A 57,671-nucleotide genomic window follows, 5' to 3' on the forward strand; every position below is an offset into this window, starting at 1 on the left:
AATTCTAAAATTAAAGATTATGTCAGACATTGCATCAAGAGTAAAAGCGATTATCGTAGACAAATTAGGTGTTGACGAAAACGAAGTTGTAACAGAAGCAAGCTTCACTAATGATTTAGGAGCTGACTCATTAGACACTGTTGAGCTTATTATGGAATTCGAAAAAGAATTTGATATTCAAATTCCAGACGATCAAGCAGAAAACATTGCTACTGTTGGTCAAGCTATTTCTTATATCGAAGAAGCTAAAAAATAATAATACTGCACCCGGTTTTTCTTAAAATTCCAACTTTGAATACGCAAATTCCAAAATTGGGATTTGTTTTTTAGATAATTGGAATTTTAAGAAAATCGGGTGTTATTATTTTTTTTAAAATTTAAATTTCGATTGGTTTTTCAATCAAAAAGATATATTTATATTGTAATGCCCATGGCTCTTAAGTAAACAATACAGTTAAGAAAGCGTGGGTTTTATTTGTTTAAAGTACAAAATACATATTTATGACGTTAAAGCGAGTTGTTGTAACAGGATTAGGTGCTCTTACTCCTATCGGGAATAATATCCAGGATTATTGGGAGGCACTTGTGAATGGAGTTAGCGGAGCCGCTCCTATCACGTATTATGATACAGAGAAGCATAAAACGAAATTTGCCTGTGAAGTAAAAAACTTCAATATTGAAGATTACATGGATCGCAAGGAATCTCGAAGATTAGATAAATTCGCTCAATATGCAGTTGCTGCAAGTGATGAAGCTATTAAAGATGCGGGACTTACTAATGATAATGTCGACAAAACAAGAGTTGGTGTTATCTGGGGAGCCGGAATTGGAGGTTTAGAAACTTTTCAGGAAGAAGTTATTTATTATGCTAAAGGAGACGGAACACCAAAATTCAATCCGTTTTTTATTCCTAAAATGATTGCCGATATTGCACCAGCACACATCTCAATGCGTAATGGTTATATGGGTCCAAATTATACTACGGTTTCTGCATGTGCGTCTTCTGCAAATGCATTAATTGATGCTTTTAATTACATCCGTTTAGGAATGTGTGATATTATTATATCAGGTGGTTCAGAAGCTGCGATTACTATTGCAGGTATGGGAGGCTTTAATTCGATGCACGCTTTATCAACAAGAAACGATAGTCCGGAAACGGCTTCAAGACCTTTTGACGGTACCAGAGATGGTTTTGTATTAGGAGAAGGAGCTGGAGCGCTGGTTCTTGAAGAATATGAACATGCTAAAGCCAGAGGCGCAAAAATTTATTGTGAAGTTGGCGGTGGCGGAATGTCATCTGATGCTTACCACTTAACTGCACCACATCCGGAAGGAATTGGAGTTATTGCAGTAATGAAAAATACATTGAGAGATGCAGGAATGACTCCTGAAGATGTTGATCACATCAACACTCACGGAACTTCTACTCCATTAGGAGATGTTGCCGAATTAAAAGCCATCAGCGCTGTTTTTGGTGAACATGCAAAAAACATCAATATCAACTCTACAAAATCAATGACAGGACATTTACTTGGTGCTGCCGGAGCTATTGAAGCAATTGCTTCTATTTTAGCAATGAAGCATGGTATTGTCCCTCCAACTATCAATCATACTGTAGTTGACGAAAACATTGATCCGGCATTGAATCTTACCTTAAACAAACCACAAAAAAGAGAAGTGAATGTTGCTATGAGTAACACTTTTGGTTTTGGTGGACACAATGCATGTGTATTGTTTAAAAAATTAGTTGACTAATTTCTGTATATGAATATTATCAAAAAAATATTTTCTAAATCCCGTTCTCTAGAAGACGGGATTTTTTTTGACACTATTCAGAAAATACTTGGTTTTGAGCCTGCTACGATCGATTTTTATAAGAAAGCTTTTACGCACAGATCTTCAAATAAATTAGACGAATCAGGACATCCAATAAATTATGAAAGACTTGAATTTTTAGGAGACGCTATGTTAAGTGCTGTAATTGCAGCTCACTTATTTAATAAAGCACCAAATGGCGATGAAGGTTATTTGACAAAAATGCGGTCAAAAATTGTAAGTCGCGAACATTTAAATGAATTAGGTAAAGATTTAAACCTGGTTCGATTTGTAGAAAGCAAAGTGCCAATTCAGCATTTTGGAGAAAATATTCATGGTAATATTTTCGAATCTTTAGTAGGTGCTATTTATTTAGACAGAGGATATTCTTATTGTGAAAAGTTTATTCAAAAACGTGTCGTTGCCCCTTATGTAGATATTGCACGACTTGAAGGAAAAGTAATTAGTTATAAAAGTTTGGTTATCGAATGGTGTCAGAAAGAAAAGAGAGTCTTTCATTACGACATTTTTGAAGATAACGGTATTGACGGCCAACGCTTATTTGGCGTTAAATTAAGTATAGACGATAAAGTAATCGCACGAGCGCGGGCAACTTCAAAAAAGAAAGCAGAAGAGAAAGCATCACAAAGAGCTTATTTTGCATTTCAGGAAAAAATAGACAAGAAATAGCTACAATTTTACTGTAACTATCTTAAAGCTATAACGTTTTCGTTTATAAATTAATAAAAACAAGCACATCTTAACTATTTAAGCTCCGCAAGAAATAGTATATTTACACCTTGATTTTTCATGACATGGCTATTCATAGATTGGATTTAGACGAATTTGACGAAATTGATTATTATTTAATGGCAATCCATACTTCATTAGAAGATTACAGATTGGCTTATTTTATCAATAAAAACCTTCCGATAAACTTAAGTAAGAGCAAAAACGAGATCCATGCTCAAACTAAAGAAGGTGAGGCAAATTTTTCACGATTCTATTACTATGATGCCGAAAAAGCAGTTTCATGGAATTTAATTCAGAATAAGAATGAGATCATTTCAATGAGGAGAAGTGATTCTCAAGATTTGTTTTCCAATGAAACAAGTGAGGTTTCAACAACAATTCATTTACTTCCTGAATTCAAAAAAGTAGATTTTTTCCTGAAAATAGAGAATAGCGAAGAGGCTCTTGATTTTTCAGAAATTCAACAAAAATTAAATACCATCGAGAGTATTGCAGCTATTTATGCTGTAGATACTGATAAAATAAAATCAAAAAACAATCTAATTTTTTAAAAAAAATGTTAACAAACAAAAAAACCAAAATTGTCGCTACACTTGGTCCTGCATGTGGTACGAGAGAGATTATCAAAGATATGATCGATGCAGGGGTTAATGTGTTTAGAGTTAATTTTTCGCACGCAGATTACGAAGGAGTAAAAGAGAAAATTGGTATTATTAGAGGTCTTAACGAAGAGTTTGGTTACACAACTGCAATCCTTGGAGATTTGCAGGGACCAAAACTTAGAGTTGGTGTGATGGAAGAAGGAACTGTAGTTCATGATGGTGATTTAATCACTTTTACAACTGCAGAAGATATTTTAGGAACTGCTCAAAAAGTGTTCATGAAATACCAAAATTTTCCAAATGATGTTAATCCTGGAGAGCGTATTTTGCTTGATGACGGTAAATTGATTTTCGAAATTATTTCTACGGATAAAAAAACTGAAGTTGTTGCTAAAGTAATTCAGGGTGGAGAATTAAAATCTAAAAAAGGAGTTAATCTTCCAAATACTAAAATATCTTTACCGGCTTTGACTGAAAAAGATATTGCAGATGCTATTTTTGCTATTGAGCAAAAAGTAGACTGGATTGCTCTTTCTTTTGTAAAAACACCACGCGATTTACAAGATTTACAAGAATTAATCGCTAAACATTCAGAATATAAAATTCCGATTATTGCTAAAATTGAAATGCCGGAAGCTCTTGTAAACATTGATAAAATTATAGCATATTGTGATGGTTTAATGGTTGCACGTGGAGATTTAGGAGTTGAACTTCCTGCACACGAAGTACCATTAGTTCAAAAAGATCTGATCCGCAGAGCTAAAATTGCAAGAATTCCTGTTATCGTTGCAACTCAAATGATGGAGACAATGATTACAAGTTTAACACCAACAAGAGCTGAAGTAAATGACGTTGCAAACTCTGTAATGGATGGAGCCGATGCTGTAATGTTGTCTGGAGAAACTGCTACAGGAAACTATCCTGTTCAGGTTATTCAAAAAATGACTCAAATTTGTGAGGCTGTTGAAGATTCTCCACTTATTCAGGTTCCACAAAATACGCCACAAATTAAAACAAAACGTTTTGTTACTAAAACTGTTTGTCACCAGGCAGCTTTATTAGCTAATGAAATCAAAGCTAAAGCAATTTGTACATTAACAAATAGTGGTTATACGGCTTTCCAAATTTCGGCGTGGAGACCATCAGCACATATTTTAGTTTTTACTTCAAACAGAAGAATCTTAACACAATTGAATTTATTATGGGGGGTAAAATCATACTTCTACGATAAAGACGAAAGTACAGATGATACTGTAACAGATGTTAACGAAATAGCAAGAGAAAAAGGATTTGTTGTAAAAGGTGATTATTTAATTAACCTTGCAGCTATGCCAATTAAAGAAAAAGGAATGGTAAATACCATGAGAGTTTCTGAAATAGAATAATTTTATCAAAAGATAATATATAAAGCCATTCGTTGCGACGAATGGCTTTTTTTTTGCCTTAAACTTCGGTTTTTAAACTCATGATAATACCATGAGTTTTTTTATTTGATGAAATTTAATTTTAAAATTCAGATCAAATACATTGCTTCCCACAACTAGTTAATTTTCATTATTAAAGTTAAATCTAAAAGCATTCAAAATTTCAGCTAGTAAGTTCTAAACTTAAATATTATTCAAAATCCAGCCCTATTTTTTATTGAATTTAAATAAAACAAGGAAAATAAATTTAAAGTTTTTCCTGAACATTTCTTATTTCTTTGAAATTAAAAAAAAATCTAATCGCCTAAATAAATGATTTTTGAATGTTTCAATTTATAACATGGAACATTGTGGAGCAAAATAAAATATTTTTATTGTTTCATTTTATAAAATGAAACAATGTCAGACCTTATAAATGCTATTCTTAGTTTTTTTATTAGTTAATTTTGAGACAGTTAAATAAAAGTTAAGAAAATTCTTGTTTCAAATTACCTTCCTTAAGAAATTTCACAAACTGAAACAGCCCCAATCTAAATTTACTTAACAAATATCTATTCGTAATATTTTTCTTATATTTACATTAATAAAGAATTATTAACAAATTTTATTACCATGAAACAAAGTAGACTTAAAAATGGATTTCGAAATTCGATAATGCTATTTGCATTAGCTTGTTTTTCATTTATTGAAGTACAGGCCCAGGATACAAAAAAGCCCAATGTATTAATAATTTGGGGAGATGATATTGGTATAAGTAATATTAGTGCTTATAGTGATGGTTTAATGGGATATCAAACTCCTAACATTGACAGAATTGGTAATGAGGGAATTAAGTTTTTACACTATTATGGAGAACAAAGCTGTACAGCGGGGCGCGCTGCGTTGTTAACAGGTCAGCAAGGAATTCGTACCGGTTTAACGAAAGTAGGATATCCCGGAGCTCCAATGGGCATGAATCAATTAGATCCTTCTATTGGAGGTATCATGAAAAACCTGGGTTATGCAACAGGTCAGTTTGGTAAAAACCACGTAGGAGACAGAAATGAAAATCTTCCAACAGTAAATGGATTTGATGAATATTTTGGAAGTTTATATCACTTAAATGCTTCAGAAGAACCGGAATTGGCAGATTATCCTAAAGATCCTGCTTTCTTTGGAAAATTTGGTCCAAGAGGAGTTTTAAAATGTACTGCAACAAGCAGTGATGACGCAACTGTAGATCCTCGTTTTGGAAAAGTTGGAAAACAAAGAATTGAAGATACAGGTCCGCTTACTAAAAAAAGAATGGAAACTATAGATGATGAAACATCTGCTGCCGCTATTGATTATATCAAAAGACAAAATGCTGCCGGAAAACCATTTTTTGTTTGGTACAATGCCACGCGTATGCACTTACGTACTCACGTAAGAAAAGAACACAGAGGAAAATATACACATGGCGATAGTGAATATATCGATGGTATGATCGAACACGATATGACGGTTGGAGAACTTCTAAAAGTATTAGACGATTTAGGAATTGCCAATAATACAATCGTAGTATATTCTTCGGATAACGGACCACACATGAACAGCTGGCCAGATGCGGCAATGACACCATTTCGTTCAGAGAAAGATACCAATTGGGAAGGTGCTTTTCGTGTTCCGTGTTTAGTACGTTGGCCCGGCGTTATCAAACCCGGACAAACCAGCGATCAAATGATGGCACATAATGACTGGATGCCAACATTGGCAGCAATTGCCGGAGAACCTGATCTGACAAAAAAATTATTGACAGGTTATAAAGCTAATGGTCTTAATTATAAAGTACACTTGGACGGATATGATCAATCTGCATATCTGGAAGGGAAAAGTCCAAATAGTGCCAGAACTAAATTCTTCTATTCTGATGATGATGGTATGCTTGTAGCCATGCGAAAAGGAGATTATAAATCTGTTTTTGCAGAGCAGCGTTCACCTGGAACATTAGCACTTTGGGGAGAACCATTTACAAAATTACGTCTGCAAAAAATGTACAATTTATATCAGGATCCATTTGAAAGAGCAGATATAACATCGAACACCTATTGGGACTGGATTTTGAATCACGTATACTATGGCTACGATTTTATTGCCGAAGTAGGAGCATTTGCCGAAACTTTTAAAGAATATCCGCCAAGAGCAATACCACCAAGTTTTTCCCCAGCTACTATTATGGGAGAAACCCTGGACGCAATTAAATTACACCGAGAGCTAAAAGCGATAGAGGCAGCTCCAAAGAAAAAATAAAAATATCAATAGTAAAATAAAGCTTGAGTTACCCCATAACTCAAGCTTTTCAATACCTTAAACAAATCAATATCATGTATAAAAAAATATATATATTGCCCCTATTTTTTTTCTTCCTGGTTTCCTTTACAAAAGCTGATAATGCTATAGCAATATATACTTCAGATACTACCAATTTCACAAAAACATCAGATCCGTTACCAAGTTGGAATGATGGTACTTTGAAAAAAGAAATTATTGCTTATGTAACTAAAGTAACTAAAAAAGGAAATCCTGATTTTATTCCGGTTGAAGACAGAATCGCCACTTTTGATAATGATGGAACACTTTGGGCTGAAAAACCATATGTTCAGGAATTATTTGCCTTTTACAGAGTGAAGCAAATGGCAGAGGCCAATCCCGCTTTAGCTCAAAAACAACCTTTTAAAGCCGTTATTGAAAAAGATAAAACCTATTTTGAAACAGGAGGCGAAAAAGCACTCATTGAGTTAATTGCTGCAACACATACCGGTATGACCGAAGATGAGTTTGAAGCCTCAACAAAAGATTTTTTCGCAGCAGCTCAATATCCGGGAAAAAATGTTCCGATAAAACAAATCAGATATCAGCCACAATTAGAATTGCTGAATTATCTACGTGCAAACGGATTCAAAACTTTTATTGTAACTGGAGGAACCATTGAATTAGTTCGTTCTATATCAGCTGATTTTTACGGAATTCCAAAAGATCAGGTTGTTGGAACTTCTTTCAAATATAAATTTGATGATGCTACAAACAGCATTCAAAGACAACCCGCTTTAGATCTTTTAAATGACAAAGAAGGAAAACCCGTTGGGATACAATTGCACATTGGACAACGTCCTGTTTTTGCCTGCGGAAATGAAGGAGGAGCCGGCGATCTTGCCATGCTAAGATATTCTCAGGGAAGTAAATATCCATCTTTTCAAATGATTGTCAATCACAATGACGCTGTGAGAGAATATAGTTATGAGGAAAAAGATAATTTATCATTAAATACTGCTGTAAGATACAAGTATCACGTAATTAGTATGAAAGACGATTGGAAAAAGATATTTCCAGACAAATAATTGATTTAGTAAAATTAAAATGAAACAACTTTTACAAGTTAAAAACTGTTTCATTTTAATTTTTTAAGAATGATCGAGCAATCTTTTAAAGTACCATATTATGAAAACTAAAATACCACATGGCATTAAATTATTCTTAAGTATAACTTTTTTTCTCTTAAATTTTACCTTATTCGCACAAGAAGAAGCTGCAAAAGGCGGATCAAGCGCTCAGGAATTAGCCGATAAATTAGCCAATCCCGTTGCAAGTTTAATTAGTGTCCCGTTGCAAAATAATATTATTTAGGGTATTGGTCCATATAATGGTTCAAAATATACGCTAAATATACAGCCCGTAATTCCGTTTAAATTAAGTGATAATCTTAATTTAATTACACGATATATTCTTCCTGTTGTAGATCAGCGCGATATTACTGGAGAAAATACAAACCAATTTGGTTTAAGCGATGCAACCGTAACGGCTTTTTTTGCGCCAAAAACAAAAGGAATTATTTTTGGATTTGGACCTGCTCTTTTAATACCAACCGCAACCGATAAGTTTTTAGGAACCGAAAAATTTGGATTTGGACCAAGTGTATTAGTAATGCATCAGGGAAAAGGACTTTCTGTCGGATTCTTAGCCAATCAAATTTGGTCAGTTGCAGGAAATGAAAACCGTTCAGATTTCAATAGTTTTTATACTCAAATTTTTCTTTCGCACAGTTATAAAAGCGGAGCAAGTTTAGGCGTTAATGCTGAAATTACTCAGAACTGGGAAGGAAACACCACTAATATTTCCATCAATCCATCTATTGGAGCGGTGACTAAATTTGGAAATCAGGTAGTACAATTTAATATTCAACCGCTGATTCCAATTGTTGGGCCGCATGAAAGCAGACCTGATTGGGGATTGCGAGCCGTTTTATCCTTTGTATTTCCCGGATCTTAAAACATTTCAATTTTAAATTAATGAAAAACACATCTGTAAGCAGTTGTAGTTTTTGATTAGTTGTAAAAAGAAGTATTGTATTGCATGTGCAATTACAAGTTCAGAAACCAATGCCACTCCAAATCTATTACAAAATAACCTCCAAAAACAAATCTCATGAAAAACAAATCTCTACTTATTGTTGCTGCAATTTCCTTGATTTTAAATGTCGGATGTGAACAAAAGACAACAATAAATGAAACGTCACCATCTGACACTGCATCAGTTTCTGCTTCTAATTTTGGAACAGGAATTAAAATGGATGGTGAACTGCCTTCAAAAGAATCAATTCCTGTTTTGTTTGATGAAATGGATTTTCAGCAGGCAACGCAGTGTTATTTATGGGGATTGCCTATCGTGGCTTTCGCCGAATGGCAGCAGATTCAATATAAAACATTCAACGCAACAAGTAATGATCTTGTTTTTTATAACACCTATAATGACCGTTTAGGAATCCTTACCGGAAATGCTACAACGCCTTATATTATATCATTTATTGACCTTGCGGCAAACGGACCAACAGTTATTGAAATGCCTGCCGGACATACTGCGGGAGGATTGGGCGATTTCTGGCAACGCGAACAAGCCGTGATTGGAGAAATGGGTCCTGATAAAGGAAAAGGTGGAAAATACATATTAGTTCCGCCAACAATGAAAGACTTTAAACCTGCGGGATATTTTATAGTTCCTTGTACAACGGTAAATATGTTTTTTGGATTCAGGGCTTTAGATCCAGACCCAAAAGCCACCGAAGCTTTAGTAAAACAGGTAAAAATTTATCCGTATGATAAACGTGCCAATCCCACACCTACAAAAGTGGTTAGTCCGCCCGCAGGAAAAAAATGGTACGGAATTCAACCAACCGGAATTGCATATTGGGAACGACTTCATGCTATTTTACAAAATGAACCAGTCGAAGAACGTGATCGTTTTTTTATGGCGTGGCTTAAAAATCTCGGAATCGAAAAAGGGAAACCTTTTGCTCCGGACGAACATCAGAAGAAAATTTTAATTGCTGCCGCCGCAAAAGGCCAACAAATGGCAATGGCAAACTCTTTTAATAAACGTTTTCCAGATGTAAAACACTGGCCGGATAAAAAATGGGATTATGTAATGATTATCAAAGACCCATCACAACATGCGGATAATTATGATGAGTTTTTCGAAAGAAGTTCTTATTTCTATGAAGCCGTAACATATTCAAGAGCCATGATTTCTAAAACTCCAAACGTAGGTCAGGCGTATTTGGGTTCTTATTATGATAATAACGGAAACTGGTTAGACGGAGCTAAAAATTATACCTTGAATGTTCCCGCAAATCCTCCGGCAGTGAATTTCTGGTCGATCACCATTTACGATTCGGCAACACGATGTCTGATTGATAATCCTCAAAAAAATGCCGATTTATCTTCCCGTAAGGACTTAATAAAAAATACCGATGGTTCAGTCGATTTATACTTTGGACCAAAAGCACCAGCAGGAAAAGAGAAAAACTGGGTTCAGACTTTACCGGGAAAACATTGGTTTACCTACATGCGTTTCTACGGGCCAACTTCGGCTTATTTTGATAAAAGCTGGAAAATGGATGATATTAAAGAAGTCAAGTAAAAGACACTTTATGAATCGAATAAACAATTAGGCTTTAACAAATTTACCTTTTAACGAAATAAAATGTAGCAACTATGACCGATGAATTTAAAGAAATCAGCGAAAACAGATTTGATCCTGTAGCATCAAAGTTAGAGCGTTTTGATAAAGGCGTCGCTATTAGAAAACTTACGCCTCGTTCAGTTCATCAGGAATGGACTCCGAAAGAAAACAGGGAAGATCCGGTAGAAATTTTGCTGCAAACAAGCATTGGAAGAATCGAAAGTTTATTGCCTATTCGATATACCAGAATGATGGAATCGCCATTTGCATTTTACAGAGGAGCTGCTGCAATTATGGCGGCTGATTTAGCCCAAACCCCAAATACGGGAATTGATCTTCAGCTTTGTGGAGATTGCCATTTAATGAATTTTGGCGGATTTGCAACTCCGGAACGAAAACTGGTTTTTGATATTAATGATTTTGATGAAACATTTCCCGGTCCGTGGGAATGGGATTTGAAAAGACTTTCGGCAAGTTTTGTAATTGCCGGAAGATGGAGAAAATTTCCAGATAAAACCTGTAAGGAATTTGCCTGGAATGTAGCCGACAGTTACAAACGGCACATGTTAGAATACAGTAAATTATCGGCACTCCAGATTTGGTATGCAGATATTGATTTAGCCAAATTAATTGAAAGAGGAGAAGACGAGGATATAAAATCATTTCAGCATAAGCGAATAAAAAAAGCCGGAGAATTCACCGCTCACGAAAAAGAATTTGCAAAAATGACCTATCAGGAAGGAACGCGTGCACGAATAAAAGATGATCCACCCTTAATTTATCACCCAATAGGAGATGAAGGAAAAAGAATATTGCTAGACGCTGAAGCAATTCATAATAGATATTTGACAACATTATCTGATGAAAAAAAAGTATTGTTAAGCAGATACAATTTACATGATATCGCCATTAAGGTGGTAGGCGTAGGAAGTGTGGGAACACTTTGCGGAATTAGTTTGTTAATGTCGGCAACCGGAGAACCTATTTTTTTACAATTTAAAGAAGCCAGAAAAAGCGTACTCGAAGCAAATGTAAAAGCAAAAGGAAAATATACACATCAGGGTGAACGAATTGTGAGAGGGCAAAAATTGATGCAATCGGCATCGGATATGTTTTTAGGCTGGACGAACGACGACAATAATAAGTATTTCTATATCCGTCAGCTTCGTGATGCAAAAGTAAAACCAGTTCTTGAAATCATGAAAGCCAAAAACATGAACGATTATGCAAAAGCCTGCGGTTGGGCACTTGCAAGAGCTCATGCACGTACCGGAGATCCATCAGTATTATCAGGTTATATGGGAAAAAGCGATGAATTTGCAAACGCAATTTCCAGATTCTCCATTTCATATGCCAATCAAAACGATTTAGATTATAGCAAAATGTTAGAAGCAATAAAAGAGGGAAGATTACCTATTTCGGCAGAAGTCTGACTTTTAAGTAATTAATAAAGTAAAATATATGGGCAAAAAGTTTTTGTTTTTGATGGGCTTTGTGATAATCACAATCACAATAAACGGCCAGACACAGCGTATTGATTCTACGGCTGTTTTTTTATTGCATCGAACAGGTGAAACCTTGCAGGATATCAAGTCGTGCAGTTTTACAGCGATTACAACCTATGATGTGCCAAATGAAAGTTTAGGACTTATCAAACATACCATAAATGATAAAGTTGCAATAAAGTTTCCTGATAAAATGAAAGTCACTTCGTCCGGAGACAAAGGAAATCGCGGTTTGTGGTACAATGGTAAAAAGCTTAATTATTATTCCTTTGATAATAATACATATGGTTTTACAACTGCTCCCGGTTCTGTTATTGAAACAATTGATGAAGTCAGTAAAAAATTCGGGATTGAATTTCCCGGAGCAGATTTTTTCTATCCTGCTTTCCTGCAGGATTTATTATCAGAACAAGGCAATTTAATCTTTCTGGGAAAAACGATAGTCGAGGGACGTGAATGCTTTCATATTGCAGGAAGCGATAAAACAAAAAGTTTTCAATTCTGGATAGGAAACGATGATTTGTTTCTGCCGGTAAAATTAGTGATCATTTACACCTCTGATAAAGACAAACCACAATATGAGGCTATTTATAAAGACTGGACTATAAATACGGACTATCCGGATTCAATGTTTGAATTTACGACCCCGCCAAAAGCTACAAAAGTAACCTTAGCGCCTAGAGAAAACACTAAATAATAGATAAACTCCATAGTTATGAAATCATATTATCCTAAAAATAGAATCTCAATCATAATTATTGCATTTTTTGCCTTATTATTTATGATTCCGGAAGATGCTACAGCACAGCGTTTTGGACATTTTTCACCACCAAGACCAATGCCGCGGCCTATGCCGATGCCTCATCCAATGCCACACCCAATTCCGCCTGGACCAAGACCAATTCCACCGCATCCGTTACCGCCACCTCCGCATCCGTACCCACATCCTTATCCGTATCCAAGACCATTGCCACCGCCATTTCATCCTTATCCGGTGCCATATCCATATATCTATCATCCGTTTGTACCCTATTATTGGGGACCAACTTGGTATCCTATCGGATTTTTTGCGGTAACATTAACAACGGCAGCTATAATTATCTCGGTAGAAAACACTAATTATAACTACGATGATGGGGTTTATTATGTGAAAGAATCAAGTGGTTATAAGGTTGTGCCCGCGCCACTTGGAGCAACAATTTCAGATTTACCTAAGGGTTATGTCACAATCAATGTTTCAGGAACTGATTATTACTATTACGGTGGAACCTATTATTCAAAAGTTACCAGTAAATATAAAGTAGTAAGTGCGCCCGTTGGAGCTACAGTTTCACAACTTCCGGAAGGAGCTGAAGAAAAGACTATAGATGGTCAAAAATATATGATTTATAACAGCGTTTATTATCAGCCAATTTCAAAAGAAGGGCAAGACAGTTATGTTGTTGTACAAGGAAAATAGAACTCAAAAAAAACCCGTAACAGTTTATTTTAATTCAAATAAATTGTTATGGGCAAATAAGTAAGAATTTTTCTATTTTACATCCTTCAATTGAAGAAAATATTTTATCTTTGGATACTCTATAAGATATTGTATAATAATTGTTTACAAAAATATAAGCAAAAATTTAACATGACTTCCCGTATATTCAGGATTTAAGCAAGATTTTAATAATTGTAAGTAAAACTAATTGAATTCATTAATTTAAATACCACATCATGAATATTAAAAGAAAGAATCTTCGTATAATCCCGCTACTATTAATTTTGGGATTGATTTACAGCTGTTCTCCAACGGTTAAAGTTACAACTGATTATGATCATGCAGCTAATTTTGGCCAATATAAAACATTTGCATTTTATGATTTAAAAGCTCAGGAAGGACAAATAAATCAATTAAATGCAGATCGTATTACAAAGGCAATTCGTGCTGAATTGATTAGTAAAGGTTTTACAGAAACAACCAGTAATCCCGATTTAAAAGTAAACGCGGTAACAATTTTAAAAAATAAAACACAGGTTACGGCCAACTCTGATTTTTATGGTTACGGCGGGATGTACCGTCCGTACGGATATTGGGGCGGCGGTGCCATGATGGGCGGTGCCAATACAACATTTAACTCCTACGATTATGTTGATGGTTCACTGATAATCGACATTGTATCGTCAAAAACTCAAAAACTGATTTGGCAAGGAATAGGGAATGCTCAAATTGACAGCAAACCAGACAATCCGGACGAATTTATTACCGGCTCAATCAAAAAAATACTGGCTGGATTTCCTCCCGGAGCAGTAAAAAAATAGGTTAGAATATTGTTTTTAAATAGCTGTACTTATCACTAGCAGATAAGTACAGCCTTATTGCCGACGAATTCTTTTAAATTTCTTTAAAAGTAAAGGAATAAACTAAACAACTAAGCTTTAAACTCATGATCGATATAATCCTTTCGCTTTTCTTTTTTTTAGCTACAATAGTTGGTTTTGCGACATCCTTTATGGTTCTTTTTTCGAAAAAAAATTACTCAAAAAGCTTTTTTCTGGGACTCTTTTTGTTCAGTCTTGCGGTAGTCAGCGTGTATAATTTTTATTTATCGGCAACTGGTTTCAAAGCATTTCCTGACTTATTTATGGTCACAAAATCGTTCATTTTTTTGGTTGCACCTTCTGCTTTTTTATATGTAAGAAGTATTTTGTTCTCTGATAGAATTTTTAGAAAATACGATTGGCTTCATTTTTTACCATTTATAATATACTTCTGTTTAAGTCTTTTTGTGTGGATAGGTAATTTTATTAATCTTCAGATAATTGATTATGTTTCCATTAAAATAAACAGTCCTTTTTCAATGTTAAGTCTTACCGTTTGGCTTTTGTATGCATTTTGTCAAACGATGATGATTTTAAATTATGACCTGAAAAAATTTAAGGAAGAGCATTTTAACCGAATCAAGGTTTTGAGCTGGATCAGACTTTATAATTTGATGATATTGTTTTTGTTCTCGACACTTTTTGTGCATTATTTTTTAATTACCCGAGTTGACAGCGTTGATTTTTCCTGTTACATATTAATATCATCGGTTTTGGTTTTTACGGTAGGCTGGCTTTATTTCAGACCACAGATATTTTATGATATGAATGAAAATCTGGAGTTTGTCGAAGAAAAATTAATGATAATAAAAACAAGTGAAAGCAAAACTTTACCGCTCGTTAAAGAATTAACTCCTGAAAAGAAATTCTTGTATCTCAATAAATTAGACAGCATTTTTGCATCAAAAGAACTCTTCCTGAAAAAGGATTTAGTCATACGCGATATTGCTGATGAAACTGGAATATCAGTACATTACATTTCAAATTTAATCAATTCAGAATTTAATCTTCATTTTCAGGATTATGTAAATCTAAAAAGAATCGAATATTTTAAAGACAAAATAAACGATCCGGAATGGAAAGATTTATCACTTGAAGGTATGGCTTGGGGCTCCGGTTTTAAATCCAGAACAACTTGTTTTAGGGCCTTTATAAAACATACCGGAAAATCGCCATCTGAATATTTCAAAGTAATTAGAATTAATCCTGAGAAAACCAATACTTATTACCTCAAACAAGCTTCAAATTAAAGGAAATAGTTTGTAAAAAAGAAGTTATGGAGTCGCATTAATTTTTAAAATAACAGCTATGAAAACAGAATTTAATAAGCACAGACAAACCATAAAATCATTTTTTACACTATTACTTCTGTTGGTTGGTTTTTTTAGCCATGCACAATTAAAAGGAGGACATATTCTGGGTGCAATGGGATTACAATCTGGAACTCAGACACCAGAGAACACATTGAGCGTTTATATTCCCGCTTATTTTTATACGGCTTCATCATTACGAAATGCTGATGGCGATAAATCCATCGCAAATCCTGATCTTAATATGTTTATTACCGGAGTGGGCGCAACATATGTAAGTGATTTTAAAATTCTGGGAGCAAATTATGGCGCAACGATTTTACTGGCTTTTGCATCAAACAGAATTCAGGGAAATACCATAGATTCAAAAAGTCCTTTTGCCTTGACGGATACTTATATTGCGCCGGTTCAATTAGGCTGGCATCATAAAAGAGCCGATTTTGTTTTTAGCTACCAAGTCTATTTACCAACAGGAAAATTTGAATTAGGAGCTTCGGATAATAGTGGTTTAGGAATGTTTATGAATGAACTTTCGGCAGGAACAACCTTATTTTTTAATGATAAAAAAACCTTCCATTTTTCGGCTTTAGCCTCTTATGAAATGAACGGAAGAAAAAAAGATACGGATATTAAAACTGGAGATCTTTTAAGTATTGAAGGTGGTTTGGGAAAAACATTTTATGCAATGAATGCCGAAAAAACAGCTCCAAAAGGAGTGCTTAACGCGGGATTAATTTATTATTTACAATATAAAGTAACCAACGATCAAATTCCCGTTCCTGTTTTTGGAAATATTCAAACTACCAAAGATCGCGTTGGCGGAATAGGCGCTGAAATAAATTATTATCATATAAAATCCAGTACTTCGGCAGGATTTCGATGGATTGCTGAAGTTGAAGCCATAAACAGGTTTCAGGGAAATACTTTTTTTCTAACACTGGCGCACGTATTTAGTTTAAAGAAAAAATAATTTATGAGTTGCTTTGCGCGAAATTATTTTTCACACATAAAAGCATAGATTTTTTAGCTCTAAAATAAGGCATTTGACTTATTTGAAATGCACAAAGATTACTATGTGAAACAAATATATTTCTTTTTTTAAGTCCTTTTTTAACATTTTAGAATCTATGTTTCTATGTGTTAAAAATAATTGGTTTAGTTGATGTTTTTTAAGAATGCTATAATTTCTAAAGTTGTTTAAATGGAAAATAAATATTCAGATGCTACTATGAAAAACAGGAAACTTTTCTCGAAATTTCTTCTTATAAATATCTTTTTTCTATTATCGATTACCACAATTACAGCTCAAAAGCAACATATTAGTTTAAGAGATTCTATAGACGGCGCAATAGATTTAAGCGATTATATTATTTATGCGCACGGTTTTATTGTAATTCCTACCGTTATTACAGAACCAGCTTTGGGCGGAATTGGCGGCGCCATTGTTCCTGTTTTCCTTAAAAAGCGAGAGCCGGTTATTGATAAAAACGGCAAAAAGCGATTTATAAATCCGGATATTACCGGAGGAGCCGGAATGTACACCGGTAATAAAAGCTGGCTTGTAGGCGCATTTCGTTCTGCAACATTAGTAAAACCAAAGATATTATATCGTGTCATGGCGGGATATGGCGATATGAATTTGTCCTTTTATGAAAATGTACCAAGCGGAAAAGATGTAGAATTTAAACTAAATTTTAAATCCTATTCGTTTTACACCCAATGGTTAAAACAATTTAACAATGCAAAATGGAGCGCAGGACCGCAATATCTTTTTTTACACTCGGATATAAAATTGCCTACAGAAAATTTGCCTTCTTTTATACAGCCCAAAGATATTAAAAGCACCATAAGTCAGTTAGGAGCTGCGATTCAGTTTGATGGCCGCGATAATATTTTTACGCCAGATAAAGGAATCCGATTGCAATCTGATTTCTTTTGGTCAGATAAAGCTTTGGGAAGTGATTATAATTCCTGGCGATTGAATTTATCCGTCATAGGATATCATCCAATAACCAAAAAATTAATTGGCGGACTTCGTTTTGAAGGCGAACAAGCTTTTGGAAATCCACCATTTTATATGTTGCCCGGAATTAATTTAAGAGGTGTTCCCGCCGGACGATATCAGGGAAAAACCAGTCTAATTTTTGAAGGCGAATTGCGATGGGATCTCTATAAACGATGGAGTCTTATGGGTTATGGCGGACTTGCAAGTGCTTTTAACGATTGGGATAAAGCTTTTGCAAAACCTGTTGTCTATAGTTACGGATCAGGATTTAGATATTTGCTCGCTCGGAAATTCAAACTCCGTATGGGAATTGACGTCGCAAAAGGTCCCGAAGATTGGGCGTATTATGTGGTTTTTGGAAGCAATTGGTTGAGGTAAATTCTAAATATTATAAACCCGAAATATTGTTATATTACAAATACAAACCCGACAGGTTTTTAAAACCTGTCGGGTTTCTGAGATATTCGCCACGACCCGAGCGATAGCGAACAGGCGAAGCAATTTCACAAATTTCCACGAATTGAATTTGCGAAAATTTGTGCAATTTGTGGCAAAAAAACTTTTTCGTTATGGATCATTTTATTTGAAAAATTAAATTTTGTGTTCATTTTTTTCTCGCAGATTTTAATCCTTAGAATCTTTTAAATCTGTGGCAAATGTTTTGACACATGGAAGCAAAGATATTCGCCACAAATTGCACAAATTTCCACAAATTCAATTCGTGAAATTGTGACAAAAAAACTTTTGTTCTAAATTTTTTCTCGCAGATTTTGCTGATTGAGCAGATTCTAATCCTTTAAATCTTTTAAATCTGTGGCAAATGTTTTGACATGGAAGCAAAAATATTCACCACAAATTTCACAAATTTCCACAAATTCAATTCGTGAAATTCGCGGCAAAAAAACTTTTTAGTTCTAAATTTTTTCTCGCAGATTTTGCAGATTGAGCAGATTCTAATCCTTTAAATCTGCGGCAAAAAACTTCAATCTGATAATTTATTTCTTCCAATAAGGTTTTATAATTTTATTTTCTCTTTGGCTTAAGGCCAATAAAACAATTGCGCCTATAAAACAAAATATAGTTGCCTGAATACTCCCTTCGGGACCAAATTCTCCTCCGGTAATTAATGCCGAACCTTGTATTTTGCTTACCAATAAACTACTCGTTTTTTCGTTTCCGGAAGTGATCGCGCCAAAAATACCTGACTGCGTAAAATTCCAAGCGAAATGCAACGCAATTGGAAACCATAAATTCCTGCTGTAAACAAAAGCCGCGCCCAATAAAAATCCCGCAACGGTAATACACAATCCCGAAAGTAAGGTGCTGTTTGCGTTTGCTAAATGCAACGCTCCAAATATAATTGCCGAAATACTCAACGCAATATAAGTGCCTAGTTTTTCTTCCAGAATTCTAAAGATGATTCCGCGGACTAAAATTTCTTCGATAATAGCGATCGTAAATGCAACCGTAAGCGGAATCAAAATAAACGATACCGGATTTACGGCAATAACGCTGTAACTTCCGTTAAGGTAAATCACCAGAATAGTTAAAGATTGAAGCACAAAACCAACTAAAGTCCCGAAGATTAAATTTTGAGATAATCGATTTGTAGATAATTCGGTTACTTCCCTTTTTTCGTAATTTTTAAAGAAAAGAATATAACTCGTAATCGCCAAAGCCGAAACGATTATACCTTTAAAAAGATTCCTGAAGTCTTTTTCTAAAGGAGTTAATCCCAATAATTTTCCGGCAATTTGCTGCCCGATAATTACAAAAGCCATAAAGGCAATTAAAGCAAGAATAATTTTGGTTACGGGGAAATTGAATATTTTTTGTTTCGCAGTAAGCGTTTCCATTTTGGTTTGGTTTAATGATTATGATGGGACAAATGTATGCGACATCAAAACCAAAAAATAGAATGAAATTTGCCTTCTTATAATTTTTGAAATTGTTTAGGCAGAAATCCGGTTTGATTTTTAAAAGTTCGGATAAAATGGCTTTGATCTGCAAAACCACATTCAAAACCTATTTCGGTCAAATTGATTTTGTTGGAACCAATCAGCGCAAGCGAACGGCTTATTTTAATCCTGCGCATATATTCGCCTAAAGTACAGCCAAAATATTTCGGGAAATGTTTTGATATTGTAATGGGATTCAGATTTAAAACCTGAGCAAGATCCTTTAAATTCGGGTTTTCATTCCAGCAATCGTTCAGTAATTCGTTGAGGCTTTTTACCCAAAACGGACTTTTTTCAAATTTATCTAAATGAGTATTCGCGCTCGATAACTGAGCAAATAACATATTTATAGTGTCGCCGGAAAAAGCATCTGCAACCATCGCTTCTTTAAAAATTTTCAGAATCAGGAATTTGGTCAACGTAGAATTCTGAATAGATTTTTCGATAATAGCTTCAGAAATCTGAAGTTGTTTTAGGAGATCCTCTTCAATTTCGATATTAATATTTTTAGACGGAAAAAGTGTATCCTGATTCAAATGCAATTCATCACTATGATAAAATAATAATGAACCCGGACCAACAACGGTACTGGAGTTTTTACGTTTTTCGGCAGTTCCGCCTTTCAGGAAAAGCGTAATATGTGCGTTATTGTGCGAATGCCAGCCTTCGTAAACCTTATTTTTATACTCGGTTTCAACAACTGCAATTCCTTGTGTGTTGTTGAAAATGTTTTTAGTATTGCCTAAGTATTTTTCTTTTTCCAGTTCGTACATTTTCCTGATGTATTGCATGCCATTTGAACAGCAAAATTAGTACATAATAAAGGAATATAAATCGTGAATTGTTTTTGATTATAAGATAGTTAATGATTTTGCAGTATTTGTAAGGTTTTGTAGCTTAAAAAAAACATTTTGTAAAAATTAACGCTTAAAGGTTAGTTTTATTAACTGAAATTTAATTGTTTTGTAACAAATTGTAAATTACAAAGACTAATTTATCAAACATTAAATATAAATTATGAATACATTTTCATTCAAATCAGTACTTGCTGCTTCGGTTTTTTTTGTAGGCGCAACGAGTGGTTTTGCACAAGACATTTTAGTGAATTCATTAAAACTAAATGCAAGCGAAAAAAGTAAAGAAGCCTTTAAATTCACTGAGGTTATTAATTTAGGAACAACATCAGTAAAATTACAAGGTTCATCAGGAACATGCTGGAGTTATTCTACAAACTCTTTCCTGGAGTCAGAAATGATTCGTTTAGGAAAACAACCTGTAGAATTGTCTCAAATTTACTCGGCAAGAAACGTTTATGTTGAAAAAGGAATTAATTATGTTCGTATGCACGGAGCAGTTACTTTAGGTGACGGAGGTGCATTGCATGATGTAATTAATATGTACAAAAAATACGGAACCGTACCAAGAGAAGTTTACACGGGATTGAATTACGGAACTGATAAAAATAAATTTGGAGAAATGGCAGCGCTTATCGAAGGCGTTTTGACTGCTGTGGTTAAAAACCCAAATGGTGAATTGACTCCAAACTGGCAAAAAGCATACGCTGCAGTTATTGATTCGTATTTAGGAACTGTGCCGGAAAACTTTACTTATAAAGGAAAAAACTATACGCCTCAAACTTTTGCTAAGGAAGTAGTAGGCATTAATCCTGATGAGTATGTTGAAATGTCATCGTTTACAAATGCGCCGTATTACCAAAAAACAACAATGATGGTGCCGGACAACTGGTCATTTGATCAGGTTTACAACGTGAAAGTAAATGATATGACAGATGTTATTGACAATGCTTTGAAAAAAGGATATACTGTAGCCTGGGCGACAGACGTAAGTGAGAAAAGCTTTAGCTGGAAAAATGGTGTTGCTTATGTACCTACAAAGAAATTTGACGATATGACGGCGGAAGAAAAAGCAGACATGTTTAACGGACCAAAAGCAGAACCTGAAATTACTGCCGAAATGCGTCAGACTGCATTTGATAATTACACCACTACAGACGATCACGGAATGCACATTATAGGTCTTGCAAAAGATCAAACCGGAAAAGAATATTACATCGTAAAAAATTCCTGGGGAGCAACAAACGACTACAAAGGTTTCTTGTTTGTGACTAAGAATTTCGTAAAATATAAAACAACTGCTTTACTAGTAAACAAAGGCGGAATACCTACTGAAATTGCTAAGAAATTAGGGGTTTAAGAAGTTTTGTTTTTATAATATAGAAAAAGCGCTGCAATGAGAATTGCGGCGCTTTTTTTGTTTAAGTTTTATCAATTTTGACATCAGTAGGTTATTAAAAATCAATAATCATCATTTCTTAAAATGTCCAATTCATTTATGTTTGTCTGGATACCTTGTTCTTTAAATTGTGAATTTAAATTTATTTGTATAACATCTCTTTCTTCTTTCCAATGAATTATAGCTAAAAATGCAATTGTTACCTGGACCTTTAAATCTAAATTATCTTTTTCATTACTATTCCGCCATGTGTCTTTTATTATTGCATTTTCAGGAGTATTAATGTCGATAATAGAAGTATATATATTAAATTCATCATTTATTTTTTTAAGTTTTAAATCATCAATTTCTTTTTTAGTTAATTCTTTGTATTCTATAAATGGTAAATCAGCTTTATTAAGAATGTAGAAAACATCTTCGATTTGAAATTCAGTAGATGAAATTTTTGTCAGTATGCGTGAATATTTTGTTTCAGAAATTATTGTATTAATTTCATAACTAATATTAACACCAATAATTATCGCATTTTTATTGTTACCAATTATCCTATCGATACCAATTAAAATATTTTCTTTATTAAGTAAATATCTTTTTGTTCTAGAAATTAAAAATGAATTAGGAATATATCTATTTATAATATTTTCTGAAATATGGGTAGCAAATATAGAGTCATAATTCATTAGAGGAATATCGTCATCTGTAAATGCGGATTTAGTAATAAGATTAATTTCACCATTTACAGATAATTTTAAATCATTTTCGTCTTCATTATTTTCATTTATATTAAAAATGGTTTTATAATTTTTAAATGCTGTCGATATAATTTTATTTGTACTGGATTCAAAGTTTTCAATTTTATCTTTTGATAGTGGAGCATTTAATTTTTTTTCTCCAATCTTAGATTTTATAAATGTTTTTAAATCAGATATAAATTTTTCAATACGTTCAATGTTTTCAGATGCAATATTTTCAAAGTTCAGTTCAGTTAATAACTTTTTATTAAGTAGAATATCTTTAAGACATTTTTCGAAAAAAGAAACGCTATCAAGCCAATTATTTAATTCTAAAACATCATCTGGAAGATTTGGTTGAGATGTAAAACTTTGATAAACGTAATATTCGTTTAATGAATATTGTCTTATGAAAAGAATAGTCAAATAGCAACAAATCCAATAATTAACTTGTCTCCTTGTGCCTAAGTTATCTAACTCAGGAAAATAATATTTTATATCAATTGGAGTTCTTCTATTTTTAAATTCGTTTCTGAAGTTTTCAAACCATGTAAATATTGTTGTCATTGAGTCGGGCAATAAAACATATTTTGGAGGTAAAGATTGTGTGTATTGAAAAATATATTTTATTGTTTTATATTGATTTCTATATAACAATAATCCACCTAATGCATAATGAAATTCTATAAAATTGTCTCTTTCAATTTCTCTCATTTTGATTTCCTCATGGTTTAGTAATTCATGAAGTTTAAAATTATAATCGGGCTGTATATGTTTTAAACGAAAGTCAAAATATTGATTTACATTTGACCAATACATTTTTATAAATCTCTCATTATCACAAATTATATATAAATTTTGCCATATCCAATTATAAGTTTCTTCAGAAATTGGAATGTTTTCAAAATCTTCACCAAGTAACCATATAGCACTTACAGCTCTATGTTCAATTGCTAGAAGTTTTTTGTTTTGATTATTTAAAAGCTCACTATGTAATTTATTAACCAAAAAATATAAATCAATTGGATAAATTAATGGTTTTAATTTATCATGATTTCTTCTTATTTTTTTAAATTCTTGATAATAAAATTCAAGTAAGGTTTCCTGTAAATGCTCATCTTGTTTTTCTACAGCATAGAATGTTAGTTCATTTATTGCTTTTAAGTAATATCGTTTTATTTCACTATTGTCATTTATTGCATTATATTTTGAAATAATATATTTTAGAAGAGAAGTTGATTTTCCATTATATAAAACAACTTTATCTAACCACATGAAAAAGAAAACAGTTAGAAAAGTAGTAAATAATAAAACAATTATTTTGGCAGAATTGTTCACAAACCAATTGTCAAAACCAAAAGGAGGGGATTCATTAAAAATTAGAAAAAGAAAAGTTATAATTGTGAGGAATAAGGTTAATTTGAAAATTGATATTTCGAAATTTCGCCCCATTAGATTCCGAGAAAATGTTTTTTGAGGAAAATCATTGTTGAATAACACAGACAGATATTCGGAGGAATATTTATCTCCAATGTTTGAAATTTTATCAACGATAATTGGATAAGCGATACCCAAAATTGCAATATCAATTGCAACACAAATTTCAATTATATTTTCTAATATCATATTTTGTAGTTTTTATCAAAAATTAGATTAGGGTAAATAAAATGCTTTAAAAGTTATTATAAACAAGTATAATCACCTGTTTTTCAATATAAATACAGCAACATCCTTTTCGCCTATTTTACGGATTTCCATAACGGATTAATAAATATTTTATATTTAATAGTAAATAAAATAGAAAGTGGTTTGTTTGTATTCAAAAAAAAGAGATCCCAAACGACATCTCTTTTTCTATATATTACGATAAAAAGTATTTTACTTCTCTTTCAACAACTTCTGTAAAAATTCAACTTTTTCTTTTTCAGACTGAACCAAACGTTCAAAAAGTTCAACAACTTTATCAAGCGGATTGAAAGTGCAGTTATAAGCATTTCCGTTAATAACACTTCCATCATTTAATGTATTTCCGATAATATTTAAAACTGCCTCTTCAGAGAAATTTTTAATACCTTCGGCTGTAACGCCAAGAATTTTAGCTATTTCCTGAAGCTTTTCTTCATCTATAGTTTCACTGTTTTCAATAGCCGAAACTGTTTGCTGGCTTAGTCCTAAAGCTTGTGCCAATGCTTCCTGCTTCATATCACGGAGTTCACGAATACGGCTAATTTTTCGCCCTATATGATTTGGTTTTGTTGCTGTGCTCATAGTTCAAAGATATTTAAAATTCCTGAAAAATTATTGGTAAAGTAAAATACAAGATTGTACTGGTTAGTTACTATTTTAATACGTTTCAATGCGGTCCTGCTTGATTGCATTGCATGAAACAAAAATACAATTTTTCGCACAGCTTAAAGTTAAAAGCAAATATAAAAACAATTGGCAATCTCGATCTTCAAATTAAAATGATAATGGGTTAAACCAATAAAATACTGGAGAAATGTTTTAATTGTTTGCTTCTAATAATCAAAACCAACACTTCAACGTTTTTTAAAGTCGTTCACAGGCATTATAAAATAAAAAAGAGAACATAAGGTATCTTTAATCTGTTTTAACTGGAGCAATAACTTTATAAGACTATTATGAAAACGAATTGGAGATTTTTTATAGTAATTACTTTTGTTTTTTCTTTAAACGGTTTTGGTCAGAATACAAATCCAACTCTTGCCGTTGCATCAAATGATAATCCAACTTCGGGATATCTAAACATTTTAAAAGATGATCGCATAATAGTCGCTTATTATGTTGAAGAAACCATTAATATGACTTTCGGCAAAAGAGTAACTAAATACGAAGTTTCAAAATTAGACATGGTTTATACAAATGATCTGGGACCAAATAATACCAGAGTCGTAATCCCAATTTACCGAAAAGAAAAAGTAAAACCAAATGAATTAAATTTGCAATCAAAAACTATAGTTGAAGATATTGCCACGACAATTGAACCGGTAAAAGTCGAAGTAATTGCTCCGGCAGAATCTCCAAAATATTTAAATATTGATGTAGTAAGTACTTACGCAAAAGTTTTAGACAAAGGCTACAGAACCGAAGAAATGCTCATAAAAGTTGCCGACAGAGCTTATTTTGACGGTGATCTCGCTACAGCCGCTAAATACTACGAAGAACTCTTTGCCATGAAGTCAGATTTAGACACGATGTATTACTTCCGTTACGCCCAATCCCTAAAAGGCATCAACCAAACCCAGAAAGCCGAAGAAGCAATGCTTTTGTTTGAAAGTAAAAATATAGGTAATAATGTAATGAAGCACAATAAAGTGGTGAGGAACTGATTTAAAGAAAGTGAAAATGGTTTCAGCTATTCTTGAATTGTGGAGCTGTTTTTGGATTCTTTTGATCTTTGCCTAAAGCTATATTTCTTTCGTAACCCCCGACTTGTTTTTTTACTTCAGGCATCGCTTTTTTCATCTGTCTTAATGCAGAATTTACGCGTTCTTCAGTATTCGAAACATCTAAGGGTTTATCAGCTGCTTTAAAGTCGATAATTTCTATTAATGAAATTTCCAGAGCAGTTTCAAGTTTGCTTATGGTTTCAAAAGTTAAATTTTGCTGTCCCTTAAGAATCTTGTTTACTTGTTGTGCTGAAACATTCATTTTTTGAGCCAGATCTTTTTGAGATAATCCTTTTTGTTTTAATGCTTCTAAAACATTTATAGCGACTTTTGCTGATTTGTCCAGCCAGCTTTTATTGGCTCTGTAATATTCTAACTTTGAAAGAAAATTAGAAGGTTCATTGCTTACTAATTTTTCAAACTTGTCTAATCTGTCGTTTAGTTCCATATCTTAAATTTCATAAACTTCAAAATTATCCTGATCTAGAATTCCTTCTTCCTTCAGGTAGTATTTAATGTCGTCTAGTTTCTGTTTTTCTTTTAGTAAATGAGGTCTTTCGTTCATCGTGCCTACTAATTTTATTGCTCCACCAGTAACAATAAATGTGTTTGGGCCAATTTTAATTGCATATATACGCAACCATCTTTTTTGAATTTTTGTTTTAGACTTAACTTGTTGAAGTGGTTTTTGGATGTAATCCAGATCTCGTAAAGGCATAAATGCTGTCGATAGATTATCATTGCCTCTATTTGTTCCTGAAATTGCCAAACGTTCGAGTTTAGTAAATAAATATTCTGCTTCTATTCGAGTGTAATTGATAGCTTCAGATATACTGATCACTTTTTCATAATAACCACTATTTAAATCGTCTTGATGTAATGTAAAAAAATCATTTAGATATTCAGAATTTAATAACCATTGTTCTATACACTTTGTCACTTCATCTTCCTGCTCATTATCTAAATGAATAGAAAACAATCCTTCTCGCTTATTTTGTTGAACAAATATAGGAACTATTTTCATTAAATCAACTTATAGGTTTATATTTTTAATAAAGTGTTTGATTTTTAGTGTTTTATAAAGGTTTTAAGAAGGAATAGGGCAAAAAAAATACCACTTACAATTTGTAAGTGGTATTTAATAAGCTCCCTCTCTTGGGCTCGAACCAAGGACCCTCTGATTAACAGTCAGATGCTCTAACCAACTGAGCTAAGAAGGAATCACCTTAAAGGTAAATATGTTTGCTAAAAAAAGTTGCTCCCCCTCTTGGGCTCGAACCAAGGACCCTCTGATTAACAGTCAGATGCTCTAACCAACTGAGCTAAGGAGGAAGTTGTTGCTCTTTTTAGCGAGTGCAAATATAGAGGATTTTTTAGTTTCTCAAAAATATTTTCACACTTTTTATAATTTTTTTTTACTTGCCTACAATTGCCTTGTAAATATCATTTCCGTTAGCAAACAGTAGTAGTGCTATAAGTAAAACAAAGCCAACCATTTGTGCGTTCTCTAGGAATTTATCACTTGGTTTTCTGCCACTAATTATTTCGTATAATAAAAACATCACATGACCACCATCAAGCGCCGGAATTGGCAATAAATTCATAACTCCAAGCATAATTGACAATAAAGCGGTGATTGACCAGAAAACTTCCCAGCTCCAAGAACTAGGGAAAATGTTAAAAATCGCTGCAAAACCACCTACTTGTTTGTACGCTTTTGTTTCAGGATTAAAAATCATTTTAAGCTGTTTTCCGTAACCTACTAATTGATCTTTACCTTTTGTCAATCCAACAGGGATTGATTCAAAGAAACTGTAGTTTTTAGTACTTACTTTATAGTATCCTAGTTTTTCTAAAGATTCGATACTTAAGCCACCAACAGTAACACCTAATTTTCCTGCATTAGAAACTTTAACTGTAACAGGCACTTGTTTTAAATCACGTAAAACAACAGCAGGAATAGTTTTTCCTTCATTGCTTTCTAGGATTGTTTTAACCTGATCATAATATTTTGCTTCCTGACCGTTAAGGCTAATAAATAAATCTTTTGGTTTTAAAGCTGTATTTCCAGATTCAGGAGTTACACTAGATACAGCAAAAGGCATTCTCATGTCTACAAGAGGAGCTTTTTTCTGTTTTGATAACTGATCAACAAAATCAGTAGGCATTTTTATGGTTTGTTGTTGTCCGTTTCTTTCAATTACAACCTCTTTTGCCATGATAATTTTCATGTTGATATCGTTGTCGAAATTTTCGATTTTTTGTCCGTCAACAGCTAAAAATTTATCTCCGGTTTTAAAACCAGCTTTAATCATAACAGGACTTTCAACTAAAACACCATCTTTTAAATCAGCATTCGCCACATATGTATCGCCGTAAGCAAACGCCATACCTATATATATGATAAAAGCCAAAATAAAGTTTACCGTAACTCCGCCTAACATGATAATCAAACGTTGCCACGCTGGTTTAGAACGAAATTCCCACGGTTGAGGTGGTAAAGCCATTTGTTCTTTGTCCATGCTTTCGTCGATCATTCCGGAGATTTTTACATAACCTCCAAGTGGCAACCAGCCAATTCCGTATTCTGTTTCGCCAATTTTCTTTTTTAATAGAGAATATTTAACATCAAAAAATAAGTAAAATTTTTCGACTCTTGTTTTAAATAATTTTGCGGGGATAAAATGCCCTAATTCGTGAAGAATAATAAGTAAAGATAAACTCAATAGAAATTGAGAGAGTTTGATAACTATATCCATTTTGTATTTTTAGTTCGTAATTTTTAACGCACAAAAGTAACGTTTCTATTTTAATTTGATAGTGCAATATAATACATAAGGTTTTAAATGTTTGTTAATTAATAAACATTTAGATTTCTCCTTTTATCAAGAAGCTTTAACTTTACTTTTTCAAACACTATTGTACTCAATAAGTAGTGTCAAATCATTAAAAGTTACAATATGGCCTCAATATTATTTTCTCCGCTTACTATAAAAAAAATCACTTTAAAAAACAGAATCGTATTTCGCCTATGTGTCAATATTCGGCAATTGACGGATTTGCAAACGATTGGCATTTAGTTCACTTAGGAAGTCGCGCCAGCGGTGGAGCAGGTTTAATTATTCAGGAAGCAACAGCAGTTTCTCCCGAAGCCAGAATTTCTCCTTCGGACTTAGGAATCTGGAAAGATGAACACATCGAAAAACTAAAAACGATCAACGAATTTATAGTTTCTCAAAATTCAGTTCCCGGAATTCAGTTAGCACATGCAGGACGAAAAGCCAGTGTTTCGATTCCGTGGGAAGGCAATAAAAAGTTAGATATCGCTCAAGGCGGATGGCAAACGGTTTCTGCAAGCGCGATTCCGTATCACGATAATGAACCATTTTTACCGGAAGCTTTAGACAAAAACGGAATCCAAAAAGTAATTTCAGATTTTAAAGCAGCTACAAAAAGAGCAGTTCAAGCCGGATATAAAGTGATGGAAATTCACGGTGCACATGGCTATTTACTACACCAGTTTTTATCTCCATTAACCAATATCAGAACCGATGAATATGGAGGAAGTTTCGAAAATAGAATCCGTTTTACTTTAGAAATTGTAGAAGCTGTACAAGAAGAATGGCCTTCGGATTTACCTTTATTTGTTCGAATCTCGGCTACAGATTGGGCAGAAGGCGGATGGAATCCTGAAGAATCCGTAAAACTATCGGCTATTTTAAAAGAAAAAGGAGTAGATTTAATTGACGTTTCATCAGGCGGATTAGTTTCTCATCAAAAAATAGAAATAAAACCAGGTTATCAGGTTTCATTTGCCGAAAAAATCAAAAAAGAAGCTTCAGTTCTAACAGGAGCCGTTGGCTTAATTACCGAAGCCCATCAAGCCGAAACCATTCTGGAAAATAATCAGGCCGATTTAATTTTATTCGCCAGAGAATCTTTAAGAAACCCAAATTTACCTTTAACTTTTGCAAAAGAATTAAACGACGATATTCAATGGCCAAAACAATATGAACGAGCTAAAATTTAATATTTTTGCCACAGATTACACAAATTCAAATGATTAAAAAAAAGTTTGCCACGAATTTCACGAATTTACGCTAATTTTTACGCAATTTGGGTTTAATTTAATTTGTGAAAATTTGTGAAATTCGTGGCGAAAAAAAAATCTGTGGCAAAGAACCAAACACAATAAAAAATGCAAAAAATAAAAACAGCACTATTATCATACGGAATGTCGGGGAAAGTTTTTCACGCTCCGTTTTTAAATATACATCAGGGATTTGAATTATTAGGATCTTGGGAAAGAAGCAAAAAATTAATTCAAAACGATTATCCAACCGTAAAAAGTTACCCAACAATCGATGATTTATTAGCAGACGATGTTGATTTGGTAATCGTAAATACCCCAGTTGGTACACATTATGAATATGCAAAAAAAGTATTGCTTGCAGGAAAACACGCCGTAGTCGAAAAAGCATTTACTACAACTGTGGCTGAAGCCGAAGAATTAGCAGCAATTGCAAAAGAAAAAGGATTGAAATTAGCCGTTTTCCAAAACAGAAGATGGGACAGTGATTTTAAAACCGTTCAAAAAGTAATTACCGAAGGAACTTTAGGAGATTTAGTTGAAGCCGAATTTCATTTTGACAGATACAATCCGTTATTAAGTCCAAAAGCACATAAAGAAACCGTTAATGACGGAGCCGGAATCCTGAAAGATTTAGGTCCGCATTTAATCGATCAGGCAGTTTGTTTGTTTGGTTCGCCAAAATCTGTTTTTGCAGATATTCGTTATACCAGAGAAAATTCTTTAGTCGATGATTGGATCGATTTATTATTGATTTATGAAGACTTCAGAGTACGATTAAAAGCCAGTTTTTTTGTCAGAGAAGCAAATCCTGCCTATACAATTCATGGTAAAAAAGGATCTTTTTTAAAACCTCGCGGAGATGTTCAGGAAGATGAATTAAAACTCGGCAAAAAACCAAACTTAGATTCCTGGGGAACAGAATCAGAATCCCTGCAAGGACTTTTACACACAGAAATCGACGGAAAAGAAATTAAAGAAAAAATTCCAACGCTTCAGGGAAATTATTTCTCCTTTTTTGATGGTGTTTATGAAGCAATCGCCAATAATAAATTAGAACCGGTTACAGCACAAGACGGTGTAAAAGTAATGCAGATTATTGAAGCTGCAATTGCAAGCAACGCCCAAAGAACCGTCATTAATTTACAGTAAATTTTGCCCAGATTTATTTGCCCACGGATTTTACGGATTAAACGGATTTACACAGATCTTTTTAAATCCTAAATCTGTAGTAAAAAAATAAATATCCTGATATATATTGTAGAGGCGTACAGCAGTGCGTCTCTTTTTTTGCGTACCAATGCCAATATATTTAGCAGATAAAACGAATTAATACAGTTTTTTAATCATTTTTAATCCTTTAATCTGTGGCAAAAACAGAACAATCTAATAAATACCTGAGACGCACTGCTGTGCGCCTCTACAAAAAACTTTGTCCCTTTGCACCTCAGAACCTCTGTCCCTTTTTAAAAAATTTATAAACATATAACGTTATAATTTTAGGAACCAGTAGGGTTTTATAGTCTATAAAGTTGCTTTTTATTACTTTTATAGTATCAAACCTAAAATGCATTTATTTTGATAGAATTCAATCCATTATCGCTATTCCAAACCAAAGGGAAAATCAAGAAAGTTTACAGAGAAGCAAAAGCTTCTTATTTAAACCGGATTCGCATTGCTGTAGGAATGTTTTATTTTGGAATGGGATTAAGTTTTGCAACTTGGGCAAGTAGAATTCCGGACATTAAAACCGCTTTGCATTTAACCGAAGGAGATTTAGGTTCCATACTTTTTGCATTGCCAATGGGACAATTAATCATTATGCCCTTTTCAGGAAAAATGGTAACTAAATTTGGCAGTCACAGAATCCTTGTTTTTTCATTAATAATGTACGTTTTATGTCTGGCAAATTTAGGTTTGGCGACATCTGCATTGCAATTATCACTGGGATTATTTCTATTTGGTATTTTCGGAAATTTAGCCAACATCGCCGTAAATACACAAGGAGTTTATACCGAAGTACTTTTTAAAAAAACAATTATGTCCTCTTTTCACGGCATGTGGAGTTTTGCGGGATTTACCGGAGCCTTGGTTGGTTTAGGAATGCTGACTTTAAAGCTGACACCACTTCATCACTTTTTAATTGTTGGCGGAATTGTGTTGTTAATGGTAGCTTTTAATTTTAAATTTTTGGTCAAAGCCAAAGAAAAAATAAAACATATATCTGCCGAAAAGAAAAAGTTATTTACAAAACCGGACAGTACATTAATCTGGCTTGGAGTCATAGGATTTTGCAGCATGGCGAGCGAAGGCGTAATGTTTGACTGGAGCGGAGTTTACTTTAAAGATATTGTAAAAGCGCCCGGAGCTTTAGTAATTTTAGGATATACATCCTTTATGATTATGATGGCAAGCGGAAGATTTTTGGGTGATGGTTTAATCAATAAATTTGGTCGTGAACGCGTCATGCAAATTAGCGGAGTAATGATTTCTGCCGGACTTTTTACAGCAGTTTTTCTTCCTTATATTATACCGTGTACAATTGCTTTTATGGCAGTTGGTTTAGGCGTTGCAACAATTGTTCCTACCGTTTATAGTATGGCAGGAAAAAATCCAACCGTTCCGCCAGGAGAAGCCTTAACTATTGTTTCCAGCGTTAGTTTCCTTGGTTTCCTGATGGGGCCGCCCGTAATTGGTCATGTTGCAGAGAATTTCGGACTTCAGTTTTCTTTTGCTTTTATCGGAATCTTTGGTGTTCTGATTGCCTTTATGGTTTCTAAAATTAGAACTACAACATAAATTATTTACCCAAAGATTTAACGGAAACCAGATAAACACAGATTAATATTTTGATTTAGTGTAACAATAAGTTTTAATTATATTAAAATTAACAAGAATTTACTTTGTTAATATTTTTTGTCTATATTTGATTTTCGAATCCATTTAATTATTTGATTCTGAAATTTACCAATGTCTTCCAAAGACCAATTTTATCTTTTGATGTAAGAATCGAATTGTTTTGAAACACAAAACAATTCTTTCTGAAAACTAATTATCAAAGTAAATTGGGCTCTCCATGGGAAAAAATTACATGCTGTTTTTTATTTTATTGTCTTTCGGGATTTCTTTTGCACAACACGAAACTATTTATTCAGGAATAGTGATTGACGCAAAAACGCAAAGTCCTATTGAAAATGTTGTAGTAAGTATTCAAAATTCTTCTGTTACACAACTCACAACTTCACAAGGAAAATTTGAATTGCATTCTTCCATAAAAGGAGAACAATTATTATTGCTCCACAGTCAGGGTTATAAAGATTTGCTTCTAAAAATAAATTCAAATCCAGAACAAACCGTCAATCTTGGAATATTACAATTAGAAGATAATTTTTTAGACAGTGCTCCGGCAACTTTAATCACATTATTAGACAGCGATTTATCCGATGATAATAGCTCATCTGAAATGACTTCAGGACTTTTACAATCTTCAAAAGATGCTTTTATGCAAGCCTCAGCTTTCAATTGGGGACAAGCGCGATTTAGAGTTCGCGGGTTAGACAGCGAAAACGGAACCATGATGCTTAATGGCATGGTCATGAACAAAATTTACGACGGAAGACCACAATGGAGTAATTGGGGAGGTTTAAATGATGTGCTCAGAAACCAGGAATTTTCTGTTGGAGCAGCGGCTTCAAATTTTTCTTTTGGAGGAATATTAGGAACGCAGCAAATTTCGACCAGAGCTTCAACGTACAGAAAAGGAACAAGACTTTCATTTTCCGGAAGTAATACAACTTATAATTGGCGCGCCATTGGCACTTATGCTTCAGGTATGAATTCTTCAGGATGGGCATATGCAATTTCGGCGGGAAAACGTCTTGCAAATGAAGGTTATTTTGAAGGAACCACTTTTGATGCCGAATCTTTTTTTATAAGTATCGAAAAAAAATTAAGTAATAAACATTCGCTAAATTTTACAGGATTTTATACGCCAAGTTCCCGCGGAAAAAATTCAGCCAATACGGATGAAGTGATCCAATTAACCAATGAAAAATACAATTCGTATTGGGGTTTTCAGAATGGAGAAAAGCGAAATGCACGGGTAAAAAATGTCGAAGAACCGTTATTAATGCTCAATCATTATTTTAAAATAAATGAAAAAACAAACTTAAATTCCAGTGTAATGTATCAATTTGGGAAAGTTGGTAATAGTACGATCGATTATCAAAATGCAAATAGTCCGGATCCCACTTATTATCGAAAATTGCCAAGTTATTACACTTCATTATATGGAAAAGATCAGGGAGAATTTTCGGGAGATTTTACTCCGGATTATATAAGTGCAGACAAAAATAAAACACTATTTCTCGAAAATCCTCAAATCAACTGGGACGAATTGTATCAGGCAAATCAGAAAGCAATAGTAAATTCTGAAGGAAACATTATAGGTTACAAACCATCAAAAAGTCATTATGTTTTGTATGAAGACAGAACAGATGACAAAACATTTGCGGCCAATTCAAACCTGAATATTCAAATAACAGACAATAGTACTTTTGATGGCGGAATCACCTTTCGGAATTTGAAATCACATCAATTTCAATCTCTTTTGGATTTACTTGGAGGAGAATATTTTGAAGATATCGATGCTTTTTATAGCGGAGATCAGGCGCAATCTGATTTGCAAAATCCAAATCGTCAGGTAAAAAAAGGAGATATTTACGGCTATAATTATAATTTTTTAGCCACTACAATTGATGCTTTTACACAGTTTAAATTCAACTATAACAAAATTGATTTTTATTTAGGGCAATCGTATTCGGTTTCCAATTATCAAAGGGACGGATTATATCAAAACGGAATTTATCCAACATCTTCTCTTGGTAAAAGCCAAAAAGTAAATTTTGAAAACTTTGGTTTCAAAGGTGGATTCACTTATAAAATTTCGGGGAAACAATTGCTATTTTTTAACGGAATGCATCTTACAAGAGCGCCTTCACTCAGGAATACCTTTTCAAATTCCCGTTTGAATAATTCAGTTGTTGACGGTGTTGAAAATGAAAATATCACAAGTGCCGAAGCGAATTATATTTTCCGTTCACCAAAGCTTAAAATTCGAACAACGGTTTATTATACTTTAATAAAAAACACTACAAAAACTTCCTTTTTCTACGCCGAAGGAATTTTTGACAGAGGCGCAAGCTACAATAATACAGATGCTTTTGTAAGTCAGACTTTAACGCATTTGGACAAAAAGAATATTGGCGCAGAACTAAGTTTTGAATACCAAATTTCATCCACATTAAAAAGTACATTGTCTGCTGCTTATGGCAATTATACCTTTAATAGTAATCCAAATGTTTCGATAACAAATGATGCCAATGCTGCAAAAGGAGATGCACAAACGACATTTGATTTTGGAGAATCCTATCTCAAAAACTATAAACAATCCGGTATGCCACAACAAGCATATTCAATAGGATTAGAATATAGAGATCCAAAATATTGGTGGTTAGGAGCAAATATAAATTATCTCACAGAAAGTTATATTGATGTTTCGCCCATTGCCAGAACGGCGAGGTTTTATAAAAATCCAATAAGCGGTTTGGTTTTTCCTGAGGCAACAGAGCAACGCGCATCGGCTTTATTAAAACAAGAAAAGTTTGATCCCATTTCATTGTTAAATATTACCGGAGGCAAATCCTGGCGTTTGTCCGGAAAGTATATGGGACTTTTTGCCAGCGTAAGTAATGTCTTTGATCTCAATTATAAAACAGGAGGTTTTGAACAAGCACGAAATGCCAATTTCAGAGCGCTTAATCAAGATGTTTCAAGTGGAACACCATCATTTGGTCCTAAATATTTTTACGGATACGGACGAACTTATTTCGTGAATCTTGCCATTAGTTTATAATTTTTAAAACACATTTGAAATGAAAAATAATTTTTTAATTGCCTTTTTTGCATTGTCATTCCTTATTTTTTGTGGTTGTAACAATGAAGTTGAAATTCCGAAATTAGTGTGTACACAACCTGATTTAAAAATAAATCAGACCGTTCAAAAAGTAAAAGATCTTTCAGGATCAGTTCCCAAATTATATAGTTACGATGATATAATTGAGGCTTATGTTGTGTCGAGCGATGAAGGAGGAAATTTTTTTAAGGCAATTTCTTTTCAAACACTTGCAACGGACAAAATACCGGCAATAGGATTTAGTATTCCGGTTGATGTTTCAAATACTTACATTGATTTTCGTGTGGGTAACAAAGTGTATATAAAACTTAAAAATCAATTTACAGATTTGTATTTTGAAGGAATACGAATTGGGAGTTTGTATGTAAGTAATGCCGGCGATCCAACAATTGGAAGGGTTTCTCAAAATGATTATAAAAATGTTCTGAATGCCTCATGTACAGTAATTGATGAAAACGAATTGGTTGAATCCATTTCTATAGAAGAAGCATTAAATGATGCAAGGCTTAATACTTTGGTAGAATTAAACGATGTGCAATTTACCGAAGCAGCAATTGGACGTCATTATTTTGAAGAATCAAACAATGTTGGAGGCTCTACAAACTGGAATCTACGTGATAAAACCGGTAACCAAATAATTTTCAGAACAAGCAGTTACGCCAGTTTTGCAGATAACTTTATACCAGAAGGAAGTGGCAAAGTCAGAGGTGTTTTAACAAAATTTGGAACTGATTACCAATTGATGATCAGATCCGAAAAAGATCTGGTAATGACCGGAAAAAGAACAGTTCCGTTTTTTGCAGAAGATTTTCAATCTGTAAAAAACAATGTGAATTTTGCACTTCCGGGTTGGAGTAATATTGTAGAGAAAGCTTCAAAATTATGGAAAAGTATGTTATATGCCGGAAATGGATATGCTGAATTTAATACAACAAGTACAACAGCTGCAGAAAATATAGCGTGGCTTGTTACCCCAAAAATCAATTTAACAACGTATAAAAATGCGGTGTTTTCTTTTAGAAGTGCACAACATGATCTTAAAGTTGATTCTCCGCTAAACTCTTTAGAAGTTTATATCTCCAGTAATTTTGACGGCTCAAGTGTTACAAAAGCAAAATGGACAAAACTACAAGCAAATTTACCTTCACTTTCAACTCCCACAAGAAAGTTTATAAGCTCCGGCGGAATAGATTTATCGGCATATTCAGGAAACGTGCATATCGCATTTAAATATATTGGTTCCGGTAAAGACAAAACATTAAATGGCGCTTTTATGGTGGACGATGTTAAAATTTTTGGCGAAAAGTAATGGTTTCAATTTTTAAAAATGAAATTAAAGTGCTGATTTTTAGGTGATAATTTAATAGTGAATTGTTTTTAAGATTTAAACTGTTAAAATTTAATTGAATTTTGTATTTTGGTCACCCCAAATAGATACAAAATATGAAAACCTACTTTATTGCCATCATGATGATGGTTTTTCCATGCTTGTTGCACAGTCAGGATCAAAATGCGCCTGTTAGATTAAAACAAATCAACATTGTAAAAACAAATTACCAGAACTCAAAAGATGGTGAAATTGTAAATAAATCAGTTGTTTTTAAAGACGGAAAAATACAAACTATTACTACATCGGATGTTGTGCAGCATTTTTTCTACAATACAAAAGGATTGTTAGACATGACTGTAAAAGATAAGATAGGCAGCGACTGGAAAGAAGTTGTGAACTATACTTATGATGCGGATAATAACATTACAAAATTTGTCAAAAAATATCAGGAAGGTAATGACTATATTACTAAAACAGTAACTTTTGGATACGAAGGAGCAAGAGTAAAAGTAATTACTAAAAAGAGTACAAATCACCAGAATTTAGTTGATGATATTGAATATATTGTTGAAAATGGTACAATTGTAAGACGTACTTCGCGAGATAAAAACAAAGCAATTATTGGTAAAATCGAATACGTTTACGTTAATGACAATGTGATAAAACACAAAGGCCTTGTTGGAGATAAAATTTCTAAAACATATACTTTTGATGATAAAAAATCTGTAGATCAACTAATTGTTCAAAGCTTATTTGGTGATAATTATAAGATAATTGTACCAATGATTTCTTACCATGAAGAAGAGTTTAGTTTTGAAGCAATCTCTTATAATAACGAAATGAACTTCAGCCCATCATCTACAGTTTTAGTTGGCGTAAGCAGAAAATTCAAATACAACAAATTAAACTATCCTATTTCTTGTTCTCAAATCGAGGAAAACGGAATTGTAAAAACAGAAAAGACTTTTATTTACGAATAAAAGTCATCTTTTTAGGCACTTGAAACCATTTAAAAATTAAGTTTTGCGAGATTAAACACTAACAATTCATAATTTCTAAATGGTTTATTTTTTTATCGCAAATACTAATTTTTCTAAATAGAACTTAAAAAAGAAATTCTATAAGTGTTAGTACCTTACAAATCATTAAATTTGCACCTTATTCAAAGCTATGATAGAAAAAGAAATTATAAATTTTGAGAGAACAGCCATTGTTGGTATTGTAACTCAAAATCAAAGTGAAGAAAAACTTAACGAATATCTTGATGAATTAGAGTTTTTGACTTTTACCGCTGGAGGTGAAGTTATAAAACGCTTTTCTCAAAAAATGGAACGCCCAAATCCTAAGACTTTTGTTGGAACAGGGAAAATTGAAGAAATCAATCTTTTTGTAAAAGAAAACGACATATCGACTTTAGTTTTTGATGATGAATTATCACCATCTCAGCAAAAAAATATATCTAAAATTATAGATTGTAAAATCTTAGACAGAACGCACCTTATTCTGGATATTTTTGCTCAAAGAGCCGAAACATCTTATGCAAGAACGCAGGTAGAATTAGCACAATGTCAGTATTTATTACCTAGACTTTCTGGTATGTGGACTCACCTTGAACGTCAAAAAGGTGGTATTGGAATGCGTGGGCCCGGAGAAACTGAAATTGAAACAGACAGACGTATTGTTCGTGACCGAATTGCATTATTAAAAGAGAAGATAAAAACTATCGACAAACAAATGGGCGTGCAGCGCAGTAATCGTGGCGCAATGGTTCGTGTGGCGCTTGTAGGATATACAAATGTTGGGAAATCGACATTGATGAATGCAGTTGGTAAAAGTGATGTTTTTGTTGAAAATAAATTATTCGCAACTCTTGATACAACAGTTAGAAAAGTGGTGATTAAAAACCTGCCTTTCTTACTTTCAGATACTGTAGGTTTTATTAGAAAATTGCCAACACAATTAGTAGATTCTTTTAAAAGTACGCTTGATGAGGTTCGTGAGGCCGATTTGCTATTGCATGTTGTAGATATTTCACATCCTGAATTTGAAGATCATATCGAGTCCGTAAATAAAACCTTGTTAGAAATCAAAAGTAATGATAAACCAACTATTATGGTTTTTAATAAAATTGATGCCTACAAACATTTGACTATTGATGAAGATGATTTGATCACCGAAAAAACAAGAAAACATTACACGCTTGAGGAATGGAAACAAACCTGGATGAGCAATGTTGGACAAAGTAAAGCATTGTTTATTTCGGCTACACAAAAAGAAAATTTTGAGGAATTTAGAGAAGTAGTTTACGAAGCAGTTCGTCAGATTCATATCACCAGATTTCCTTACAATAAGTTTTTGTATCCGGATTATAAAGATGCAATCGAGAAAGAAGACGAAGACGACCAAGATGAGGAATAAATAAAATTTTTACCGCAAATAGCGCTAAGATTTTTACCTGACATATACATAGAAAACACAAAGTTCGCAAAGCTAAATCAATACAAAGCTTTGCGAACTTTTTTTATAAAACCAACTTAAAAAAAACTTTGCGCTCTTTGCGGTAATTTTTTTAAAGATGCTTTAGATTAAAATCCAAAATTAACTCCTAAACCAAAAACTTCTCTGGTTTGAAAACCTTGAAAAGCATTGTCATCATAAATCGCCTGAAAGGATAAATTAGCAGATAAAAACTTATTTACTTTCATGATAATATTCAGCGAGTAATTGATATCTACATTTTGTGGATCTTCTAAATAATTAGAATAAAGATTCAAAGTGTTTTCGGCAGTTACGTTGGTCATAATAGCTAATTTGTAGTATACAGAAGCATAGAAACCTAATTCATAACGCATCGTTTTGTTGGAATCTACCCCAAAATAATCTCCATCAACATATGGTAAACCGGTCGCCTGATCGATTCCTGATGTATAAGCACCATCAACAAAAGTAAACTTTGAAGTTAAAGGAGCAAAATTTATTTTTAAATTATCTTCTTTAGTCCAATAAATACCGGGACCAGTAGTAAGATAGCCCGGAGACATAAATTGTGTATTTTCGGTTCTGATTTCTTTGCCGTTTGCATCTTTTCCATACAAATAGCCTGTTGAAAATTGAGTTCTGAAATTCAGAAAATAAGAATAATACCATTGACCAAAAGCTTTTTTTCCTACAATTGAATTGAATTCCAGACGGTCATCAGTCTTTTTTTCGTAGTCAGCATTTTTAGTTTGTAAAAGTCCGTAAGAAGCTAAAACTTTATTGTCCCAGGTAATATCGTCTTTTTTATAGTTGAAATCATAATTGATTCCTAAAGTTCCTGAAAAACTATCTTCACCACCGGCAATCCAATTGTTGAAACTCGATTGATTTAGTAAAAGAGAAACGGTTCCTTTTGCTTTCCAGCCTTCACCTTCAATAGTATCGTTTATTTTCTTTACTGCTTTTTCAGTATTCTGAATTAATTCCTTTTCTGAATTTTGGGCTTGAACAAAAGTTAAGTTCGCTAAAATAAAAAGTAATAACGTTAGCTTTCTCATCGTATATAGTTTAAATGTGTAATAACAAATATACTAAAAACCGTTATAAGGATAGGGTTTATTGGCTCTAAAAGAAAGTTATTTCTTAGCTTCTTTATATAAAGGTACTGCTGAACAAGCTTCTCCGTACATAATACTTCTTGCAAAAGGCTGCAAATAAGTAGCGGCTAAAATATAGGCTCGCGTAGGAACTGGCTTTTTTGAGCAACCTTTAATAATGACAGGTTTACCCTTATATTCCGAATAGTCAAGATTGCTTAAAAGTTCTTCATATAATGACGCATCTAAATCTTCGATAGTTCCGTTGACTATCTTTTTTGCATAAGGCGCCAATTGAATTGCGACTAAAATCGAAGACCAAGCCGGAACAATAGCATCTGTACTACAATTAACAGCCACATATTGATCTTGATATTGCGACCAATCGTGGTTTTTGAGATGTTCTCTAAAATCTTTTTCTTTTAATAGAAAACCTTCTAAAAGCCATTGCGAAATGTCAATTTGCACACGCACTCCCTTTGGATAATAATCCTCAAGATCAAAAACTTCTAAGGCACTGTTGGCAACTTTGTTGATGATTTCTTCCATATGAAAAGTTAGTTTCAAGTTTCAGGTTTCAAATTATTGGAACGTGAAACCTGAAACTTGAAACAAATTTTTTTAAAGCATTCCTAATTCTAATTTTGCTTCTTCGCTCATTAAATCTTTACTCCAAGGCGGATCGAAAGTAATCTCAACATCAACATCTTTTATGTGTTCGATTGTTTTTACTTTTTCTTCTACTTCTCGTGGTAAACTTTCCGCAACCGGACAGTTTGGGGATGTTAATGTCATCAGGATTTTTACTTCATAATCAGTATTAACCATTACGTCATAAATTAATCCTAACTCGTAAATATCTACAGGAATCTCCGGATCATAAATGCTTTTTAAAACTTTTACAATTGATTCTCCTAATTCGTTTGTGTCTATTTCTTGTTCCATTTTGTGTTTTTGTGTTTTTGTTTTTAACCATATAAGTTATATAAGTTCATTTAATGGATTGCCTATATTCCCTTTACCAGGCAAATTAATTCATTTAAATTTTGACTTATAATTTCTTAAATTACTAATATGATTTAAATTTTATTTAGTTTTAATCTTTCAGCCATCGATATAATTCGTTGACATATGTTTTTTGACCTTCGTGATAAATATTTGTGACGTTGAAATTTATCATTAATCCTATTGGTGATTTTAAAAGCTTCATATAAGACATTAGCTTGGCAATATGAATTGGTACAATTTTATCCACAGCTTTTAATTCCAGTACTAAGCAATTTTCTATAAACAAATCGCATCTTAAATCAGATTCTAATTCCAAGCCTTTGTACTCAACCGGAATTACCAATTCAGATTTAAAATTAATCCCTCTTAAAGATAACTCTCTGATCATACATTGATGATAAATAGTTTCTAAAAGCCCGACTCCAATATTTTTATGAACTTCAATTGCTGCTCCATTAACATGATATATTAAATCCGTCAAATACTTTTTTGTAATCATGCTTTTTTTAGCAATAATACAAATAAAAAAGAAAGACAAAACTTACGTAAAGTCTTTTTTTTACCATCAGTAATATAAGTTCATTTAAATGTTGCGGACAACTTTACAACAGGCTTATATTTTCTTATATAACTTATATGGTTTAATATATTTAATTCTTATTTTTTGCGTCAAATGCCAAAGCGTACATTTTGATGTTTTTAATCATCGACACTAATCCGTTTGCACGAGTTGCAGACAAATGTTCTTTTAATCCAATGTCGTCAATAAATTGAGTATCGGCATTTATAATATCTTCTGCTTTTTGATTAGAGAAAGCACGGATTAAAATGGCAATAATTCCTTTAGTTAAAATCGCATCACTATCAGCAGTAAATACAATTTTATCGTCATTTTGTTCGCCTTGTAACCAAACTTTAGATTGACAGCCTTTGATTAAATTCTCTTCTGTTTTGTATTCTTCTTTGATTAACGGAAGACTTTTTCCCAATTCGATGATGTATTCATAACGTTGCATCCAATCGTCGAACATCGAAAATTCGTCTATTATTTCGTTTTGTATTTCTTTTATTGTCATAATTATTCTTTCGTAAAACCAACAAGTAAATTTACTAATTTTTCTATTTCCTTTGGAGGATAACCATTGTCGAAACCTTGAGTTTCATATGTTTTCTGATTCTGAATTACCTTTAAATTTCCAATTGCAGCACCGTCATAAAAACGCTTTTCTGTTGGTCCTTTTAAAGTTGGAATCTTCTCAATATTAATTTTCGCAAATTCAGCTTCAATCTGTTTCCATTTTTCATCGCTTATTTTGGTTTTAACCGGTTCAGTATTTTTGCCATTAATAACAGAAACAGTTTTATTTTCAACAATTATCTTTTTGTAAAAACCACGAGAAACCGCAGAATATTCCATTTGTGTTGATGTCATATCGTTTGCTTTTTGGCTTGAACAGCTCGTTCCAATAAAAATTGTCAGAAGTAATAAAGATAATATTCTCATAATTTGTTTTTTAGCTTAACATAGTTTTTGCCTTCTTAACCGCTTCAACCATTACGTCAATTTCCTCTATTGTATTATAGAAAGAAAATGAAGCACGAATAGTTCCGGGAATACAGAAAAAGGTCATAATAGGCTGAGCACAATGATGCCCCGTTCTAACTGCAATTCCTAATTTATCAATAATTGAACCGATGTCGTAAGGATGAATTCCATCAATATTAAACGAAACTACCGAAGCTTTATTTTTTCCGGTTCCGTAAATTTTCAATCCTTCAATTTCTAATAAACGTTTTGTAGCGTATTCTAATAGTTTTTCTTCCTGCTTTTGGATGTTGTGAAAACCAATATTGTTTAAATAATCCACAGCAGTTCCTAAAACAATTCCGCCTGCGATATTTGGAGTTCCGGCTTCAAATTTATGAGGAAGATCAGCATAAGTAGTTTTCTCGAAAGTAACCTCCTTAATCATTTCTCCACCACCCTGATAAGGCGGAAGTTTATTTAACCAATCTTCTTTTCCGTATAAAATTCCGGTTCCGGTTGGACCACACATTTTGTGTCCTGAAAAAGCATAAAAATCACAATCTAAATCCTGAACATCCGGTTTTAAATGCGGAACAGCTTGTGCACCGTCAATTAAAACTGCAGCGCCAACAGCGTGTGCTTTTTCAATGATATATTTAATAGGATTGATGATTCCTAAAGCGTTCGAAATATGATTTACGGTTACAACTTTGGTTTTTTCTGAAAGTAAAGCTTCAAAAGATTCTAAAATCAATTCGCCATCTTCATTTATCGGAATAACTCTTAAAATTGCGCCTGTTTTTTCGCATAACATTTGCCATGGCACAATATTACTATGATGCTCTAAAGCCGAAACAATTATTTCGTCACCAGGTTTTAAAATAGATGCAAAACCGTTAGTTACTAAATTGATTCCGTGGGTTGTTCCCGAAGTAAAAAGGACTTCGTGAGAAAACTTAGCATTAATATGATGTTGGATTTTGACCCTTGAAATTTCGTATGCATCAGTTGCTAATTGACTTAAAGTATGAACGCCACGATGAATATTGGCATTTATTTCCTGATAATATTTCGCTTCAGCGTCGATCACAATTTGTGGTTTTTGTGAGGTTGCTCCGTTATCGAAATATACAAGTGGTTTTCCGTTTACTTTTTCCGAAAGTATCGGAAATTCAGCTCTTATTTTTTGGATGTCTAACATGTCTTATTTAGAAAAATTCTATTTACAAAAGTACTAAAACTAAATTGGTTTACCCATCAAAACTATAATTTCCTTTTATGATGCTATCATTGTAAGGTTTAAATATTGATTCTGCAAAATTAATTGTGTTTTCTAAATTATGTTGAATTCGAAATATGAATTAGATGTTAAAATGTTGATTATAAATTATTTATATTGCAGTAAAAATATATTGTAAAGAATATGAAAAAAATCATCAAATTACTTTCGCTTGTTGTACTAATTGTAGTTTTTTATTTCGGATTTACTACTTATCCAAAGCTTGAATTAATTTCCGGCTTTTCGGCCAAAAGTATTGCTTCGGGACATTTTTTAGATCATCGATCAAAAGAATTAATTGAAAAAACAGATAATGATATTAAGTTGATGGATTTAGCATCCAATACAATTGATGAAGCCGGAAAATTTGCAACGTCTTCAGTTTATGGTTTAAAAGAAAGAAAAGCGATTTATCGTGAAGGTTTAGGCGCAACTTTAATCGATGATGATTACGATATTTCTAAATCATATTTGCTTCCAAAACGAACTAAATTGGTGAATAACTTACCTTTTCCCTATGGCAATAAGGAACCAAAAGACACCTTGTTTCCCAATGTTGATTATGCGAAATTAAAAAAAGCAGTTGATGATTCATTCGATAAAAATGGAGGAAAAGCAAAACGTACACGCGCGGTTGTAGTTTTATATAAAGACAAATTAATTGCTGAACAATATGATACTGGTTTTAATATAAACAGTAAAATATTAGGCTGGTCGATGACAAAAAGTATCACAAATTCTGCTTTTGGAGTTTTATCAAAACAAGGAAAAATTGATATTTATAAACCTGCACCAATCGCAGAATGGAAAAATGATGATCGTAAAATTATCACGATAAATGATTTACTTCATATGAATTCCGGTTTAGAATGGGAGGAGAATTACAGTAAAATTTGTGATGCTACAATAATGCTTTTTCAATCTGGAGATATGGCAAAAATACAACGTGAAAAGCCGGCAGAATTCAAACCAAATACACATTGGAATTATTCCTCCGGAACATCAAATTTATTGTCGGGGATTTTAAAAAGCCAGTTTAAAACCCAGCAAGAATATCTTGATTTTTGGTACAGTGCTGTGATCGATAAAATTGGAATGAACTCAATGATTGTCGAACAAGATATGGCAGGAACTTTTGTAGGTTCGTCTTATGCTTGGGCAACAGCTCGGGATTGGTCAAAATTTGGATTATTATACTTGCATAAAGGAAACTGGAACGGAGAACAAATTCTGGACGAAAGCTGGGTAAAATATTCTGCTACACCTACAAATACTTCTAAAGGAGCTTATGGCGCGCAATTTTGGTTAAACGCCGGAGGGAAATTTCCGGATGTCCCTCGTGATATGTTTTATTGCAGTGGATACCAAGGACAAATGGTAGCAATTATTCCGTCGTTAGATATTGTGATTGTTAGAATGGGATTGAAAGAAGAAGATCAGGGCTTTGATTTTAATGGGTTTTTGAAGGGGATAATTTCTTCGGTAAAAAAATAGTATAGATACAGAAAACCCGACAGTTTTTAAAACTGTCGGGTTTGAATGAATGTGTTTAAATAGAATTCTACAAATCAAATCCTAAATTCACGCCCAATTTCATGGCAATAATTTTAGTGATTCTTTGTTTTAATTCTGGTATTTTGATGCTTTCGATAACGGCATTTGAAAATGCGTACATCAATAAAGCTTTAGCTTCTTTTTTAGGGATTCCGCGTGATTGCATGTAGAACATTGCAGTTTCATCTAATTGCCCAATAGTACAACCGTGAGAACATTTTACATCGTCAGCAAAAATTTCTAATTGTGGTTTTGCGTTGATTGTCGCTTTGTCACTCAATAAAATATTATTACTTTTCTGGAAAGCATTTGTTTTTTGAGCTTCTCTTTCAACCAATACTTTTCCGTTGAAAACTCCTGTTGAGCGATCAGAGAAAATTCCTTTATAATCCTGGAAACTTTCACAGTTTGGCGTTGAATGTTTTACCAAAGTATAATGGTCAACGTGTTGTTTGTCACTTAGAATAGTAATTCCGTTAAGCGTACTTGTTAATCTTTCACCATAATGATAAAAGTTTAAGTTGTTACGCGTCAGGTTTCCTCCAAATGAGAATGTATGTACAGAAGCGTGACTTTCTTGTTGTTGAGAAACATAAGTGTTGTCAACTAAATTAGCTTCGCTATTGTCATTTTGAATTTTGTAATAATCAATAATGGCACGTTTTTGAGCAAAAATTTCTGTAACCGAATTGGTTAAAACCGGATTTTCGTTCAAACTCTGGTGACGCTCGATAATTTGCACATGTGAATTCTCTCCCACAATAACTAAATTTCTAGGCTGAACCATTAATGCAGCTTCGTTTCCTGTTGAGAAATACATGATTTCGATAGGTTTATCTGCTACTTTTTTCTTCGGAATATTGATAAAAGCGCCTTCACTTGCAAATGCAGTATTCAACGTAGTCAAACTTTCGTCTTTGCTTGCAATTTGATTGAAGTAGGTATCAATAACCATTTTATATTTTGGTTTTGTCAATGCCGATGACATCAAACAAACGTCGATTCCGTCATGCGTTGTAGAAGACAAATGCGAACTAAAAACACCATCTATAAATACTAATTTATAAGTGTCGATTTCGTGTAAAAAGTATTTTTTTACGTGATTAAATTCGATTGCATTCTCTGCTTTTGGAAAAACCGTAAAGTCATTTTTTAAGATGGCATTTAGCGATGTATATTTCCAAGCTTCTTCTTTTTTGGTTGGGAAACCTTTATTTTCAAAGTTTTTTAAGGCATTGGTGCGAATATCATGTAAATCTGAATGTACATCGACACGCTCTTCAAAAGCCATAAAAGACGATACTAATTTTTCTTTTAAATCCATTTTCTTGTTTAGTCTTAAAGTCGAAAGTCGAAAGTCAAAAGACTTAAGATTGCCGACTATTTTTATCAAATTTCAAAACGTATGTCTAAAGTAAAAACTTTGCGACTTTTAACTTTATGACTTTTGACTTAAGTATTTAATGAAACCACTTAATAATTTCGATATTTCTGTTACCGATTCTAAAAGCATTTCAAATTCTTCTTTAATAATATATTCTAAATCAAATGCCAAATATAATTGAGACCGAACTTCTCCTGCTGATGCTTTTGCTACATATAAAAAGTAAATGAACTCCTTGTCTGTATTTCTCTCAAAACCTTCTGCTATATTTGATGATATAGAAATTGATGCTCGTCTAATTTGTCTAACGAAATCAAAGTCTTTTTTGAAATTAGGATTTTCAGTAATTAGATATATTCTTTTGTTGAAGATTCTCGATTTTTTCCAAGAATTAATTTCTTCGAAAGAATTAAACTTACTCATAATTTTCTTTTGACTTTAAGACTTGCGACTTTAGACTATTTTAATTCTCCGCTTTAATCCAGTCGTATCCTTTTTCTTCCAATTCGTAAGCCAGTTCTTTTCCGCCAGATTTTACGATTCTTCCGTTGTAAAGAACGTGAACGAAATCAGGAACAATATAATCTAACAAACGTTGGTAGTGTGTGATAACGATAATCGCGTTTTTCTCGCTTTTCAATTTGTTAACTCCATTAGCAACAATTCTTAAAGCATCGATGTCAAGACCAGAATCGGTTTCGTCAAGGATTGCTAATTTAGGTTCTAACATTGCCATTTGAAAAATCTCGTTTCTTTTTTTCTCACCACCAGAAAAACCTTCGTTTAACGAACGGGATAAAAATTTACGATCAATTTCTAATAATTCGGATTTCTCACGAATTACTTTTAGCATTTCGTTTGCAGGCATTTCGGACTGACCGTTTGCTTTACGAGTTTCATTGATTGCAGTTTTCATGAAGTTCGTAACACTTACTCCGGGAATTTCTACAGGATATTGAAACGAAAGGAAAACTCCTTTGTGCGCTCTTTCTTCCGGAGCTAAATCAGCAAGATCTTCTCCGTCAAGGAAAACAGCTCCATCAGTAACTTCGTAGTTTTCGTTTCCGGCAATAACAGCCGAAAGTGTACTTTTTCCAGAACCGTTTGGCCCCATGATAGCGTGTACTTCGCCAGCTTTAACTTCTATATTAATTCCTTTTAGGATTTCTTTATCACCAATTGAGGCGTGAAGGTTTTTTATTGATAACATTGTTTTTTTTATTTTATATAAATGTCAATTCTATTTTTGTTGTTTGGTTTAGGATGTTGGCATTAAAATGCGCGTGTCCTAAATATTCCATGCCTAAATAATCGGCTGTTTTTTTGAACGGAATGTAAAAACTATCTTCAATTTCATTATCGTGTGAATTTGATATCACACCAATTTTCTTTCCTCTAAGTTTTCGTCCGGTTTCTTTTTCAATTCGGATTAAATCCGAAAAACGATCAAAGAAAACCTTCATAATTCCACTCATATTATACCAATATATTGGCGTTGCAAAAATTAAAGTATCGTACTTTTCGAGTATTCCTTTTATCAAAGGCAAAAAATCGTCTTCTGTATTTTTGCTTTCGTAATCATAATGAGAAATATTATAATCACTTAAATTAATTATCTCTATTCCGGTTTCTTTAGAAATTTCATCCACAATTTTTGTTGTGTTTCCGTTTTTTCTGGCTGAACCTAAAATGATTACTTTTTTGTTTTCCATTAATGCTTATTCGTAATGTCCTTTTAAGGAAATAAATTATTTCCATAATTTATCTATATCTTCAATAGTCATTTTAATTCCTTTTCCATCTTTTATGCTTTGCTCAGCATCCAAAATTTCTTTTACAAACTCAGGATTGTATGGCTTATCTTGAACTTCAATTTCACAATTAAGACGTTTTGCTAATGCTTTTAAAAGAGGTAAATCTTTTTTCTTAACATTTTTCAGTACTAAATCCATATTTTATTTTTTGTTCAAACCAGCAACTTGAAACTTTAAACTTGAAACAAATTTTAACCTACAGATCCTTCTAAAGAAATCTCTAATAATTTTTGAGCTTCAACAGCAAATTCCATTGGTAGTTTGTTCAATACATCTTTACTAAAACCGTTTACAATTAAGGCAATCGCTTTTTCAGTTGGTATACCTCTTTGGTTGCAATAAAAAACCTGATCTTCTCCAATTTTACTTGTAGTTGCCTCGTGTTCTATTTTAGCCGATGGATTTTTACTTTCGATATAAGGGAAAGTATGCGCTCCGCAATTGTTTCCCATTAAAAGAGAATCACATTGCGAAAAGTTTCTTGCATTATCAGCTCTTGGGCTAATTTGCACTAATCCACGGTAACTATTTTGTGATTTACCAGCCGAGATACCTTTAGAAATAATAGTCGATTTAGTATTTTTTCCTAAATGGATCATTTTAGTTCCCGTATCTGCTTGTTGGTAATTATTTGTAACGGCGATTGAATAAAATTCTCCTACCGAGTTATCTCCTTTTAAGATACATGAAGGATATTTCCATGTTACAGCAGAACCAGTTTCTACTTGTGTCCATGAAATTTTAGCATTTGTTTCGCATATACCTCTTTTAGTAACGAAGTTGTAAACTCCACCTTTTCCTTCTTTGTTTCCAGGGAACCAGTTTTGAACGGTTGAATATTTAATTTCGGCATCATCTAAAGCGATTAATTCAACTACAGCGGCGTGCAATTGATTTTCGTCACGACTTGGAGCCGTACAACCTTCAAGGTATGAAACATAACTTCCTGCATCAGCAATAACAAGAGTTCTTTCAAATTGTCCGGTTCCTGCCTGATTGATTCTGAAATAAGTTGAAAGTTCCATTGGGCAACGAACGCCTTTTGGAATATAACAGAAACTTCCGTCAGAGAAAACAGCTGAGTTTAATGCTGCATAAAAGTTATCTTTTTGAGGAACAACGCTTCCTAAATATTTACGAACTAATTCCGGATGTTCTTTTATAGCTTCGGAAATTGGACAAAAAATAATTCCTTTTTCTCCTAATGTTTTTTTGAATGTAGTAGCCACAGAAACAGAATCGACAACAATATCCATAGCGACATTGTTCATCATTTTTTGTTCATCGACAGAAATACCTAACTTTTTGTACATTTCTAAAAGTTCAGGATCTACATCATCCAAAGTTTTGCTTGGATCTACTTGTTTTGGAGCTGAATAATAAGAGATTGCCTGAAAATCCGGTTTTACATAATGAACATTTGCCCATTCCGGTTCGATCATTTCCTTCCAGGCACGAAAAGCTTCAATACGCCAGTCAGTCATCCATTGCGGCTCTTCTTTTTTAAGAGAAATAGCCCTTACGATATCTTCGTTTAAGCCAATAGGAAACGTTTCCGATTCGATATCAGTATAAAATCCGTATTCGTATTCTTTAGTTTCGAGTTCGATTTTTAAATCGTCTTCAGTATATTTTGACATTTTTTAGTTTTTTAAAACGCTTAAGAAATTAGGTTTCTTAAGCGTTTAAATTTTGCTTTTAGACTTTTATTTATAGCGAAAATGATTCTCCGCAACCACAAGTTCTGCTTGCATTTGGATTATTAAACACAAAACCTTTTCCGTTTAATCCGCCCGAGAATTCAAGTATTGTTCCGGCTAAATATAGAAAGGATTTTTTTTCAACTGCAATTGTTATGTCGTTGTCTACAAATATTTTATCGTCGTCGCCTTTAGTTTTGTCAAATTTTAAATCATATGACAAACCGGAGCATCCGCCACTTTTAACGCCTACTCTTACATAGTCGATAGCGGCATCAAAACCATCATCTTTCATCAAGTCGATGATTTTCTTTTTGGCTGTATCAGAAACTTTTATCATTGTTTATGGTATTTGTTTTTTTCTTTCATTTGAATTTGCTTTTAAATGGTAATCCAATTATTACAATTAAATCGCTGTGTTTCAATGTTGAAATAAAATTATCTGCAAATATACGACTTAAAAACCTTTTTCCATAACGCTTCACATTATTATAACAAATGTTAAAATAGATATTTGTTATAATAATAAAATCATGAGGTTTATTTACTTTAAGGCTCGGAGTGAGATTGGAAACGATTAGAATAAACGAATTTATTAATATTAAGAAAGAGTTTTTAAAGGAAATTTTTAGCATAAGGAAATTGGATTTCCTAGCTTTGTTTCCATATTAGAAATTTATTCTCATGAAATTATACCCAATAGAATCCGGAAATTTTAAGTTAGATGGCGGTGCGATGTTTGGCGTTGTGCCCAAAACAATCTGGAACAAAACAAATCCTGCAGATGCCAATAACTTGATTGATATTGCCGCTCGTTGTTTGCTTATTGAAGATGGAAATCGTTTGATTTTGATAGATACCGGAATGGGGAATAAGCAATCAGAGAAATTCTTTGGTTATTACTCGCTTTGGGGATCTCATTCGATAGATAAATCATTAGCAAAATATGGTTTTCTCCGAGATGATATTACTGATGTTTTTATGACGCATTTGCATTTTGACCATTGTGGAGGAAGTGTGCAATGGAACTCTGACCAAACTTTTTATGAGCCGGCATTTAAAAATGCTAAATTCTGGACAAATGAAAACCATTGGGAATGGGCAACAAAACCAAATCCTCGTGAAAAAGCCTCTTTTTTATCAGAAAATATTCTGCCAATGCAGGAGAGCGGACAATTGAATTTTATAAAACGTCCGGAAACTGATTTTGGCTTTTCTGACGAAATGAATTTCGGAATTTATTATGTTGATGGTCATACCGAGAAACAGATGATTCCGCATATTCAATATCAGGATAAAACCATAGTTTTTTGTGCTGATTTATTGGCCACCGCAGGACATATTCCGTTGCCTTATGTTATGGGTTATGATACGCGACCTTTATTAACGATGCCAGAAAAATCAAAATTTTTGAACGCCGCCGCAGATAATAATCACTATTTGTTTTTAGAACATGATGCACACAATCAAATTATAACAGTAGAACATACAGAAAAAGGAGTAAGATTAAAAGAAGTTTTTACTTGTGAAGATATTCTTTAGACAATATCTTAAACCATAAAAAATCCCATTTTCATTTTATTGAAAATGGGATTTTTTAGTTTATTAAATTTATAATTATTCAATGATAACTTTCTTAGCCGAAGCTGCGTCTTGGTTAATTAAGTATACATAATAAATTCCTTTTGGTAAACCGGATAAGTTTATTGTATTATTGGTATTGCTAGAATTTAGAGTAAATGTTTTTACCAATTGTCCCAATGAATTGTAAACTGTTGCTTTTTCTAAAGTGATGTTGTTAATATTTACTTCTCCTTTAGTTGGATTTGGGTATAAAACGGCTTTGTCAAAAACAGAACTGTTGATGCCCAATGTACAGGTTGTAGAATAGGAAGTTGTGGCATCTTTTTTATCAGACCACGTAGCATTTGAATAATCAACATCGTCAACCAGAATACAAGTTAAGTTAGGGTTATTAGAGAAATTAGTGTATTTTAAATCGATATTAGTATTATTTCCATTTTTTAAATTTAAATATGTTAGTTCGTTGTTATCACAAGTCAATTCATACAGTTTTGAATTGTTAGAAATATCAAGACTTGTTAATTGATTGTTCCCACAATCAAACAATTCTAATTGCGAATTATTTAATACGTTAATTGATTTTAGTTTATTATCGTTACACATAAAATCAGCTAGTAATAAATTATTTGATACATCCAGATTTGTTATTTGATTCACATGACAATATAATCCAGTCAAATTCACATTTTTTTTAACATCTAAACTCGTAATTTGATTATTATAACAATATAAACCATTCAACTTTATGTTTTTTGTAACATCTAAACTTGTTAAATTGTTATTCTGACAATGGATATTTTGAAGAGCAATTGCGTTTGATAGATTAATGCTATTCAAAGAATTATTCAGGCAAAAAAGATCTGTTAAAACCGTATTGACTGATACATCTAAAGTATTTAGGAAGTTGTTTTGGCAATATAAACCAACTAAAAGAGTGTTATTTCGAACATCTATATTTGTTAATTTATTAGAATCACAAATAAGGTTTAATAGAGCGGTATTCTGCGATGTATTTAAAGAAGTTAACTGATTTCCTGTTACAAATAAATTGTTTAATTTTATATTATTTGAAATATCTAAATTTGTTAAGCTATTTTCCTTTGCGATCAAACTCAATAATTCTTTATTTTGAGATACGTCTAATGTTGTTAATTGGTTTTCACTAACGTCTAGTGTAAGCAATTTTGTATTTTGAGAAAGGTCTAATGTTGCTATTTGATTTTTAATTATATATAAATTTTCTAATTCTTTAAATGCTTCAATTCCTGTTAAGTTGGTAATTAAACTACTAGAAAAATCTAAATTGGTTTGTGATGCAATATTTACTGTTAGTACTTTTCCGTCAGCAATTCCTGAATCAATGCCTAAAGCAATCAGTTTATTTTCGAAATTAATATCGGGAATAGACGTGTATTGCGCAACAGGTTCATTGATATCAACAACAGAAACATTATCAAGTAAAATTTCAGAACCTGTAACTCCTGTTGCCCATATATCAACCTCAATATTTTCAGCAACTGTTGATGTATATACCAACTCTAATTTTCGCCATTGCGAGCTGGAAAAAGTTGCATCACTAATTTGAGTAAATTTTTCTTTAAAAGTATTTGGTTGATGATACAAACTTAATTCAACAGAAGAAAGTGTTCCTGAAGCAACCCGGTGATACATTGTAACGCGATATGTTTTGTTTGCCTGTACAGCAAAAGTCTTACTATTTATGAAATTTGTTGATCCGGTAATTCTCAGCTTAGTACTTGAAGATCCATTTTGGGCTGTTGTACTTTGAGAAACAAAACCACTAAAAAAGCGAAACCAGTTATCTGGTTGAGAAGAGGAAGACCAGTCTTCGAAATCTCCATTCGGGACTAAATTGGTTTGGGAATAAATAGAAAAATTTGCTAATAAAAGCAATAAGAGTAGTTTTGTTTTCATAGATTAGTTTTATCATTATGTGAATGCAAGTATACAATTTGTAGATGGCTTTTTTTTACGGTAAGACGTAATTGCTTATTTAAATTTTATGACTGAGAAAATCATAAAAAAATCCCATTTTCAATAAAATGAAAATGGGATTTTTTAGTTTATTAATTTTATATTATTCAATAATAACTTTCTTAGCCGAAGCTGCGTCCTGTTTAATTAAGTATACATAATAAACTCCTTTTGGTAAATCAGATAAATTAATCGTGTTATTTGTGTTGCCTGAACTAAAAGTAAAGGATTTTACCAATTGTCCTAATGAATTGTAAACTGTTGCTTTTTCTAAAGATATATTGCTAATGTTTACTTCTCCTTTAGTCGGGTTTGGGTATAATACAGCTTTATTAAAAACAGAATTTTCGATTCCTAATGTAGAACAAGTCGCAGAATAAATAGTAGTTGGCTCTTTAATTTTAGACCAATTTGCATTAGAATAAGCAGGATCATCAACCTTAATACAGCTTAAAGTAGTAAGGCCAAGAAAAGATGTGCCGCCAGTATTTGCTGCTTTTTTATCCGTGATAGATGCTATATCAAGATTTCTGTTATTTCCATTTCTAAGGTTTATTGATACCAAAGGATTGTTAGAAATATAGATTGCTTTAATATTAATGTTTTTAGAAAGATCCAGCGTCGTAATCTGGTTTGAAGAAATATCTAATGTCTCCAAAGCCAGATTTTTACTAACATCAATAGTTGTCAATTGATTGTAGCTACAATCTAAATACACTAAGGATTTGAAATTTTCGATCCCGGATAAATTAGAAATGTTACTGTTAGAAAGATCTAAAGAAGTAACAGAAGTAATATCTGCAACTGTAATTTTCCCGTTTAAACCATCTGTGTCAATGCCTAAATCAATTAATCGCTGTTCAAAATTGTGATCGGCAATCAAAACAAAATCTCCTCCACAATTTGTATTAAAAGCTGCAGCAGCATCTTTTTGAGTTGACCAATGCGAATTTGAATACGCCGCATCATCAACCTGAATACAAGTTAAATTAGGATTATTTCTAAAATCTACATTATATAAGATAAAGTTGGGATCAGGATTATATGGTTCTAAAAGAGTATTATTTCCGTTCTTTAAATTTAAGCTTGTTAATTTGTTCGAAGCACATTCAAATGAATGTAAATTAGTATTTACCGAAACATCTAAAGTTGTTAAGAGGTTATTACTGCAATCCAATAAAGATAATTTGGTATTCTTAGATACGTCCAGATTTGTCAGCTTATTATTATCGCAATATAAATAATCTAATTTCAGGTTTTTCGAAACATCTAAAGCCGTTATTACATTATAAGTACAGTCAAATATCTCTAAATTAGTATTTAAAGAAACATTTATATTAGGCAATTGATTTCTATAAACAAGAAGTCTTGTCAAAGCTACATTTTGAGAAACATCTAAATACGTTAACTTATTTGTGTTACAAATCAATGAAGTTAAGGCAGTATTTTTAGATACATCTAAAGTTGTAAATAAATTATTTCCAGCCGATAATTCTGTTAATGCTACGTTATTAATAATATCCAGATAATTGATTTGGTTAGAAGTACAAGTAAGCGATTTTAAAGCCGTATTTTTAGACACATCGATATATCCTATTTTATTATAACCGCAATCAAGTTTAGTTAATGCTGTATTGAATGTAACGCCTAAATATGTGATTTGGTTTGAAGCACATTGCAAAGTCGTTAATGCTTTGTTTTGAGAAACATCAAGCGTTTTTAGTCCGTTAGCGTAACAATTTAAATACGTTAAAGCCGTGTTTTTTGACACATCTAATGTTGCAACAACATAATTATTGTTACTGTCTAAATACGTTAACGCAGTATTTTTAGAAACATCTAATGTTTTTAATTGATAATTACCATTACATTCTAATTTAGTCAAAGCAGTAAAACCCTGAATTCCTGTTAAGTCAATAATAGAACTATAAGAAACGTTTAAAGAAGTTATGGTATTAATATTCGAAGTCAAAACTTTACCATCAACAACGCCGGAATCAATTCCTAATGCGATTAGTTTATTTTCGAAATTTACATCTGGAATTAAAGTATATAAATTTGTGCAATTTGCAGAATAACTCGCGGTTGCATCTTTGGCATTAGCCCAATTTGTATTAGAATACGTTGCATCATCAACCTGAATACAAGTAAGATTAGGATTTTTGGTAAGATTTAATGTCGAACTGTTCAGCAAAGTATTTTTTCCGTTTTTCAAATTTAAGTTAGACAGATTATTCCAGTCACAAAATAAATTAATCAAAGCCGGGTTTTGTGATAAATCTAAACTTGTCAATTGGTTTGAGCTACAAGACAAATAGTTCAAAGCCGGATTTTTTGATACATCAATTGTAGTCAAAAGGTTTGAGCCAAAATTAAATTGAGCTAAACTTGTGTTTTTAGAAACGTCTAAAGTTGTTAGTTTGTTAGAAGCAGAATCAAAGTTTTTTAATAAAACGTTTTTAGAAACATCTAAAGCAGGAATGTCATTTACACCACAAAATAATGAGGTTAGTCCGGTATTGTTAGTAACATTTAGTACTGATAACCTGTTAAAATCACAGATTAAAACAACTAAAGCCGTGTTTTTAGAAACATCTAAACTTGTTATTTGATTACTGTTACAATATAAATTAGTCAATAACGTATTTTTCGAAACATCTAAAGCAGTTAGTTTTCCATCGCCTCTGGCATATGAGCTTCCGTTTAATCCGTTGCAGCGTAATGACGTTAATAGCGTATTTTTTGTAACATCTAAG

Annotated in this window: 50 protein-coding genes, 2 tRNA genes and 1 pseudogene (1 of these 53 running past the window's edge); 28 read left to right on the forward strand and 25 right to left on the reverse strand. The window is 32.8% G+C overall.

Annotation, left to right across the window (positions count from 1 at the left end):
• The first annotated feature begins 19 nt into the window (after positions 1-19).
• The 17 genes from ACHZDT_RS07535 to ACHZDT_RS07615 all read left to right on the forward strand — a co-directional run bounded on the left by ACHZDT_RS07535 (position 20) and on the right by ACHZDT_RS07615 (position 18,126).
• Complete coding sequence (locus tag ACHZDT_RS07535; protein WP_007137004.1) at positions 20-256, forward strand: acyl carrier protein; 237 nt, start codon at positions 20-22, stop codon at positions 254-256.
• 245 nt (positions 257-501) lie between these two features.
• Positions 502-1,755, forward strand: a complete 1,254-nt coding sequence (fabF, locus tag ACHZDT_RS07540; protein WP_394774016.1) for a beta-ketoacyl-ACP synthase II — start codon at positions 502-504, stop codon at positions 1,753-1,755.
• 9 nt (positions 1,756-1,764) lie between these two features.
• Positions 1,765-2,505, forward strand: a complete 741-nt coding sequence (gene rnc, locus ACHZDT_RS07545; RefSeq protein ID WP_213295973.1) for a ribonuclease III — start codon at positions 1,765-1,767, stop codon at positions 2,503-2,505.
• A gap of 125 nt (positions 2,506-2,630) precedes the next feature.
• A complete protein-coding gene (locus tag ACHZDT_RS07550; protein ID WP_394774017.1) occupies positions 2,631-3,119 on the forward strand; it encodes an IPExxxVDY family protein in 489 nt (162 codons plus the stop codon).
• Positions 3,120-3,124: 5 nt separating this feature from the next.
• Entirely contained in the window at positions 3,125-4,555 is a 1,431-nt protein-coding gene (pyk, locus tag ACHZDT_RS07555) for a pyruvate kinase (protein WP_394774018.1), read from the forward strand.
• Positions 4,556-5,206: 651 nt separating this feature from the next.
• A complete protein-coding gene (locus tag ACHZDT_RS07560) occupies positions 5,207-6,862 on the forward strand; it encodes an arylsulfatase (RefSeq protein WP_394774019.1) in 1,656 nt (551 codons plus the stop codon).
• 74 nt (positions 6,863-6,936) lie between these two features.
• Positions 6,937-7,950, forward strand: coding sequence for an HAD family hydrolase (locus ACHZDT_RS07565; RefSeq protein WP_394774020.1), 1,014 nt, complete (start codon positions 6,937-6,939; stop codon positions 7,948-7,950).
• 100 nt (positions 7,951-8,050) lie between these two features.
• Complete coding sequence (locus ACHZDT_RS07570; RefSeq protein WP_394774021.1) at positions 8,051-8,236, forward strand: hypothetical protein; 186 nt, start codon at positions 8,051-8,053, stop codon at positions 8,234-8,236.
• 297 nt (positions 8,237-8,533) lie between these two features.
• Positions 8,534-8,878 carry a hypothetical protein gene (locus tag ACHZDT_RS07575; RefSeq protein ID WP_394774022.1) on the forward strand — a complete coding sequence of 115 codons (345 nt, stop codon included), beginning with the start codon at positions 8,534-8,536 and terminating at the stop codon, positions 8,876-8,878.
• A 156-nt stretch (positions 8,879-9,034) separates the two neighbouring features.
• The gene (locus ACHZDT_RS07580; protein WP_394774023.1) at positions 9,035-10,525 is read left to right on the forward strand and encodes a DUF1254 domain-containing protein; all 1,491 of its coding nucleotides are present in this window, start codon (positions 9,035-9,037) and stop codon (positions 10,523-10,525) included.
• Positions 10,526-10,599: 74 nt separating this feature from the next.
• Positions 10,600-12,000 carry a DUF2252 domain-containing protein gene (locus tag ACHZDT_RS07585; RefSeq protein ID WP_394774024.1) on the forward strand — a complete coding sequence of 467 codons (1,401 nt, stop codon included), beginning with the start codon at positions 10,600-10,602 and terminating at the stop codon, positions 11,998-12,000.
• Between the two features lie 28 nt (positions 12,001-12,028).
• A complete protein-coding gene (locus ACHZDT_RS07590) occupies positions 12,029-12,769 on the forward strand; it encodes a DUF2092 domain-containing protein (protein WP_394774025.1) in 741 nt (246 codons plus the stop codon).
• A gap of 18 nt (positions 12,770-12,787) precedes the next feature.
• Entirely contained in the window at positions 12,788-13,531 is a 744-nt protein-coding gene (locus ACHZDT_RS07595; RefSeq protein ID WP_394774026.1) for a DUF6515 family protein, read from the forward strand.
• 257 nt (positions 13,532-13,788) lie between these two features.
• A complete protein-coding gene (locus tag ACHZDT_RS07600; protein WP_394774027.1) occupies positions 13,789-14,373 on the forward strand; it encodes a DUF4136 domain-containing protein in 585 nt (194 codons plus the stop codon).
• A gap of 539 nt (positions 14,374-14,912) precedes the next feature.
• On the forward strand, positions 14,913-15,683 hold the full coding sequence (locus ACHZDT_RS07605; protein WP_394774028.1) for a helix-turn-helix domain-containing protein: 771 nt from the start codon (positions 14,913-14,915) through the stop codon (positions 15,681-15,683).
• A gap of 58 nt (positions 15,684-15,741) precedes the next feature.
• Positions 15,742-16,713 (forward strand): transporter, encoded by a 972-nt coding sequence (locus tag ACHZDT_RS07610; protein WP_394774029.1) that lies wholly within the window; start codon positions 15,742-15,744, stop codon positions 16,711-16,713.
• Positions 16,714-16,944: 231 nt separating this feature from the next.
• On the forward strand, positions 16,945-18,126 hold the full coding sequence (locus tag ACHZDT_RS07615) for a BamA/TamA family outer membrane protein (protein ID WP_394774030.1): 1,182 nt from the start codon (positions 16,945-16,947) through the stop codon (positions 18,124-18,126).
• Between the two features lie 617 nt (positions 18,127-18,743).
• On the opposite strand, the gene ACHZDT_RS07620 is transcribed toward ACHZDT_RS07615, so the two are convergent.
• Together ACHZDT_RS07620 and ACHZDT_RS07625 are read right to left on the reverse strand one after the other, a co-directional pair.
• Positions 18,744-19,604: a CPBP family intramembrane glutamic endopeptidase gene (locus tag ACHZDT_RS07620; protein WP_394774032.1), complete on the reverse strand. Its 861-nt coding sequence runs from the start codon at positions 19,602-19,604 to the stop codon at positions 18,744-18,746.
• Positions 19,605-19,681: 77 nt separating this feature from the next.
• Positions 19,682-20,479 carry a helix-turn-helix domain-containing protein gene (locus tag ACHZDT_RS07625; protein ID WP_394774033.1) on the reverse strand — a complete coding sequence of 266 codons (798 nt, stop codon included), beginning with the start codon at positions 20,477-20,479 and terminating at the stop codon, positions 19,682-19,684.
• 244 nt (positions 20,480-20,723) lie between these two features.
• Here ACHZDT_RS07625 and ACHZDT_RS07630 point away from each other — a divergent pair, with 244 nt between their 5' ends.
• Positions 20,724-21,920, forward strand: a complete 1,197-nt coding sequence (locus ACHZDT_RS07630; RefSeq protein ID WP_394774034.1) for an aminopeptidase C — start codon at positions 20,724-20,726, stop codon at positions 21,918-21,920.
• A gap of 101 nt (positions 21,921-22,021) precedes the next feature.
• On the opposite strand, the gene ACHZDT_RS07635 is transcribed toward ACHZDT_RS07630, so the two are convergent.
• Both ACHZDT_RS07635 and ACHZDT_RS07640 read right to left on the reverse strand, forming a co-directional pair.
• A complete protein-coding gene (locus ACHZDT_RS07635) occupies positions 22,022-24,316 on the reverse strand; it encodes a hypothetical protein (RefSeq protein ID WP_394774035.1) in 2,295 nt (764 codons plus the stop codon).
• A gap of 252 nt (positions 24,317-24,568) precedes the next feature.
• Positions 24,569-24,958: a helix-turn-helix domain-containing protein gene (locus ACHZDT_RS07640; protein ID WP_394774036.1), complete on the reverse strand. Its 390-nt coding sequence runs from the start codon at positions 24,956-24,958 to the stop codon at positions 24,569-24,571.
• A gap of 374 nt (positions 24,959-25,332) precedes the next feature.
• Between ACHZDT_RS07640 and ACHZDT_RS07645 the strand changes: the two genes are divergently transcribed.
• Positions 25,333-26,040, forward strand: coding sequence for a hypothetical protein (locus ACHZDT_RS07645; protein WP_394774038.1), 708 nt, complete (start codon positions 25,333-25,335; stop codon positions 26,038-26,040).
• Positions 26,041-26,062: 22 nt separating this feature from the next.
• Here the strand turns inward: ACHZDT_RS07645 and ACHZDT_RS07650 are convergent, their stop codons facing one another.
• The 5 genes from ACHZDT_RS07650 to rseP form a co-directional block, all read right to left on the reverse strand.
• Entirely contained in the window at positions 26,063-26,548 is a 486-nt protein-coding gene (locus tag ACHZDT_RS07650) for a multiprotein-bridging factor 1 family protein (protein ID WP_394774039.1), read from the reverse strand.
• A gap of 3 nt (positions 26,549-26,551) precedes the next feature.
• Positions 26,552-27,124 carry a hypothetical protein gene (locus tag ACHZDT_RS07655; RefSeq protein ID WP_394774040.1) on the reverse strand — a complete coding sequence of 191 codons (573 nt, stop codon included), beginning with the start codon at positions 27,122-27,124 and terminating at the stop codon, positions 26,552-26,554.
• A gap of 122 nt (positions 27,125-27,246) precedes the next feature.
• Positions 27,247-27,320 (reverse strand) — tRNA-Asn (locus ACHZDT_RS07660).
• A gap of 38 nt (positions 27,321-27,358) precedes the next feature.
• Positions 27,359-27,432, reverse strand: a tRNA-Asn gene (locus ACHZDT_RS07665).
• Between the two features lie 83 nt (positions 27,433-27,515).
• Positions 27,516-28,859 (reverse strand): RIP metalloprotease RseP, encoded by a 1,344-nt coding sequence (rseP, locus tag ACHZDT_RS07670; protein ID WP_394774041.1) that lies wholly within the window; start codon positions 28,857-28,859, stop codon positions 27,516-27,518.
• A gap of 201 nt (positions 28,860-29,060) precedes the next feature.
• On the opposite strand from rseP, the pseudogene ACHZDT_RS07675 reads away from it, so the two are divergent.
• The 7 genes and pseudogenes from ACHZDT_RS07675 to hflX all read left to right on the forward strand — a co-directional run bounded on the left by ACHZDT_RS07675 (position 29,061) and on the right by hflX (position 39,912).
• A pseudogene (locus tag ACHZDT_RS07675) lies at positions 29,061-30,130 on the forward strand (NADH:flavin oxidoreductase/NADH oxidase).
• Positions 30,131-30,298: 168 nt separating this feature from the next.
• Entirely contained in the window at positions 30,299-31,342 is a 1,044-nt protein-coding gene (locus tag ACHZDT_RS07680) for a Gfo/Idh/MocA family oxidoreductase (protein WP_394774042.1), read from the forward strand.
• A 426-nt stretch (positions 31,343-31,768) separates the two neighbouring features.
• On the forward strand, positions 31,769-32,989 hold the full coding sequence (locus ACHZDT_RS07685) for an MFS transporter (protein ID WP_394774043.1): 1,221 nt from the start codon (positions 31,769-31,771) through the stop codon (positions 32,987-32,989).
• Between the two features lie 277 nt (positions 32,990-33,266).
• Positions 33,267-36,104: a carboxypeptidase-like regulatory domain-containing protein gene (locus ACHZDT_RS07690; protein WP_394774044.1), complete on the forward strand. Its 2,838-nt coding sequence runs from the start codon at positions 33,267-33,269 to the stop codon at positions 36,102-36,104.
• 19 nt (positions 36,105-36,123) lie between these two features.
• A complete protein-coding gene (locus ACHZDT_RS07695) occupies positions 36,124-37,473 on the forward strand; it encodes a DUF5689 domain-containing protein (RefSeq protein WP_394774045.1) in 1,350 nt (449 codons plus the stop codon).
• A 134-nt stretch (positions 37,474-37,607) separates the two neighbouring features.
• Complete coding sequence (locus tag ACHZDT_RS07700; protein ID WP_394774046.1) at positions 37,608-38,474, forward strand: hypothetical protein; 867 nt, start codon at positions 37,608-37,610, stop codon at positions 38,472-38,474.
• A gap of 190 nt (positions 38,475-38,664) precedes the next feature.
• A complete protein-coding gene (gene hflX / locus ACHZDT_RS07705; RefSeq protein WP_394774047.1) occupies positions 38,665-39,912 on the forward strand; it encodes a GTPase HflX in 1,248 nt (415 codons plus the stop codon).
• 167 nt (positions 39,913-40,079) lie between these two features.
• On the opposite strand, the gene ACHZDT_RS07710 is transcribed toward hflX, so the two are convergent.
• From ACHZDT_RS07710 to ACHZDT_RS07740, 7 genes are all read right to left on the reverse strand, one after another.
• Complete coding sequence (locus ACHZDT_RS07710) at positions 40,080-41,030, reverse strand: DUF3078 domain-containing protein (RefSeq protein ID WP_394774048.1); 951 nt, start codon at positions 41,028-41,030, stop codon at positions 40,080-40,082.
• A gap of 78 nt (positions 41,031-41,108) precedes the next feature.
• Positions 41,109-41,618 (reverse strand): DUF2480 family protein, encoded by a 510-nt coding sequence (locus ACHZDT_RS07715; RefSeq protein ID WP_394774071.1) that lies wholly within the window; start codon positions 41,616-41,618, stop codon positions 41,109-41,111.
• 72 nt (positions 41,619-41,690) lie between these two features.
• On the reverse strand, positions 41,691-42,014 hold the full coding sequence (locus ACHZDT_RS07720) for an SUF system Fe-S cluster assembly protein (RefSeq protein WP_042564763.1): 324 nt from the start codon (positions 42,012-42,014) through the stop codon (positions 41,691-41,693).
• 151 nt (positions 42,015-42,165) lie between these two features.
• A complete protein-coding gene (locus ACHZDT_RS07725) occupies positions 42,166-42,576 on the reverse strand; it encodes a GxxExxY protein (protein ID WP_394774049.1) in 411 nt (136 codons plus the stop codon).
• A 151-nt stretch (positions 42,577-42,727) separates the two neighbouring features.
• A complete protein-coding gene (locus ACHZDT_RS07730) occupies positions 42,728-43,153 on the reverse strand; it encodes a SufE family protein (RefSeq protein ID WP_213295920.1) in 426 nt (141 codons plus the stop codon).
• Between the two features lie 2 nt (positions 43,154-43,155).
• Positions 43,156-43,581: a hypothetical protein gene (locus tag ACHZDT_RS07735; protein WP_394774050.1), complete on the reverse strand. Its 426-nt coding sequence runs from the start codon at positions 43,579-43,581 to the stop codon at positions 43,156-43,158.
• A 10-nt stretch (positions 43,582-43,591) separates the two neighbouring features.
• On the reverse strand, positions 43,592-44,806 hold the full coding sequence (locus ACHZDT_RS07740) for an aminotransferase class V-fold PLP-dependent enzyme (protein ID WP_394774051.1): 1,215 nt from the start codon (positions 44,804-44,806) through the stop codon (positions 43,592-43,594).
• Positions 44,807-45,028: 222 nt separating this feature from the next.
• Between ACHZDT_RS07740 and ACHZDT_RS07745 the strand changes: the two genes are divergently transcribed.
• A complete protein-coding gene (locus ACHZDT_RS07745; protein WP_394774052.1) occupies positions 45,029-46,378 on the forward strand; it encodes a serine hydrolase domain-containing protein in 1,350 nt (449 codons plus the stop codon).
• Between the two features lie 67 nt (positions 46,379-46,445).
• Here ACHZDT_RS07745 and sufD read toward each other — a convergent pair whose 3' ends face one another.
• The 7 genes from sufD to ACHZDT_RS07780 all read right to left on the reverse strand — a co-directional run bounded on the left by sufD (position 46,446) and on the right by ACHZDT_RS07780 (position 51,676).
• Positions 46,446-47,762 carry a Fe-S cluster assembly protein SufD gene (sufD, locus tag ACHZDT_RS07750; RefSeq protein ID WP_394774053.1) on the reverse strand — a complete coding sequence of 439 codons (1,317 nt, stop codon included), beginning with the start codon at positions 47,760-47,762 and terminating at the stop codon, positions 46,446-46,448.
• Positions 47,763-47,876: 114 nt separating this feature from the next.
• Complete coding sequence (locus ACHZDT_RS07755; RefSeq protein WP_394774054.1) at positions 47,877-48,245, reverse strand: four helix bundle protein; 369 nt, start codon at positions 48,243-48,245, stop codon at positions 47,877-47,879.
• Positions 48,246-48,285: 40 nt separating this feature from the next.
• Positions 48,286-49,032, reverse strand: a complete 747-nt coding sequence (sufC, locus tag ACHZDT_RS07760) for a Fe-S cluster assembly ATPase SufC (protein WP_394774055.1) — start codon at positions 49,030-49,032, stop codon at positions 48,286-48,288.
• A gap of 13 nt (positions 49,033-49,045) precedes the next feature.
• Entirely contained in the window at positions 49,046-49,534 is a 489-nt protein-coding gene (locus ACHZDT_RS07765; RefSeq protein ID WP_394774056.1) for a flavodoxin family protein, read from the reverse strand.
• Between the two features lie 36 nt (positions 49,535-49,570).
• Positions 49,571-49,774, reverse strand: a complete 204-nt coding sequence (locus ACHZDT_RS07770) for a DUF2683 family protein (RefSeq protein ID WP_394774057.1) — start codon at positions 49,772-49,774, stop codon at positions 49,571-49,573.
• A gap of 53 nt (positions 49,775-49,827) precedes the next feature.
• Positions 49,828-51,276, reverse strand: a complete 1,449-nt coding sequence (gene sufB, locus ACHZDT_RS07775) for a Fe-S cluster assembly protein SufB (protein WP_394774058.1) — start codon at positions 51,274-51,276, stop codon at positions 49,828-49,830.
• 70 nt (positions 51,277-51,346) lie between these two features.
• Positions 51,347-51,676, reverse strand: a complete 330-nt coding sequence (locus tag ACHZDT_RS07780; protein WP_089350107.1) for an iron-sulfur cluster assembly accessory protein — start codon at positions 51,674-51,676, stop codon at positions 51,347-51,349.
• A 344-nt stretch (positions 51,677-52,020) separates the two neighbouring features.
• On the opposite strand from ACHZDT_RS07780, the gene ACHZDT_RS07785 reads away from it, so the two are divergent.
• On the forward strand, positions 52,021-52,878 hold the full coding sequence (locus ACHZDT_RS07785) for an MBL fold metallo-hydrolase (RefSeq protein WP_394774059.1): 858 nt from the start codon (positions 52,021-52,023) through the stop codon (positions 52,876-52,878).
• A 75-nt stretch (positions 52,879-52,953) separates the two neighbouring features.
• Here ACHZDT_RS07785 and ACHZDT_RS07790 read toward each other — a convergent pair whose 3' ends face one another.
• Both ACHZDT_RS07790 and ACHZDT_RS07795 read right to left on the reverse strand, forming a co-directional pair.
• On the reverse strand, positions 52,954-54,855 hold the full coding sequence (locus ACHZDT_RS07790; RefSeq protein ID WP_394774060.1) for a T9SS type A sorting domain-containing protein: 1,902 nt from the start codon (positions 54,853-54,855) through the stop codon (positions 52,954-52,956).
• 163 nt (positions 54,856-55,018) lie between these two features.
• On the reverse strand, positions 55,019-57,671 hold the 3' portion of the coding sequence (locus tag ACHZDT_RS07795; protein WP_394774061.1) for a T9SS type A sorting domain-containing protein. 3,098 nt of this gene lie beyond the right edge of the window; only the last 2,653 of its 5,751 coding nucleotides appear in the window; its start codon lies beyond the right edge, outside the window; the stop codon is at positions 55,019-55,021.

The sequence above is a fragment of the Flavobacterium sp. genome, assembly GCF_043722275.1.
In the GTDB taxonomy this organism is placed as follows: domain Bacteria; phylum Bacteroidota; class Bacteroidia; order Flavobacteriales; family Flavobacteriaceae; genus Flavobacterium.

Excerpts from the sequence above, each read along its gene's own strand:
- ACHZDT_RS07535 (WP_007137004.1), top strand. The coding sequence starts at position 20 with ATGTCAGACATTGCATCAAGAGTAAAAGCGATTATCGTAGACAAATTA.
- fabF (WP_394774016.1), top strand. The coding sequence starts at position 502 with ATGACGTTAAAGCGAGTTGTTGTAACAGGATTAGGTGCTCTTACTCCT.
- rnc (WP_213295973.1), top strand. The coding sequence starts at position 1,765 with ATGAATATTATCAAAAAAATATTTTCTAAATCCCGTTCTCTAGAAGAC.
- ACHZDT_RS07550 (WP_394774017.1), top strand. The coding sequence starts at position 2,631 with ATGGCTATTCATAGATTGGATTTAGACGAATTTGACGAAATTGATTAT.
- pyk (WP_394774018.1), top strand. The coding sequence starts at position 3,125 with ATGTTAACAAACAAAAAAACCAAAATTGTCGCTACACTTGGTCCTGCA.
- ACHZDT_RS07560 (WP_394774019.1), top strand. The coding sequence starts at position 5,207 with ATGAAACAAAGTAGACTTAAAAATGGATTTCGAAATTCGATAATGCTA.
- ACHZDT_RS07565 (WP_394774020.1), top strand. The coding sequence starts at position 6,937 with ATGTATAAAAAAATATATATATTGCCCCTATTTTTTTTCTTCCTGGTT.
- ACHZDT_RS07570 (WP_394774021.1), top strand. The coding sequence starts at position 8,051 with ATGAAAACTAAAATACCACATGGCATTAAATTATTCTTAAGTATAACT.
- ACHZDT_RS07575 (WP_394774022.1), top strand. The coding sequence starts at position 8,534 with ATGCATCAGGGAAAAGGACTTTCTGTCGGATTCTTAGCCAATCAAATT.
- ACHZDT_RS07580 (WP_394774023.1), top strand. The coding sequence starts at position 9,035 with ATGAAAAACAAATCTCTACTTATTGTTGCTGCAATTTCCTTGATTTTA.
- ACHZDT_RS07585 (WP_394774024.1), top strand. The coding sequence starts at position 10,600 with ATGACCGATGAATTTAAAGAAATCAGCGAAAACAGATTTGATCCTGTA.
- ACHZDT_RS07590 (WP_394774025.1), top strand. The coding sequence starts at position 12,029 with ATGGGCAAAAAGTTTTTGTTTTTGATGGGCTTTGTGATAATCACAATC.
- ACHZDT_RS07595 (WP_394774026.1), top strand. The coding sequence starts at position 12,788 with ATGAAATCATATTATCCTAAAAATAGAATCTCAATCATAATTATTGCA.
- ACHZDT_RS07600 (WP_394774027.1), top strand. The coding sequence starts at position 13,789 with ATGAATATTAAAAGAAAGAATCTTCGTATAATCCCGCTACTATTAATT.
- ACHZDT_RS07605 (WP_394774028.1), top strand. The coding sequence starts at position 14,913 with ATGTTAAGTCTTACCGTTTGGCTTTTGTATGCATTTTGTCAAACGATG.
- ACHZDT_RS07610 (WP_394774029.1), top strand. The coding sequence starts at position 15,742 with ATGAAAACAGAATTTAATAAGCACAGACAAACCATAAAATCATTTTTT.
- ACHZDT_RS07615 (WP_394774030.1), top strand. The coding sequence starts at position 16,945 with ATGGAAAATAAATATTCAGATGCTACTATGAAAAACAGGAAACTTTTC.
- ACHZDT_RS07620 (WP_394774032.1), bottom strand. The coding sequence starts at position 19,604 with ATGGAAACGCTTACTGCGAAACAAAAAATATTCAATTTCCCCGTAACC.
- ACHZDT_RS07625 (WP_394774033.1), bottom strand. The coding sequence starts at position 20,479 with ATGTACGAACTGGAAAAAGAAAAATACTTAGGCAATACTAAAAACATT.
- ACHZDT_RS07630 (WP_394774034.1), top strand. The coding sequence starts at position 20,724 with ATGAATACATTTTCATTCAAATCAGTACTTGCTGCTTCGGTTTTTTTT.
- ACHZDT_RS07635 (WP_394774035.1), bottom strand. The coding sequence starts at position 24,316 with ATGATATTAGAAAATATAATTGAAATTTGTGTTGCAATTGATATTGCA.
- ACHZDT_RS07640 (WP_394774036.1), bottom strand. The coding sequence starts at position 24,958 with ATGAGCACAGCAACAAAACCAAATCATATAGGGCGAAAAATTAGCCGT.
- ACHZDT_RS07645 (WP_394774038.1), top strand. The coding sequence starts at position 25,333 with ATGAAAACGAATTGGAGATTTTTTATAGTAATTACTTTTGTTTTTTCT.
- ACHZDT_RS07650 (WP_394774039.1), bottom strand. The coding sequence starts at position 26,548 with ATGGAACTAAACGACAGATTAGACAAGTTTGAAAAATTAGTAAGCAAT.
- ACHZDT_RS07655 (WP_394774040.1), bottom strand. The coding sequence starts at position 27,124 with ATGAAAATAGTTCCTATATTTGTTCAACAAAATAAGCGAGAAGGATTG.
- rseP (WP_394774041.1), bottom strand. The coding sequence starts at position 28,859 with ATGGATATAGTTATCAAACTCTCTCAATTTCTATTGAGTTTATCTTTA.
- ACHZDT_RS07680 (WP_394774042.1), top strand. The coding sequence starts at position 30,299 with ATGCAAAAAATAAAAACAGCACTATTATCATACGGAATGTCGGGGAAA.
- ACHZDT_RS07690 (WP_394774044.1), top strand. The coding sequence starts at position 33,267 with ATGGGAAAAAATTACATGCTGTTTTTTATTTTATTGTCTTTCGGGATT.
- ACHZDT_RS07695 (WP_394774045.1), top strand. The coding sequence starts at position 36,124 with ATGAAAAATAATTTTTTAATTGCCTTTTTTGCATTGTCATTCCTTATT.
- ACHZDT_RS07700 (WP_394774046.1), top strand. The coding sequence starts at position 37,608 with ATGAAAACCTACTTTATTGCCATCATGATGATGGTTTTTCCATGCTTG.
- hflX (WP_394774047.1), top strand. The coding sequence starts at position 38,665 with ATGATAGAAAAAGAAATTATAAATTTTGAGAGAACAGCCATTGTTGGT.
- ACHZDT_RS07710 (WP_394774048.1), bottom strand. The coding sequence starts at position 41,030 with ATGAGAAAGCTAACGTTATTACTTTTTATTTTAGCGAACTTAACTTTT.
- ACHZDT_RS07715 (WP_394774071.1), bottom strand. The coding sequence starts at position 41,618 with ATGGAAGAAATCATCAACAAAGTTGCCAACAGTGCCTTAGAAGTTTTT.
- ACHZDT_RS07720 (WP_042564763.1), bottom strand. The coding sequence starts at position 42,014 with ATGGAACAAGAAATAGACACAAACGAATTAGGAGAATCAATTGTAAAA.
- ACHZDT_RS07725 (WP_394774049.1), bottom strand. The coding sequence starts at position 42,576 with ATGATTACAAAAAAGTATTTGACGGATTTAATATATCATGTTAATGGA.
- ACHZDT_RS07730 (WP_213295920.1), bottom strand. The coding sequence starts at position 43,153 with ATGACAATAAAAGAAATACAAAACGAAATAATAGACGAATTTTCGATG.
- ACHZDT_RS07735 (WP_394774050.1), bottom strand. The coding sequence starts at position 43,581 with ATGAGAATATTATCTTTATTACTTCTGACAATTTTTATTGGAACGAGC.
- ACHZDT_RS07740 (WP_394774051.1), bottom strand. The coding sequence starts at position 44,806 with ATGTTAGACATCCAAAAAATAAGAGCTGAATTTCCGATACTTTCGGAA.
- ACHZDT_RS07745 (WP_394774052.1), top strand. The coding sequence starts at position 45,029 with ATGAAAAAAATCATCAAATTACTTTCGCTTGTTGTACTAATTGTAGTT.
- sufD (WP_394774053.1), bottom strand. The coding sequence starts at position 47,762 with ATGGATTTAAAAGAAAAATTAGTATCGTCTTTTATGGCTTTTGAAGAG.
- ACHZDT_RS07755 (WP_394774054.1), bottom strand. The coding sequence starts at position 48,245 with ATGAGTAAGTTTAATTCTTTCGAAGAAATTAATTCTTGGAAAAAATCG.
- sufC (WP_394774055.1), bottom strand. The coding sequence starts at position 49,032 with ATGTTATCAATAAAAAACCTTCACGCCTCAATTGGTGATAAAGAAATC.
- ACHZDT_RS07765 (WP_394774056.1), bottom strand. The coding sequence starts at position 49,534 with ATGGAAAACAAAAAAGTAATCATTTTAGGTTCAGCCAGAAAAAACGGA.
- ACHZDT_RS07770 (WP_394774057.1), bottom strand. The coding sequence starts at position 49,774 with ATGGATTTAGTACTGAAAAATGTTAAGAAAAAAGATTTACCTCTTTTA.
- sufB (WP_394774058.1), bottom strand. The coding sequence starts at position 51,276 with ATGTCAAAATATACTGAAGACGATTTAAAAATCGAACTCGAAACTAAA.
- ACHZDT_RS07780 (WP_089350107.1), bottom strand. The coding sequence starts at position 51,676 with ATGATAAAAGTTTCTGATACAGCCAAAAAGAAAATCATCGACTTGATG.
- ACHZDT_RS07785 (WP_394774059.1), top strand. The coding sequence starts at position 52,021 with ATGAAATTATACCCAATAGAATCCGGAAATTTTAAGTTAGATGGCGGT.
- ACHZDT_RS07790 (WP_394774060.1), bottom strand. The coding sequence starts at position 54,855 with ATGAAAACAAAACTACTCTTATTGCTTTTATTAGCAAATTTTTCTATT.